This is a genomic window from Paenibacillus sp. FSL R10-2771 (assembly GCF_038000205.1).
Taxonomy (GTDB): Bacteria; Bacillota; Bacilli; order Paenibacillales; family Paenibacillaceae; genus Paenibacillus_AQ; species Paenibacillus_AQ phytohabitans.
Map to the genome: position 1 here is coordinate 2364534 of NZ_JBBOBM010000001.1, position 57671 is coordinate 2422204.

Here is a 57671-nt window from a genome sequence, read left to right on the forward strand (position 1 = left end):
GTCTGCTGAAAGAACGCTTCCGCATTGAACAGCGGCTGATCAGGCGGCAGGACAACCGTAGCTTTGATCTTGAAATTTCCGGGGTGCCGGTCATATATGAAGAAGCGAAGGCGCTGCAGCTGGTGTTCAGGGATATTACCGAGAGTAAAAGGGAAGTGGAGCGGGCGGTCCGGCTTCAGGAGCACCGGCATGCGGTGTCCTTCCCGCTGGACAGCAAGGCGGTTCTGGAGAAGCTCTACATCCCGGCCCGAACCTTAAGCGGCGATTTCTTCATCTTCCATAAGGTCAACGAAGAACAGGTCATTGGCATTATCGGTGATGTGACCGGTAAGGGGATTACTGCAGCGCTGAATATCTCGGCCCTACGGGTGCTGTTCATGGACAGCCTGTCATGTACACAGGACCCCGTACAGGTACTGCGCGATCTGAATTACAAAGCGCTGCAGCATCTGGGTGAGGATTATATCGCGGGCTGCTGCTTCCTGCTCGACTTCGGGACAGGACTGCTCAAGGCAGCCGGAGCCGGAATTAATGAGTTTCTCTATGTTCCCCGCGGCAGGGACTGCCAGAGAATTACCGTTAAGGGTGCACCGCTCGGCATGTTTGAGAGCAGTGAATTTGAGGAGAAGACCATCCCGTTTGAATCCGGGGACCGGTTTTGTTTTTATAGCGACGGGATGGAGCTGCTGTTTAACAGTGATGAGCTGGGGCGGGAGTACGGGTATCTGCTCGAGAGATTTGCCGGAGCAGCGCTGCAGGATGACTGCACCTGGCTCGGCCTGAACATCCAGTAACGGACGGGGTGCTGCCTGCAGGGCGGATTCATGGCGTGTACATGCGCAGGACGATGATTTCAGAACTTATAAGGAGTGAGTCATGGGAGCTATTCATAAGGAAGTGATGCTTCACGGTCTGGAGCGTCATCAGATGATCATTGACGGAATCATTCAGGAGCTTGACTTAGAAGCCTATGCGTTTGATATCCGCCTGATTCTGATCGAAGCGGTAACCAATGCTTATTACCACGGGAACCTCAGCGATTGCAGCAAACCGATTACCATCCGTTATCTGCTGATGGATCAGCTGCTTAAGCTGCAGATAGAGGATTCGGGGGCCGGGGACAGCGGATTGGTGTTCCCGGAGGCTATCGGGAGCGATGAGTTACTGGAAGAAGGGGGAAGGGGATTATACCTGATCCGCTGTTTCTCGGACAGTGCAGAGATGATACATAATACGATGTACATCAGCAAGAGTATCTGTCCCTCATAGAATTACAAAGGGGAGAATTCGGTGAAATTAAGTTTGAAAGTCAAAATGAGTATCCTGTTATTTCTGATTATCAGCGTACCGCTGGGCATATCCGGGGCTGTATCCTATCAGCTGGCTTCGGGAGCCTTGCAGAAGACGATTGAAGAGGAATTAAGGGGGACTACTAATTCTACAGCCGGAGCGGTGGATGCCGAGCTGGAAGCGGTAGGCAATGATCTGGGCATCGCCAGCAGGAACAGCACGCTGGCCGATTTCGCCGGGAATCCTTCTGCTGCATCCTTAAGAAACACAGCATTTAATTACATATCCGGTGTGCAGAAAGACAATGCCAAGCTATTGGAATCGCTGATCATCGCCGATACACACGGTAAGGCGCTGATTACCAGCAGCTCCGAATCGCCCGGGCTTGATGTGTCGGACCGTGCATACTTCCAGGAAGCGCTGCAAGGCAAAGACGCCGTCAGTGAAGTTATTCTGTCGCGGGAGACGAACCAATACATCGTAGCGATCGCGAGACCGCTGCGGGTAAATGATCAGATTACAGGCGTGTTAATCGGTACCGCCTTGTTTGAGAATATCACTTCCCCGGTAACCGGGGTGAAGATTGGAGAGCACGGATACGGATATATGATTGACCGCACCGGCCTGATCGTCTCGCATCCTGAGCAGGACAAGGTGCTGAAGGAGAATCTGGACGGCAACAGCAATGCTGAACTGAATGAGCTGGTCCGGCTGATGAAGGCCGGAGAAACCGCACACGGCTTCTACACCTATGAAGGCGTGCGTAAATATGTTTCCTTTCAGCCCGCAGGCAATTGGGTAGTAGCTACAACGGCCAATGTAGAGGATTATATGGCTCCGGCGGACGAAATCCGTAATACTACGATAATCATTATTCTGGGCTTTATCGTCGTTGCTATGCTGGCCGCATATTTCTTTACCACCCGCAATATTGTGAATCCGATCAAGAAGCTGGAGAGAGCCATGGGCCGGGCTGGTGACGGGGATCTGACCGTTCATACCTCAATCCGCTCCGGAGATGAGCTGCAGACGCTGAGTGAATCATTCAACACCATGATTGACAAGCAGGAGGCCATTATCGAGAAGGTAAGAGCAGGCTCGGTATCCTTAACCTCCATGTCCGAGGAAATGGCAGCCTCTTCAGAGGAGATCAGCGCATCGATTCAAGAGATCAGCTCCAGTACCCAGGAGATTGCTTCCGGAGCCGAGAACAACAACCAGTCGGTAATCAATGCTTCCCAGGTGCTTGTGCAGCTATCCAGTCTGGTGCAGCTGGCGCAGAGTAAAGCGTCGGCTACCTCCGGTAATGCCGATAACACGAATCAGGCAGCGCAGGAAGGCAGAGCCAGAGTTATCAGTACAGTACAGGCGATGGATACGATTCACAGCAGCACCAAAGAGACGGAAGAGCTATTGCTGACGGTCAGCGGGTTGTCAGAGAAGGTATCCACAATGATCGGAACAATTAACAAGATCGCCCAGCAGACCAATCTGCTGGCCCTGAATGCTGCCATCGAAGCAGCGCGTGCCGGTGAGCATGGCCGCGGCTTCAGTGTAGTGGCCGGTGAAGTACGGAAGCTGTCGGATGAGACGCATACCCAGGCCGGCGAGATTACAGGTCTGGTCAGTGAGATGGTCACGCGGATTACCCAGGCTGTAGATTCCATGAGAGGCGCTGCAGAGGCGGTAGAGAGCGGCGTAAGCATTGTGAATGAGACGGACCGCGCGTTCGTGCATATCATTCAATCTGTTGAGAGGATTACAGAGAATGTGCAGGAGATTCTGGATATTACCAGAGATGAAGTAGCAACCTCCGATCAGATTATTAAGCTGATTGATTCCATGGGCACAATCTCGGAGCTTGCGGCAGCGAATACAGAGAATGTATCCAGTGCCACGGAAGAGCAGGCGGCAACGGTCAATAATTTCGCGGCTTCCGCGCAAGAGATCAGTGCCATGGCTAATGAACTGGAGATTCTTGTTGAGAAATTTATAATCAGGGGTGAGTAGCTTGAGCGAGATTGTTATTGAGATGCCGGAGCTGTTCTCGGTTGAGGAAGCCGGACATTTCAGAGAAGAAGTACGGAATTATATTCTTGGCGGCCATTCAAGCTTCCTGCTTGATTTCGGGACCTGCCGTTTCATTGACAGCACCGGACTTGGCGTGATTGTCAGCTCCTACAAGAAATGTGTAGAGACTGGCGGCACCATTAGGCTGACGGGGATGAATGACAATGTCCGCAAGATTTTTGAGCTGACCCGGCTGACTCATGTGTTTGAGATTATATAGACTTGCTGACTTGAACAAAGGCAGGGCCGTCCTTCGGAGGACAGTCCTGCCTTTGCCTTTGCTGCGGATGAAACGGATCACTTAATGCGGCATTATGAGGTTAATCGGTAATATTCCGGGTGTAATACTCGATGATATCCTTGCGGCGGATGATGCCGAGGAAGATCCCGCTGCCGTCCACCACAGGGACGAAATTCTGGTCTGCGGCCAGTGTCAGCATATCCTCCATCTGTGCGTGAATCTCTACACTCTCGTTATGCACATGACGCTGAATGGTGCCTACAGTCACCCCGGTCATATTCTCAAAGCTAAGACCCTCGGTGTTCTTCAGTTTCCATAGCAGATCGCCCTCCGACAAGGTCCCAACATATTTGCCTTCTTCGTCAATAATCGGAATGGCTGAGTAATAATGATTCTCCAGCTGCTCCAGCGCTTCCCGCATTGAGATCGAGGAAGTGATATACGCCACCTGATCTTTGGGCAGCAAAAAAGAGGATATTTCCATAAGTTAGTCTCCTTTACAGTAGGATGTGTACATAAACGTTAGTTCAATTAAAACACATAACATGATGTAAGCGCATTAACAATTGGGTTACAACTTCGTAAGGGAAAGGGCTAAGAGCAAATAATAAAAGGATATGCCGCCCTCCCAAGGGGAAGATTCAACATATCCTTACCGGTTTTTTTGTATATAAAAGATATGTTAATGCTGGAATTGTTAGCCGTTCTGGCCGTTATCGTGGCTGAGCTGCCAATAGATGCCGAATTTGTCCTTCAGGCTTCCGTAACATTTGCTCCAGAACGTCTCCTGCAGCTCCATGCTGACCTTGCCGCCTTCCTTGAGCTTATGGAACCAGTCTTTGATCTTATCTTCATCCGTATCCATCAGCGTCAGGTTAATATTATTGCCTTCCACAAAAGGCATTCCGGGAAATACATCCGAGAACATTACCGTGCTGCCGGCAATTCTCAGATTGGCATGCATCACCAGGTGCTTGGCCTCTTCCGGCAGAGGGTGGGAAGGATCGGGAGGAGCTTCGCCGAAAGTCATAATATGCGGAGGTTCGGTCCCGAATACTTCAGCATAATATTCAACAGCTTCCCGGGTATTTCCGTTGAAATTCAAGTAAATATCAATTGCCACATGCGTCACTCCTCTAGTGTTAAATTAAGGCAGGCACGGTTCTGTCATATTGTATCATGTGCCTGTCTATTTACAAATATACTTGGCAGACTCTAAGATAGGGAAACAAGTGGAGACAAGAATTACAGGAGGACTATGCTGTGAAAATATATGGCTGTGATTTCAGCGGAGCGAAGAATCCGGAGGGCAAAATTTACGTGACTGAAGGGAACCTGGAGGCGGGGGGATTAACGGTAGAGCGGGTGTTCAGCTGTGAGGACAGGCTGGATCTGGCGTATTATATCCGCTCAAGCCAGGCCCCCTGGGGCCTCGACTTTCCATTTTCCATACCGGACTATTACTTGCAGGAACAATATCATTCGTCATGGATCAGCTTCCTGGAGGGAGCCTATGACGATACCCGGGAGTCTTTCAGGCAGCGGTTTGGCGTCATTCACAGCGGCAGGAACAGCCGGGATATGCGGGTGACTGACATTGCGCTGCAGGCCAAAAGCCCGGTCTCTTCGACACCGATTGCCATGCACGGAATGCTGTATGGCGGACGGAAGCTGCTGTATAATCTGCGGGAGGCCGTATCTGTGTACCCCTTCGATGAAGTACGGGATCTTGCTTCGCGGCTGTATGAGGTATACCCGAGTCATGGCTGGAAGACCCTGCAGCTGAAAAGCAGTGATCCGGCAGCGCCCGCGGAGATCGGCCTCCGCTTCAAAGCGCTGGTGGATGAAACATTCTCGATAACGGTCACGGCGCAGGCTGCGCTTGGAACACTAGATGCGGCAGGGAAGGCCAATCCGCATGCCAGAGATTCTATGATGGCCTGCATACCGCTCGCGTATTGTATCTACAAATACAATCTGGAGAAACACTGGCCTGTCCGGCCGCCCTTCGCCACGGAAGAAGAATGGGCGAACAGGGAGCGGGAGGGACTTGCAGTCAGACTCTTTTGAAGCAATATTAAGCTTCAGAAGCTTCAGCAGCCCCGGATAGAATGCCATCCACCCATGCATAACAGCACTCCAGCTGTTCTGTTGTGATGAGATCTGAGCGGTGCTCGAACATGATTTTCACTCCGCTGTTCTCCTCGCGGATGATGCGGAGATAGTCTTCAATAGGTGCCCAGCCGTCTGCGGGACTCAGTTCCGGGAGTGCCGGGTAATGGCTGTTCCGGACGCTGTCCTTGACCTGAACAGTCGACAGATGGATTAGTGCTGCGTATTTGGTGTATCTCCTCAGGAGCGCCACGGCATCGAAATGGGGGTCAAGCTTATCCTGCTGATACAGCCGGGCTGTATCCAGACACAGCTTAATATCAGGATACCTCACTAATAGACGTTCCAGAAAATCCTGATTATAGACATAGCTGTTCAGTCCGTCGAATTCCAAAATAGGCTGGAAATGATACTCTCGTCCTTTCCGGCTGAGCCAGTCGAACAGATACTCACTGTGCCGGATCAGCTCTTCCAGAGAGGTTTCACTCTCATAGATGTTCTCCCGGCGGTCACCGAACCGCCACTGCTGCCAGTCCACGCGGTCATCCAGAATGACCGGCTTCGGATAATGAAACAATACATATCCGGGACGCAGGGTGACCATATAATCCAGCTCTTCTTGAATATGCTCAAAAGCAGCCGCGCGCTCCTGCCCATCCGGCGAGAGGAACAAGGCGTCCCGCAACCGCGCATGATCGGCGCGCAGCGGGAAATGGACACCGGTGTGAAACTGGTGTTGCTGCGCTTCCGCGATCAGATTCCGGCAATCTTCCTCTGACTTGAAGGAACAAGCCTCGATCCCATAGAATCCGGCTTTGAAATCCTTGTGAAATTAGCTGTAATCGAATCCTCCGTATTGACCAATCATAAATTGCTGCAAACGATTCACCCCGTATGTCTTCGTGATTATTAACCTTCACCTAGCGAAATATCCGGACTTCCGGGCGGCTGCTGAGGCCGCAGGAACTCCTAGATTCATTGACTTTCTGTGGCAGAGATCAGGAGGTTGTTTATAGAATCCTGCACATAGTACAACATTTTCCTCATCCTATCGTTCAAAATCCAAAATTGTTGTATAAAAAGCAGGATTTCACCGTCTCCAAGCGGCTTAGCAGGATTATTCTTGTATTTCATACAACAATCTTCCCGACACCCGGCTACCAGTGATTCAAAGTTGTAAAACGTACAACATTGTTGTCTACAGTGAGGTTTATTTAGAATGTATAATTCGCCATAATACAGTTTTTACCTGCAAAAGAGTTATACTTGCGGATGCAAATTGCCGGCCGCTCTACCATCAGCTTACTTATTGGAGATGGACAGCAGATAGGCAGATACCTATACTGGAGGAAAGTACCAGGGACAGCAGAGGAGAATGATTGTGATGAGCAAGCGTATTGCCGATCAGCGGCTGATGCATCAGCGGATTCAGCAGCCTCCATCCCTTCAGCCCGGAGAAGTGGTGCGTGCGTTCGGTGCGATGCAGGCTCAGGATTATATGCAGGCCGTCTGGGCTATAGGCCTGCGAACACCATCAGCAGGATTAATAGAGGTTGAGCAGGCCATCGCGGACAGGAAGCTGCTGCTGACCTGGACGCTGCGCGGGACGCTTCACTTCGTGCCGCCGGAGAATGCGAAGTGGATGCTTCAGCTCTGTGCCCCGCGCATTCTGCGTCAGGCGGCAGCCAGACTGACCCAGCTTGAACTTGACGACAAGATCCTGGAGCGCTGCCGGAAGATCATCTATAACGCACTGAAGGGCGGACGCCAGCTCCCGCGTCCCGAGCTGCTGAAGCTGCTGGAGGAACAGGGCATCAGCATCTCCGGCCAGCGCGGCTATCACATTCTATGGCATAGTGCGTATAACGGCCTGATCTGCTTTGGTCCGCGTAGCGGCAAGCAGCAGACATTCGTTCTGCTGGATGAATGGGTGGAATACTCGCGTGAACTTTCTTTTGAGGAATCATTGAATGAACTGGCCTCGCTGTATTTCACAGCGCATGGGCCTGCAACTGTGCAGGACTTTGCCTGGTGGGCAGGGCTGACGTTAACGGATGCAAGAGCAGGTCTTGAGGCAGTGCGGAGCAGTCTGCAACCGGAAGTGATTGACGGCAACGAATACTGGAGGCCTGATCCTGCGGCAGTAACGGCAGCTGAGCCTGCCGGTGTTCATCTGCTGGCCGGGTTCGATGAATATATTCTCGGCTATAAAGACCGGAGTGCCGTGCTGGAGCCGGAGTCGTTCCCGCTGATCGTGCCGGGCAATAACGGCATCTTCCTGGCGACGGTGGTAGCTGACGGGCGGGTAGCCGGAACCTGGAAGCGGACGATTAAGAAAAAAGGTGTCGAGCTGTTTATAACCCCTTTCGCCCCCTTGGATCACAAGGGAATAGAAGGAGTGCAGCAGGCCGCTGAGCGTTATGCGCTGTTCCTGGGTCTGCCCTTAACCAAACTTGAATATCTCAAATGACCCGATTAACTGCAGCAGATCCATCTACTACAACAACTATAACCGGACTAAGGAAGTGTTAATTATGGAAGACTACACCCCAATATTGGAGCAGATACTTAAGCAGGAACAGGAGCTGCAGTTCAGCGCGTTCAGCAATCAGACAGCCATCCAGGTGGGCAGCGCAATTCTGGCAAGAGCGCAGAGTATGGACAAGCAGATTACGGTGGATATCCGGAAGAACGGAACCGTGCTGTTTCACGCCAAAATGGATGAGAACGGCCCCGGCAATGACCGCTGGATCACCCGCAAAATCAACGTAGTGAATCATTTCGGACACAGCTCTTATTATATGAATGTGCTGTATAAATCATGGAATACCACAATTCAGGATAATGCTTTTGTAGATCCGATGGAATACGCAGCCGAAGGCGGGTGCTTCCCGCTTCTGATCCGGGGTGCCGGAGCAGTCGGAACCATATCTGTGTCCGGACTTTCCGGTGAAGAGGATCATGAGATGATCGTTGCCGTGCTGGAGCAGATCATTAAGCCGCAAGCCAGCTAACCCGCACAACAATTTGAATTATCGCTTAGATCATGGAGGAAATGGTGTATGATGGGCAGTTTCCGCAGGAAGAAGCGGACTGTCTTTTCTATTGCTTAATTACTGGGCGAATTTCCCAGCAACCAGTAAGAATAAAGGAGACTTGCCGTATGACAGCTATAGCAATCAGACAGTTGATGCCCGGTGAGGAGAAGCTGATCACTCCATTAATCCGCGAGGCGTTTGATATACATATTTCCGTTAACTATTCGGCGCAAGGGGTTATTGAATTCTACAGGTATATTGAACTTGCTGCCATCCGGAAGCGCATGCAGCAGGATCACGAGATATTCATCACCACCTCCGATCAGGGAGTTACAGGAATTATAGAACTGCGCAACAACAATCACATCTCGCTGCTGTTCGTGAAGAATGTGTACAAAGGAACCGGGATCGGCCGAATCCTGCTGCAGCATGCGGTTGACAAGATGAAGGCAGACGGGGTCCGGCAAATTACCGTGAATTCATCCCCGAATTCAATTGGTTTCTATGCTTCCCAAGGCTTTGTGCCGGTTGGTGAAGAGGAAGAAGAGCGCGGGATACGTTCGCTAAGCATGAAGCTCGATCTGGAGGGGTAATTGTATAGAAACCTCACACGGGATGCTCCATACGTCATGGATGTGGACGTTGGGGCATCTTTTTGTGTGCCGTCAGCAGGAATAATCTGGAGGGTTATCGAATAGTAGCGAATATCAACAAATTTCGACTTTTCAACTACATACATAAGCGGGGTATTGCACAATGAAAACATGGAAAAAAACATTGTTTCTGATCGTTACTTTTGGATTGATCTTCTTGCTTCCGTTATTCGGGAGTCTGGCGAAATGGCACGGATTGCCCCCCGGCTACGGCGACTTTCCTGCCCAAAAGGTGGAAGCGGACCCCGGATTCAGCCTGCTTTATTTCTCCCTGGCCTGTGTTGTTGCGCTGATCATTACGCTGGTTTTTGTATTCCCCCGGCTGTTTGGCTTCAAGAAAACCCCGGAGGCCCCACGGCAGAAGGGAGCAGCTACACCTTTTCCAGTCTGGTTCTGGTGGAGTCTGCCGGTCCTCGCGGTCAGCTGGTTTCTGATGTGGGCACGGCTTAAGCTGCATGTTTCCTTGGAGTATTACACGTTTGTTCCGCTTTGGTGGTCATTCATTCTGATTCTGGACGGACTGGTGTATAAAAGAAATAACGGGGCCTCGATTATCTCGCGCAAGCCCAAGGTAATGCAGCTGCTGGCTGTGGTCTCCTGCTTCAGCTGGTTTGCCTTCGAATATCTCAATTTCTTCGTACTCGAGAACTGGTATTATCCCAATAATGAAGTGTTCTCCAATTTCGGCAATGTGTTCTGGTTCTCCTTATCCTATACGACTGTTCTTCCGGCCATCTTCGAATGGTATCTGCTCCTGAAGACCTTCCGCTTTTTCCGTACCCGGTATAATAACGGCCCTAAACTGAAGGTATCCGGAGTCTTCCTGATCATTTATTATATCCTCGGACTGATCCTGGCATTTGGGATGGGTTATTATCCATACCTGCTGTTCTGGGTGCTATGGGTCGCGCTTGTTCCCATGCTGTCTGCAGCAATGGCGCTTGCCGGCTATTGGACGCCTTTTACACCGATTAAGAACGGGGACTGGTCCAAGGTCATGCTGGTTGGTCTGGCTACCGTATTCAACGGCTTCTTCTGGGAGTTCTGGAACTTTGGCAGTGAGTGGTTCCATGACGATGCCCCTACCAATCCGAATTATTGGAAATATTCCGTGCCTTATCTGGACAAGTTTCATATTTTCTCCGAGATGCCGCTTCTCGGATACTTCGGTTATTTATTCTTTGGGCTGAATTGCTGGATTATTTGGCTGATTGCCGCGTACGTGTTTAAATTCGACGCCGATATCGAAGTCACGGGAGAACAGAGCTAAAGGTGGAGTAGGAATGATTGTTAACGACAACTATCAGATACTGGAAACCATTTCAGATAATAATATAAAAGCGGTTTACAGATGCAGCGACGCTACAACCGGAGCAACAGTCATTCTAAAAGTATTAAAATCGGAATTTACCGGAGCCGAGGCGGTCATGCGCTTCAAGCAGGAATATAAGCTGCTTACAGAGCTTAGCCACACCGTACAGGGGGTCATCCGGCCCGTTAAGCTGGAAGAGCGGAACGGCTTGTATGTCATGGTGCTGGAGGATATCCACGGGCGTTCGCTCAAGAAGGTTCTGGCGGAGGAGAAACCCGGGCAGGAGGCGCTGCTGAAGCTCGCCGTCAAGGTTGTGGATATACTGGCTTCCATTCATGAGCAGAATGTGATCCATAAGGATATCAAGCCGTCCAATATTATCTGGAACCGGGAACAGGATATTGTGCAGGTGATTGATTTCGATCTTGCGGTGAAGCTGTCCAAGGAGAAACGGGAATTCCAGAACAGCGGAGTGCTTGAAGGCAGCCTGCTGTACATCTCTCCTGAACAGACGGGACGGATGAACCGCAATATTGATTACCGGAGCGATTATTACTCGCTGGGCGTCGTACTCTATGAGATGATGACCGGCATTAAGCCCTTTAATTCACAGGAAATGCTTGAGCAGATCTATTCCATAATTGCCAAAGAGGCTATTCCTCCCTATAAGGCAAGCGGGGGCCGTGTATCCAGCGGCTTGTCGGCTATAATTATGAAGCTTATGGAGAAGTCCTCGGAAGACCGGTACCGCAGCGCTCACGGAATCAAGGCGGATTTGAAGAAATGTCTGGCCGGGCATGAGGATTTCGTGATAGGTACGGAGGACCTCTTGAATACCTTCCGCATTCCGCAAAAGATTGTAGGCAGGCAGCAGGAGCTGTCCCGCCTGGAGGATGCTTTCCGCAGCAGCCTCAAAACAAGCTCGCAGCTGATGCTGGTATCCGGCGATGCCGGTGTCGGCAAAACGGCACTCGTCCATGAGCTGCACCAGACCATCAGCCAGGAGAAAGGGCTGTTCGCGGAAGGGAAATTCGACCAGTATAACAAGAACATTCCGTACAGTGCGCTTATCCAGGCCTTCCGGAGATTGATCAGCCAGCTGCTGGAGAGCCCGGATGAGGATTACAAGAGTTATATCGGCCGTTCGCTGAACAAGGCGCTGGGCGGAAACGGCAGTGTAATTACCGGGCTAATCCCTGAGCTTACTGCCTGGATCGGTGTTCAGCCGGAGGTTGAGCCGCTGAATCCTGCCGAGGAGACGAACCGCTTCTTCCTGACCTTTGCCAAGTTCGTGGAAGGGATCACCCATAATGACAAACCGCTCGTCCTGTTCCTGGACGATGTCCAGTGGGCGGATTACTCCAGCCTGCAGCTGGTGGAGAAGCTGGTGCTGGATAACCATCTGCAGAGGCTGTTTGTAATCTGCTCCTACCGGCAGAATGAAATTCATGAAGGGCATCCTCTGTTTGCCTCCATCGCCAGAATAGAGAAGAGCCGTGAGGTTTCACGCATCCACCTGAAGCCTCTGAACGAGGAGGATGTGCAGAGTCTTATCGCTGACACATTGTACAGCAGTAAGGAGAGAGTGCAGAAGCTTACCGGACTGATCTTCAAGCGGTCCAAAGGCAATTCCTTTTTCCTGACGGAAATTCTGAAGGATCTGCATAAACGCGGATTTTTTGTTTTTGATAAGCTGAGCGGGGAATGGAACTGGGATCTGGAGCGGATTGAGGCGCTGCCGGTCAATGAGAATGTCGTTGATTTCCTTGTGGGTCAGCTGCAGAATCTGCCTGCGGATGTCCGCAGGATCTTAATGTTAAGCTCGGCCGTCGGCAATGTATTCGATTACGGCATGCTTACCCTGATCGGTGAAGAACCGCCGGAGGTAATTGCAGCTGCCATCAGCCGGGCCGTACACGAGGAGTATATTCTTCCTGCGGACCACCGCTATGCCATATTCTCCGGGACGCTGAGTGAGGCAGGGACGGCACCGCTGCAGACGGAAATCCGGCTGAAATTTGCCCATGACCGGATTCAGCAGGCCTTCTACCAGATGCTTGACGCTGAGCGGGGGAAAAGGCTGCATCTTAGCATCGGACGTCTTCTGCTGAAGAATTATGGCAACGGGGATGCCGAGGACAAGATCGTAGATATTGCAGCACACATGAACAAAGGCCTGGAATTTATCAGCGAGCGCTCTGAAATTGAGGATGTGATTGCTCTAAATCTCCGTGCAGCGCAAAAAGCGAAGGCTGGCTACGGGTATGATTCTGCATTCATCCTGCTGGAGGCGGCAATAAAGCTGCTGCCGGAGAATTCTTGGCTGGCGGACAGGGAGCAGACTGCGGAGATCTACAGACTGTATGCGGAATGCGGTTATCTCACCCACCATGTAGAACAGGCGGATCAGGCCTGCAGCCTTTTACAGATACATACTACAGACAGAATAACACTCGCGGAAACTTACGAAATGCAGGCCAATCATTATATGTATCTGGGTATGATGCCGGAATCGATCGCTTCAGGCAGACAAGGGTTGCAGGCGCTGGGAATCCGGATTCCCGCCAAGGTAGGAATGGCCTCCGTACTGAAGGAGCTGCTGGTGATCAAGGCTGCGCTGCGGGGAAGAACACCAGAAGGGATTTTTACATCGCCGGAAATGAAAGATCCGGAGATGAAGCTGGTCATGCGGCTGCTGATTAATTTTATCCCGCCATCTTTTATTTCAGGTGAGACTTCGCTGTTTGGTCTTGTTGTCCTCAAAAAGGTCGGCCTGACCCTGAAATACGGCAACTCCCCCGAGTCGGCGCTTGCTTTTATCGGATACGCCATGCTATTGTCCGGCTTCGGAGATACCAGAGGGGCCTTTGAATTCGGGCGGCTCGGGATCAGGATTAATGACAAGTTCAATGATTTGCAGTGGAAAGGTGCGGCACATGTATTATATACGCTGTTCAGCCATTCCTGGACCGAGCCCTGGGATACGCTGCAGGACTGGTTCGGCACCTCGATTGAAGCCAGTCTGCGGACAGGGGATCTGCTCTATCTCGCCCATTCCGCATTCTATGTGAATCTCTGGAACCCGTCGATGGACATCGCGACTACGCTTCAGGAGAGTACGCGTACAATTTCTATGATCGAGAATACGAAATATAAGGAATCACTTGCCACAGCGCAGCTGGCCCGACAGTATTTCCGCAGTCTAGCAGGCGAGCTGCCGGACCGGACTTCCTTCAACAGTGAGTCATTTAGTGAAGAGGCCTATTTGAGCCAGCTGGAAGAAGCGCGGTATTATTCGGGAATTGCGATCTATTATATTTATAAAATGAAGCTGCTGTTCACTTATGAGAAACACCATGAAGCACTGGAGTATATCGATAAAGCCTACCCGATCATCGGAACGCTGGCCGGTTCTGCTTTTATGGAGGAGTTCGCCCTGTATACTTTCCTGAATCTGGCTTACGCCTATAAGGACTTAAGTGTGAACGGCAAACGCAAAGCCAAATCCAGAATGCGCAAAGAGTACGGGCGGGTCCGTAAATGGGCCAGGAATGCGCCGGGAACCTTCCGCCAGCATGAATATCTGATGAAGGCCGAATGGGCCAGAATCAGCGGGAACGATAATCAGGCAAGCCGCTATTATGATTTGGCGATTGAGACCAGTGAGCAAGGAAGCTTTGTACGCTATAAAGCGCTCAGCAATGAGCTGGCAGCCCGGTTCTATTATCATAAGGAGTTCAATGAGTTCGCCGCTTATTTGCTCAGACAATCCGTATACTATTATTCGGTCTGGGGCGCCAAGGAGAAGATCAGGTTCATTAACGAGCGTTACTCTTCCATTGTCAAAAAAATTAATACGAAGGAATTCCTCCATGGCCGGACGGTTACGGACTACACCGAGAGCATTGATCTGAATTCAATGATTCTCGCTTCCCAGGCAATCTCCAAGGAGATTGAGCTGAACAATCTGCTGGAAGCGCTCATGGAGATTGTCATCAAGAATGCCGGTGCCCAGCGGGGCTGCATTCTGATGACCTCCCAGGCGAATCTTCTGGTGGAGGGTGAATATAAAGCCGATGCTGATAGAATCTCAGTGGCTGTTCATGAATCGTCAAGGCTGGATAACCTGCCGGTCTCGATTATTAGACAGGTGGAGGAGAGCCGGGAGAGCCTGATTTACAATGATGCTTTTTCGGAGACACCGTTTGTGAACGATCCGTATATTGTGAAGCACCAGCCGAAATCCATGGTATGTATGCCGCTGATCAACCAGAATAAGACGATTGCGATTATCTATCTGGAGAATAACCTGGTTACCGGCGTGTTCACCAAGGAACGGATGAAGATCATTAATCTGTTATCCAGAGAAATGGTATTCTCACTGGAAAATGCCAGCCTCTATACAGAGCTGGAGCGGTCGGAAGAGAAATACCGTGAACTGGTGAACAATCTGCAGGACGGGGTATTCATTACCCAGGACAAGCGGTGTAAATATGTCAACGAAGCCCTGGCGCAGATGCTGGGGTATAAGATGGATGAGATGCTGGATCAGCCCTTCGAGAACTTCCTCAGCCCCTCCGAGAAGGAGAAAGTATCGCACTATTATGCAAGAAGGGTTGAAGGCAAGCAGGTGCCTGATGAATATGAGACCCGGCTTGTTCACAAGGACAAGACCCGTGAAGTCATCGTGATCCACAAGGTCATCCGGATCATGTATATGGACAAACCTGCCATTCAGGGGACCGTGAAGGATATTACCGAGCGCAAGAAGGCGGAAGAGGAGCTGCTACGGCATAAGGAGCATCTGGAGGAGCTCGTGGCGGAACGGACCAAGGAATTGGAGTTCAACAACGAGGAGTTGAACAAATATATCGGACTGATCGAGCAAATCTCGATTACCGACGAGCTGACCGGGCTGTACAACCGCAGATACTTCAATAAGCTGTTCCTGGACGAGGTAGAGAAGGCAGCTGCGTACAAACGGCATTTGACCTACCTGATGCTGGACATAGACTATTTCAAAAAATACAATGATACCTACGGCCATTACGAGGGCGATACCGTACTGCGGAGAGTCGGCCAGCTGCTGAATGAACTGGCTGAACGGGCGGACGGAGTTGCGTTCCGCCTGGGCGGAGAAGAGTTCGGCATTGTGGTGGCCGGGTTCACCCCTCAGCAGTCGCGGGAATATGCCGAAGCAATCAGAAGAAGCATCGCGGAGCTGCGGATTCTGCATGAGCTTAGCCCGGAATACGGAAGAATTACCGTATCCATCGGCGTAGCGGCCGTTCTTGTCGACGGACTCCGCGAGGAGGATATCTACAAGCTGGGCGATGATGCGCTCTATCAATCCAAAGCGGAAGGCCGCAACTGCGTCACGCTGTTCGAGCGGTAATGCAATGAAGTGTGGGCTGACCTGGTAGGCTATGATATGGCTGCCTGGGTCAGCCTTTGTTGTGTTCGGATTGAGGGTTTCGGCATGGTTTCTTGTTTTATCTAAAGTGGGAAATGATATTATTCATCTGTGATGGATAAGATACATTGAAATTTGGAGCAGATCTGTCCAAAGGATGAATATGATTTAATAATCCAATTCTTACAAGGAACATGTTTTAGACGCGAAAGGCAGGATGTCACTCGGTGACCGGTATGTCCAAAAACTGAATTGGGGCGCTCTACATTCTTTAAAAAGCGGTTCTGAGCCGCTTGCCCAGTGTGCGATCTGATTCGTACGTCTTGCTCGGGGGCTTAAGAGAACGATAGGGTAGATGAGCCAAATGTATGCGAAAAACCGAATACAATGTGCCGATGATAGAGTAGATGAGCCAAATGTATGCGAAAAACCGAATACAATGTGTAAGTGATAGGGACGATGAGCCAAATGTATGCGAAAAACCGAATACAATGTGCAAGTGATAGGGTAGACGAGCTAAATGTATGCGATAAACCGAATAGAATGTGCAAGTGATAGAGTAGACGAGCTAAATGAGGCAATGCCCCCGTTTGATTCACCTGTCAGAGTGATTATGCTGCTGGGCCATAGAAGCCGCTGTGTCAAAAGATTCATCCCCCGCATAAAGTATCTGGGCGATTGCCCAGCTGAGTTACAGGTTCACAAAACTTGAGCTTATGCAGCTTCCGGCGATCCGGAACGGGTTCTTCAATGCACATATGAGCAAAGGGTTTATTGTACAGCCGCATTGGCACACGAACGTCACGGAGATGGTGTTCGTCATCAGCGGCAAGCTGATTACCTCCTTGTTCGATCCGTTTACCCAGAAGCTGATGACCTATCATCTGAAGCCCGGACAGGTCTCCATCTTACCCAAAGGCTGGTTTGGCTAATTTCCCCGGAATATGCAGATACTTCTGTTATCTCAAACCGGGAGGCAGGATTATGGAGGAAGGAAAACAAGGTAGTCAGGTGAAGCGTGAGAAGGTGGAGAAGCTGGCGAGGCTGGATAAGCTACAGAAGCTGGAGAAGCCGCGGAAGTCCGGGAACCCGGGCAAAAAAGGATTATCAGTATGGCAGCTGACGATGCTCGCACTGGGGACCGTGGTCGGCGGCTCTTTCTTCCTGGGGTCTTCCGTGGCGATCCGGGCGGCTGGCCCGTCTGTGCTGCTGGCTTATGTAATCGGAGGGGGTCTGGTCTATCTCATCCTCTCCGCGCTGTCGGAAATGACGGTGGCGAATCCGGCACCCGGCTCATTCCGCACGTACACCGAGCAGGCGTTCGGCCGGGGAGCGGGATTCACGGTCGGCTGGGTATACTGGACAGGCCTTGTACTCGCGATGTCCAGTGAAGCGACGGCAGTATCCATCCTGTTGAGGGGCTGGTTTCCTGCGCTTCCGCTGGCGCTGGCGGGCTCGGGGATCATTGTTCTGGTAACACTGCTCAATCTGCTCGGAGCAGAACGGCTGGGCAAGCTGGAGAGCGGACTGGCTGCCTTCAAGCTGCTGGCCATTGTTGCATTCATCGTGATCGCGGTGGCTATAGTAGCCGGATTTGGAACTAGGGGCGAAGGCGCGGCTGGTATTCAAGTTGTGCGAGGCCAGAGCCTGTTCCCCGGGGGAATCGCCGGAATTGCGGGCAGCATGCTCATGGTGATGTTTACCTATGCGGGATTTGAAGTGCTGGGACTGGCAGCCTCGGAGACAGGCAATCCCGGAGTCACCATCCCCAGAGCGATCCGGCGGACGATCCTGCTGCTGGTCAGCCTCTATCTGGCTGCCATGATCGCATTGTTTCTGCTGCTGCCCCAGGCTCTGGTCTCTGAACAGATCAGTCCGTTTGTGTCTGCCCTCAGCCTGTATGGCCTCGGCTGGACCGGGACGGTGATGAATATCGTCCTGGTGTCCGCTATTTTGTCAACGATGCTGGCCTCCGTATTCGGCCTGGGCCGGATGCTCCGCTCATTGTCGGAAGAAGGGCATACTCCGGCCTGGATGCGGGACCGTACAGATATCCCGTACCGGGGCATCCTCATTTCCGGCGGTGCAATGCTGGCCGGGCTTGGACTGGGTATGCTTTTGCCGCAGGGAGTCTACCTGTTTCTGGTCAGCTCCGGCGGCTTCGCGCTGCTGTTCTCCTACTTCATCATCATGGCCAGCCACTACCGGCTGCGCCGGCGCCACGGAGGACCCTTCAAGGGCCAGCGCGGGTTACGCGGCTATCCGTACAGCTCATGGATTGCAATGGGAAGTCTGGTCACCATACTCGCCAGCATGCCGCTGATTCCGGGACAAGGGGGAGGTCTGGCCGCGGGAATTATGTTTGTTCTGGTCTTCTCAGGCATTTATGCGGTGGGGGCACTGCGTAAGGGGAGAGAATCCGGGCGCAGGCGGCAGCCCTCCCTGCAGGTTAAGGTGCCTGGAGGCAGAGCGCAGATGGAGGCTGCGGAGGAATGGACGGATCGTCATCAGGGACGGTTGGAGGAACGTCATAACCGCCCGGATCAGAGCGGCAGGCATTCGGGCCAGGGCGGGACAAAAGGCGGCGGCAAGCGGAAGTAGCGGTGGAGGTACGGAGCTCAGAACGGCTGCGCTCCTTTTTGGTTATGCAGGAAATTATGATATTCGTCTGCTGTGGATATAACGTGCATAATGCCCCGGATACTTTTCTTTGGAAATTGGAGCAGATCCGTTTCCTACTGAAGGAAGAACTTGTCCTTGTATCAGGGGTCCCACTGCATCCTCCAGAAGTCGGCAGCATGGTGAATTCAAAGGGATAAATCCCTCTAATTCCGCCGAAAGTGGGCTGTATGCGGAAATCAAAGGGATAAATCCCACTAATTCCGCCGAAAGTAGGCTGTATCCGGAAATCAAAGGGATAAATCCCTCTAATTCCGCTGAAAGTGAGCGGTACGCGGAAATCAAAGGGATAAATCCCTCTAATTCCGCCAAAAATGCCGCCAAATGCCGCCAAAAGGAGGAAATGAAGAGCAAAATTAGTGCACTTGATTTCACCGGGACTGCCTGGGGCTGGAAAGAATATGCTGCCTTCCGGGCGGGGGACAATCATCCGAACGCGTTTAACGGAACCGTGCTTCTCACTCTCCGCCAGCGGGAGTCAGCAACGATACTCCGTTGTTCATCAATGGCACGAATCTGCCGGCCAGCGCAGCAGCGGATTCATGACGGCCCTCCTTATTCCAGCGATAGGTCACCCCGTAGATTGACCAGCTGAGCAGGGTTGCAGCCGTTTGCAGTGTGCGGCTATCCGCTGTGCTGTCTACTCCGGACAGCAGCCTTTGCAGCAGCTGCTCCAGCTGCAGCTTAATATTCTCTTCAATAATCAGCGCCAGGGAATCATATTTCTTCAGGCAGTGATGGCTGGATTCGTGATAATCGCAAAGAGCGGCAACCAGTGTATAGAGCGTTTCCTCGGTCAAGGCTGCCTGGTCATCGATTTTGCGGAGAACAAGCTCCGTGAAGGCATCTGATAAGAACGATTCAAGCAGTGCGTATTTATCAGGGAAATGAGCATAGAATGTGGCCCGGTTAATCGTGGCTTTTCGCGTGATATCCTGTACGGTAATTGCATTGAAGTCCATGGTATTTAACTGCTCGGCAAATGAGTCCAGAATTAACTGGCGTGTCCGGATGACGCGCGGGTCGTTCGGGTTCGGTGAAAGTATACTGGGCATTCTCTATCCATGCTCCCTTCAGTAACTAATGCTTTATCTATTATAAACATCTGCGGCTGCGCCAACCAAGGTATCCCTGGATAACCAACAATATATTTTTCATTTCGCTTAAGCAACAGATGGTGCGGATTGTTGGTTGAATGGGGCAGGTGGCATTGCTAATATTGCATTCGTACCCCTTAACTGCGGGTGCCAAAATAATATTGGAGGTGCGGTTCATGAGTCATCCGCAGAACAATAATCATTCCATCCAAGCCTTGTTTCAGCCTTATACGATCCATCAACTGACCTTGCCGACACGAATTGTCATGTCGCCGATGGCCCGTGCCTTCTCGCCTGAGGGTGTGCCGGGACCCGACGTAGCCGCTTATTACCGCCGCCGTGCCGAGAACGGTGTCGGTCTTGTGATAACCGAAGGAGCCCTAATTGACCATCCTTCAGCAACCAGTGAGTCCAGATTGCCTAGGCTTTATGGGGAAGCAGCATTGAACGGCTGGGCGGAAGTGGTCAGACAGGTGCATGAAGCAGGGGGCAAAATTTTCCCGCAAATCGTGCATATGGGCATGATCCGGCCGAATGGTTCCCAGCCTAATCCGGAAGCCCTGTCCATCGGTCCGTCCGGACTGGATCTGGAGGGGAACAAGGCAGGCGAGCCGATGTCAGAGGACGAAATAGCGGATGTAATTCAGGCTTACGCGGCTGCAGCGCTTCATGCCAAAGAAGCCGGGTTCGATGGTATAGAGCTTCACGGAGCCCATGGCTTTCTGATCGATCAGTTCTTGTGGGCGAAGACCAATCAGCGGACAGACCGTTACGGCGGCGATCTGGTGAAGCGCGCCCGGTTTGCTGCTCAGATAGTCGAAGCTGTACGTGCTGCGGTAGGTCCGGATTATCCGGTAGCCATGCGTCTGTCCCAATGGAAAATGGGCGATTACGCTGCCAGACTGGCGGACACACCGGAACAGCTGAAGGACCTGCTGGGCGTTCTGGTGGACGCCGGGGTAGATATCTTCCACTGCTCAGTACGCCGTTTCTGGGAGCCCGAATTTGCCGGCTCGGATCTAAGCTTTGCCGGCTGGGTGAAGAAGCTGACAGGCAAGACGACCATTACCGTCGGGGCGGTTGGCATGGACAGTGATCCCGCCGAAGGGGAAGGACAGGCTCATCCCGGACTGGAGGGACTTGTGGAGCGGCTTAGCAACAATGAGTTTGATCTGGTGGCCGTGGGCCGGGCGCTGCTCGGAGATCCAGCCTGGGCGGTCAAAATCCGTGAGGGACGGCTGAGTGAGCTTCAGGCATTTACCCCTGAATCGGTGGCCGCGCTCTCCTGACGATAGCTTGTCTAAACGAAAAGCAGGCCAAAGGTACCCGCCCTTGACCTGCTTTTTGTATCTCCTGCTGCTATAGAAGCGTTATTCCGTGCTTACTTCGCTTCTTCAAGCTTTTTGGTAAGGTCCTTGTACTGTTCCAGCAGCCCGCCCAGTGCGTGCTTGACCGCACCGGCATCTTTGGATTCTACGGCTTCAGCCAGTGCAGCCTGTGCCTTGAAGAATCCGTTATCTTCTGTCATCTGGAGCAGAGCCGGGGCTGCAGCAGCTGTTATTGAGCCAGAGCCTGTGAGTTCGGCGGACGAGAGGCTGTCAGGTGCTGCAAACACGGCGAAATCTGCAGTGGATGAAGCCGTTGTTCCTGTAGCGAAGGCACTGAGGGTTCCGTCTGTTACGACAAGCTGAAGATCGGCTGACGGCGCTGAAACGGCAAGGGAAGGTGTTACTGCTGCTGTCAAGGCTACAGGTGTGGCCAGTTGCACGGCTGGAGCGGTAACTTCTCCTGTTGCATCCAGGGTAAGCACCTGTACATTAAGGCGGATGGCCTTATTGTATCTGCTGAGCGTGTCGGTCCAGTCCTGAACGGTTTCCGGCGCGTAGCGTTCTGCAAGGTCCAGCAAGTCTGGAATACGTGCAGTAATCAGGATACTTCCCTGCAACGGGGCTGAGGCTGCACTTAAGGTAACGGCGGCGTTCCCGGCCTGTGGCGGCGTGCGGTCTGCATCGGCGAACACCGGGGTTGCGATGGAGGACAGCAGCAGGGTGGAGAGGGCCATTCTTCTCAAGATTAAACGGTTCATGAACTAACACTCCTTATGGGTGAGGTTTGTCTTACAGCTCCCAATATAGCGTTCTACTGTGGCAGGAAATTGGTGGCTTTGTGGAAAAACAATGGCAAGGCCCTACCGCCTCCGGCAGCTTGTTATAATGGAGCAGACAAAACTGTGGAGGGCTACGATGAACAATCAAACGGTCATTGCCGTTGTGGACGATGATGAGAATATACGCAAGCTGGTCGAGGCTTATTTACATAAGGAGAATTTCCGCACGATTGGCCTGGGAAGTGCCGAAGAAGCCTGGGCCCTGTGGACAAGCGATCCTCCCGGCATGTGGGTGCTCGATATCATGCTTCCGGGGATGGACGGGTATGAACTATGCAGGCGCATCCGTGATGAAGCAGAGGTGCCGATCATTATGATCTCTGCCAAAGATAATGAAGTCGATAAAATACTGGGTCTTGAGCTGGGCAGCGACGATTATCTGGTCAAGCCGTTCAGTCCCCGTGAGCTGGTGGCCCGGATCAAACGGCAGCTGGAAAGGTGGGAACGGCTCCAGCAGCCTCAGCCCGCAGCTGCGTTGCCTTCCCCTTCAGGCATAGAGCTGGGCGGACTGCTGCTGCTTCCGGAAGAAAGGAGGTCCTTCTGGCACGGATCAGAGGTGGAGCTGACGAGTAAGGAGTTCCTGATGCTGAAGGTTTTTGCCGGACATCCAAACCGGGCGTTTACGCGGGAAGAGCTGCTTGGTTATGTCTGGGGGGATGATTATTTCGGCAGTGACCGCGCAGTGGACCATCTGATCAAACGCATCCGCAAAAAAATAGACGGCTTGCCGCTGGAATCGGTCTGGGGACACGGCTACCGGATGAGAGAAGGGCAGGAATGATGAATATGCGGATGAAGCTAAACGGGCAGATGAAGAAGCTGAAGCTGGTGCATCAGATCAACTTCGCCTTCGGATTGTCTCTGCTGCTTGTCCTGTCCATCACGGGAGTGATGATACATTTCGTACTGATGGATCATTTCATCGGTAAGGAACAGGAGGGATTGCGGACGCTAGGCGCAACACTGACCGCCAGCATGCAGCAGCTGCCCGCCGCAGCAATAAGTGCAGTCCCAATTGAAGAAAATAAGTTGTTTCCGGTTCAATATGCTACGCTTTCCAGCGGAGTACAGGCCATTGTGACGGATCAGCAGGGGAAGGTGGTGTCGGGCACCCTCCCGGCGATACCCGGACAGGCACAGGCAGTTACCGGCATAGCTGCAGTAGAGACAGGCAGCCTGCAGAGCTTATGGGACGGCAACGACCCGCGTTATCTGGTGCAGGTAAATGCGCTTCCCCAAGGCAAGCTGACCCTGCTGACCCCTGTCAGCAGAATCAAAGCGATTGAGCAGGCACTGCTCAAACGTCTGATTCTTGTCTTTGCCGCCGGTGCAGCCGTGATGTTCCTGTTCAGCCTGTTTATCACAAGGAAGCTGATTGATCCGCTGATCAGCCTGCGCGAGGAACTCAAAAAAGTGAAAAACCGCCGGTTTGCCGACGTGAATCTGATCCGGGCGGGTGGGGAGATCGGTTCTGTGGCCCGGACCTTATACGAAATGGCCGGAGAATTGCACAGGTTCAACCGGGTACAGAAGCAATTCTTCCAGAATGCCTCGCATGAGCTGAAATCACCGCTGATGTCGATATCCGGTTATGCGGAGGGCATCAGGGACGGGATATTTGAAGGTGAGGATGTCCGTAGAGGGCTGGATATTATCCTGGGCGAGAGTGGACGCCTGCGGGACCTGGTGGGCGAAATGACGCTACTGGCCAAGCTGGACAGCGAAGAGGATATATTCCGGGCGGTAGAATGCGATCTGGAAGAGCTGCTCTCAGAGGCGGTAGAACGGATCAATCCGCAGCTGGCTGCAAGAAAGCTGTCGCTCAAGACTGTAATCTCCGGAGACCGCGGGCTGATGCTGAGGGCTGACCGTGATAAGCTGCTGCAGGCACTGCTGAACGTATTATCCAATGCTGCGCGTTATGCAGACAGGAAGATTGATGTCCATGGCTATGTAAGCAAGGGACTGATCACATTAACAGTTTCGGATGACGGCCCCGGCATTCCGCAGGAGCTGCTGCCCAGTCTGTTTCACAGGTTCGTCAAAGGGAAAAATGGTGATTCCGGGCTGGGTCTGGCCATCTCGCGCGCCATCGTGGAGCGCTGCGGCGGTAAGATTACCGCCCGGAACTGCCCGGAAGGCGGGGCCGTCCTCACGTTTGAATTTCCATCCGCAGCCGGGTAATAGCTGCCGGCAGACAAAAAAGTGGCGTTTTATAAGTAGAGTCTATAAATAGATTCTATAAGTAGAGTCAGAGCATATCTCTTGTTATTGGAAGATCGCCGCTTTGCGCTTTTAGTCATTTGCAGCTTGTTTTAATACTCGCCTTAGTCTACTGATTTTCTAAGCTGGAGAGCAAAGCGATTGGAACAACGGTCCGTTCACGCAGCGTCCTCTCAAGTGCATACATTGTTCTTACTCAAAAAAAGGGGGTGTCCCGGAAGCCACTATAAGGCTTACGGGACACCCCCTTAGAGTGATGTCTAATGTTTTAATATTCGTTGAACATTGCAGCGATTTCGTCGTAGCCGGTCGTTTGAGTCAGCGCCAGGGAGAGCAGAATCCGTGCTTTTTGCGGCACCAGACTGTTGCAGGGAATGGAATTGGCGGACAGGTCAATGTAGGAGTCCTTGAGCGTAATTCCGCTTGAGATCCGCGAGCAGCGGACCACAGGGATGTTATTGTTCTTAAGCTCGCCGACTTTATCTATCCACGGCTTGCTGTAGATGCCTCCGCCTGCTCCGGCAATCACAATGCCCTTGGAGATCGTGGCGAGATAATCCAGGATGCCGGGATCGGCGTCGACATGGAAGTAGGCTACGGATACTTCCGGCAGTCCGGTCATGGCCGATACATCGAATTGTGAAGCAGTCGTATGTCTTTTGAGCGTCCGGGTATAGAAAAAGGCATGACTGTCGCGCATGTAGCCCAGGCAGCCGAAATCACGCTCATCGAAGGCATTAGCCTTGAAGGTGTTCACCTTCTGCACATCCCGTCCGCTGTAGATGCCCTCGGCGAAGACAACCATCACGCCCTGTCCGGATGCATCCGGATTGGCTGCCAGTGCAACGGACTGATACAGATTGAGCGGACCGTCGGCACTGATTGCCGTTGCGGGGCGCATGGAGCCGGTAATGATCACCGGTTTGTCGGTCTTGATCACCAGGTTCAGGAAATAGGAGGTCTCATCCAGGGTGTCGGTGCCGTGGGTAATTACGAAGCCGTGCACATCCTCCCGGAGGGCGAGCGTGTTGATGTACGCAGCCAGTGTAAGCCAGTGTTCGCTGGTGATATCTGCACTGCAGAGATTGCTGACCTGCACGCCGGCACAATTGGCAAGCCGTTCCAGGTGGGGCACACTATCCAGCAGATCCTGCACGGGCAGGGCACCGGGTTCGTAGTTCAAGGTTTTATGCGCTTCGCCGCTGCCGGCAATGGTGCCGCCGGTAGCCAGAATAACTACATTTTTGAGGCTGGGATTATAAAATGGGGATGCTGTGAAGTTCACTTCAGGTGCTGGAATAATCATAGATCGTTTCCTTTCAGGTCGAATCAGAATGAAGGCTATGGAATTACATTGAATGTATTATAACATACGATTTCAGGGGACAATGATCTGTTTTTACTCCTGTTTTTCTCTGCAAATAATTAGTCAATAAGTGCATGCCATATTAAGGTATAATAAGTAAAAATATAAATGGGAGGATATGTATGTTCACGGTAGAGGAAGTAGCACAGGGAGTGTGGGCAGCGATTGTTATTCCGGGCCGGGGCGCGGTAGGCAATGCGTCCATTATAGATCTTGGGGATACCACAGTCGTGGTGGATACCTTCAGCCTGCCCGGGGCAGCGAAGCTTCTGCGGGAAACGGCTGAGCAGCTGACGGGGAAGCCGGTCAAATACATAGTGAATACCCACTATCACGGGGATCATCATTACGGGAATATGGAGTTTGCCGACTGTGTCATCATTTCCACGGAGCTTACCCGTGAAGTGCTGACAACGAATGGTCCGCCTGAGCTTGGGGAATGGCAGGAAGGGCTGCAGAAGCAGATTGAAGCACTTCAGGAGGCTCACAGTACTGCTGTGGACACCCGCCTGCAGGCAGCGCTGGGATATGAAATATCGGAAAAGCAGGCCCTGCTGGAGGCAACGCCTGCGATCCGCAGAGTAACAGCTGCTGTGACATTCAAGGATACGCTTGATATCCACGGGTCAGAGCGGTCCATACAGCTGTTTACATACGGCGGCGGCCATACCTGCAGCGATGCCATGGTATATATTGCTGACGTTAAGGTGCTGATTGCCGGGGATCTGGTGCTGAACCAATCCCATCCGGCTATGCTGCACGGTTTCCCTGAAGCATGGGCTTTAATCGTGGAACGGATTGGCCGCGAGATTGACTTCACCCGGCTGATCCCCGGTCATGGAGGGGTTGCCGGACGTGAGAGCATCGCTGAAATGTTAAGTTATCTTCAAGAGATCCAGGCGTATGCCGCAGCGGCTGCCCGGAGCGGGGAGAACGCGGATTTCTGGTTAGCTAAGGGAATTCCGGCACCATTCGATACATGGGAGGGCTCCCATATCTTTGAGTGGAATTTCCGCTGGCTGTACGATACATATACTCATTCCTGAGAAAAGAGGAGAACATTATGCTGAAGCTGGATGGCCGGGACTATGCCCTGGCTCTGCCGCTGTTAAGTCAAGTGAAGATCAACACCCTGTTCGCCGAAGCTGTACTCAAGGGCCAGACTACCGGCATTGTTTATGTGGATAATGTGCAGAACCCCCATACCTTTTATGTGGCCCATGATTACGGGATGTCGCTGGTCTATGGGGATTCGGGCAATGAGGCGTTTAACCGGAGCTTATATGATTATATTACCAACAAGACAGGGGACAGGCAGTCTCCGGAATGGCTGCAGGGTGACCCGGCAGGAGGCTGGTCTCCGCTGGTGGAGTCCATAATTACTGAGCATAACGCACTGTTAAATGCGGTCGAGCCCGGTCCTGAAACGGCTGATACACGGAAGATACACACCCATACCAGAGTGAATTTCACCTTTGACCCGGAAGTCTACCACAGTGCGAAGGAGCAATGGTTCCGGCGGGATGCAGTAATTGTTCAGATGACTGCCGGGCTGTTTGACGGGCAATCAGGTGCTGTGATTCCGCGCTATTTCTGGAGAGATGCAGAGCATTTCCTAAGTACAGGCATAGGATACACCCTGCTCAGGGAGGGGGAGAGCGCCTCGAGTGCGTTCTCGGCGTACCGTACAGCAGATCAGCTGGAGATTGGGATTGAATCGGCAGCGGGCCACCGGGGGAAGCATTTTGCCTTCTCCGTATGTTCCGCACTGATTGATTACTGCCTGGAGCACGGGCTGGAGCCGGTGTGGGGCTGCCGCCTGGAGAATGAGGGTTCTTACAGACTGGCTCAGAAGCTGGGCTTCAAGCCGTCGCTGTACATCCCGTATTACCGCTTGGCCGAGTGAATAACAGATTCAGCAGAATAACATATCAATTGTTTAAGTTTTTAACCGATCAATCAAAAGAAGCAGCGGCAGTCTTAGACTTGATAAATAAAGTCTTAGACTGCCGCTGCTGTTGTTAAATAAACGTTTCCCGTTAGTGTCATGACCGAATCAATCCATTTCCTTTAAAAGCAGTGCTTCAATAGCTGACTGTATTTCAAATGGTTCCGTCGATGTTTCGTATCTATCATGTACTTGTCCGTTCCGATCGATCAAAAACTTAGTGAAATTCCACTTGATCCCATCCCCAGTGTATATGTCAGGATAATTTTCTTGCAGAAATTTCTGCATCCATTCACCGTTCGGATTTCTTGTATCAAAGCCTTGAAATGGCGCTTGCTTCGTCAAAAATTGAAATAATGGATGAGCGGTCTGACCCCTAACATCCACTTTCTCTAATAACGGAAACGTCACTCCAAAGTTCCTCTCACAATATTCCTGTAATTCCGAGTTTTCCCCTGGCTCTTTCTCATTGAATTGGTTGCAAGGAAAACCGAGTATTTCAAACCCCTGCTCACTGTAACTTTCGTAAAGCTTCTGAAGACCAGCGAATTGGCGTGAATAACTACACATACTTGCAGTGTTGACAATAAGGAGTACTTTTCCAAGGTATATTGACATATCAAGGGTATTACCATTGATTGTGTTTACTTGAATATCATAAATAGACATCAGAACATTCCCCCTTCGTTAGTATTATATAAATACATAGTATGATGTAATATCTTATTGGTCTAATATATAAATGTAATTAAATCTATAGGAAAAACCAATGTGAATCTAACACTTTATTTTTCAGTCTAGAACTTTATTGATTTTTAACATCAATCCAGAGAAGAGTGCCCGGTGGCGTTCTTTTTTATTGAGTTTTACACAGATAATGATTATCATTATCGCTGTAGAGCTGATATTCTGCAGCCAGCCGCATCTGCTGCGGTCTGCATTACAATATAACACTATATAAGAAATATAAGAACGGAGGAATACGTATGGAGCGGGAACAGCTGCTGGAGGGCAGTCTTCATCCGGAAGGCGGGCGGTTTAACCTGGCAGCCGTCCGGGAATATATAGCGGAGCATTATCATGAACCGCTGTCCATTGATCAACTGGCAGGCATGACAGGATTGCGGCCGAAGTATTTTGGTGAATTGTTCAAAAAAACGTTCGGACAGAGCACGATGGACTATCTGACAGAGCTGAGAATCAGCCGGGCCAAGCAATACTTGCAGGAATCGGAATATCTGCTCCGTGAGATCGCTCATAAAGTCGGCTACAGCGATGAATTCTATTTCAGCCGCAAATTCAAAAAGGAAACCGGAGTCCCTCCTTCGTCGTTCATCCAGCAACATAAACGGAGGGTTGCCGCCTGCTCTGCAGCTGCGGTCGGGCAACTGCTGGCTCTGGATATTATCCCGGTGGCCGCTCCGCTGGATTCCAAATGGACTTCCTATTATTTTAACAAGTATTACGACCGGATTGAAACACATCTTAGGGTAGACCTGATGGACCAGGAGCTTGAGCGGGCTAAGCTGATCAATGCCCGGACGGAGGCAATTATCGGCCACGATGCCTGGGATTCGGCATGGGAGGAGCATCTGCAGCGCAATAGCCAGAACCTCTTCATCCCCCGCGAACAGGACCGCTGGGATGTCCAGCTCCGGGAGATCGCTGCTTTTCTGGGCAGGGAACAGCAGTGCAGCCAGTGGCTGCAGCAGTTTGAACACAAAGCCCGCCATGCCAGAGAGCAGGTGGCCGCCGCCGCGGGTGAAGAGAGCTGTATGGTGCTCCGCCTATACGAAGATCAATTGCATGCTTACTGCAACAGGGGAATCCGTGATGTGATCTATGGCGAACTTGCCTTGAAGCCGGCATATACCGGCTCCGGTACGCTGTATAATGAGCCGATTTCGCTTGCGGAAGTCAGATTGCTGAATCCGCAGCGGCTAATGCTGATCATCTGTCCTGATTTTGCCACGAGGCGGCATTGGTTGTCCCTGCAGCACAGTGAGAGCTGGCGTAATCTGCCGGCAGTACAGTCAGGCAAACTGGACCTGCTCCCCTCTGATCCCTGGTTCGAGTACTCGGCGGTAGCACTGGACCGGATGCTGGAGGAGGCCGTTCTGATGTTTACAGGAAATAGTCCAAGCCAGGAACAGGAAACTGTCCATGGTTACCCTTCTGTTTATCCTCTATAATCCCTAGTAATGAGAATGATTATCACTAGGGGGAGATAAAACATGCAAGATCATAAGGTCAATTCAGCCAAGAGAAAGAAGTCAGGAATCCTGGCCCTGTTAGCGCTAATCTTCGTGATTATGCTGCTGGCGGGCTGCGGCAACAATTCGGCGGCTGACAGCGGGGCCGGGAATGAAGCCGCTCAGACAAACACCGCAGAAGCGACACCGTCAACGTCTCCTGAAGTGGAGCCGGCAGTGGCTGAAGCTGCAGAGGCAACCGGCTATCCGCTAGTGGTTCAGGACGAACTGGGACATGAGGTTACATTAAATACTGCTCCAATGAAAGTATTTGCTCCATATATGGAAGACTCTCTGGTAGTGCTCGGCGTCAAGCCGGTGGGACAGTGGTCCAATAAAGGCCAGGGACAGCAGTATCTTCAGGATCAGCTTGCCGGGGTTCCGCTTGTTGATTTCACCAGCGGCTTGCCTTCGCCGGAGGTTGTCATGGCGATGCAGCCTGATCTCATTGTTCTGCATAACTCCTACTATGCGGAGAATGGTGTCTATGAGCAATACTCCAAAATTGCCCCGACCTATGTCTTCCAGCAGGCGGCAGGTGACCTGGACAGCTCCGTAACGATACTGGGTGATCTCCTCGGCAAGCAGGAGGAAGCGGCTAAAGGCCTTGCAGATTACCGCAAAAAGGTAGAGGAGGCCAAGACAACCCTGGCTCCGCATATCCAAGACAAAAAGGCGTTGATTATCCGGTTCAATTCGCGGGGGATGTTCCTGATGGGCGGTGTTTACGGCGGGTTTGTACTGGCGGAAGAGCTGGGAATTACCAAGAGCGATCTTGTCGCTACAGAGAACAGTGTAGAGCTGTCGCTTGAGGTTTTGCCGCAGATCGATGCCGATTACATCTTCCTGGCCAACGATACAGCCAACACCGGTGAGTCCTTCTATAAGGAACTGACAGAGAGCGCGCTCTGGAAAAGCATCCCTGCCGTCCAGGCCGGTAAGGTCTATGATGTGGACGACCGTTACTGGCTGGGCGGCGGTATCGTTGCCTACAGCAATGTCATTGACGATGTTCTGGAGATCCTCGCGCCATGACTATGACGAATGAACGGAGCTACCCGCATCTTGGCTGCGAGGAACATGTCATTTATGCCGGGGCAAAACGCCAGGAGTACCGGATTCTGATCTCGCATCCAACCGGAGAAGCCCCGCCGGAGGGGTATCCGGTCATTTACGCACTGGATGGCCATGCCGTATTCCATACCCTGGCCGAATCTGCACGTCTGCAGTCCCGCAAACCGCATGGTTATGATCCGGTGGTAGTGGTGGGGATCGGCTATCCTTCCGGTGAGCCCTTCGATATGAAGCGCCGCTGCTATGATTTCACCATGCCGGCTGAGGAGCAGCAGCTGCCCAAGCGGCCGGATGGCAGCCAGTGGCCGGAGAGCGGCGGGGCAGACGAATTCCTCGATCTGCTGCAGCTGGAGATTATGCCGATGATCGCCAGCCTGTTCCGGGTAGACACAAAGCGTCAGGCGCTGTTCGGCCACTCCCTCGGCGGTTTACTTGTACTGCACGCACTGTTCACGCGTCCCGAGCTGGTAACCCGTTATACGGCTGGCAGTCCTTCAGTCTGGTGGAATGATTATGCCCTGCTGGCTGAACTGGAGCAGTTCTTGGAAGCATATCCTTCTAAGGCTCTGCAGCGTAAGCTGCTGATTACGATCGGTGCCGACGAGCTGGAGCATATGGTCGAGGATGCCGGGAAGCTTCCAGGACGGCTGGCATCTCTGGCAGAGCATGGCCTGCAGACGAGTCTTAATGAATTCGCCGGTGAGAGCCATGTTAGCGTACTGCCTGCGGCGCTGAGCCGTCTGCTGAGATTCGCCTTGGAGAAGGAATGAGATCCTGGAACAAGCCTAAAGTTCATAGATTCCACGTAAAGAAGAGCAGCAAATCTCCCGTTTAGGTGAGAAGTGCTGCTCTTCTATATGTTAATACACTTTAGATCAGCCGGGCATCCACGAAGCAGTGCAGATGCAGCGGGGACAGCACCTTCAGGCCTTCACCAAGCTCGAAGTCTTTGCCTTCAGCGAGCTGGCGGCCTTTTTCACGGAAATAGATCCGGTACATCGCCAGAGTCTCCTCACTGAATTGGCTGCTGTGCAGGGCTAGGGCTGCGAACTTCCGCTCGAAGTGGTCTGTAATGTCGATCACCGTATTAGGCTCCGAGGTGAAATAGAAACCAATCGCCTTCGGCTGCCAGGGGCGGGTGCTTGTCCCTCGGGGATACAGCGGAAGTCCGGACGACAGGAAGGCCTGGGCTGCGGCTCTGCCGGTAACGATATGATCATAATGTGCCTCATAGCTCAGCCACGGATCAGGACAGAGGATAACATCCGGCTGCACGGTGCGGATGATCCCGGCAATCTCTTCTGCCAGCGCCGGAATATGCTCCAGGGTGCCGTCGCCGTGGGCCAGCTGATGGAACACCGTAGCACCCAGCGACCGCCCAGCGGCCTCCAGCTCACGTGCGCGGACGGCTGCAATCTCGGCAGAAGACAAATGCTCGTCCAACGCACCAAGATCCCCGTTCGTCACAGTCAAATAATGAATCTCGCAGCCCTGCTCCGCCAAAGAGGCGATTGTCCCGCCGATGCCCACCTCATTATCATCCGGATGCGGCTGTACGCATAATATTCTGCGGCAGCCTGTCAGATCGGGAGGGGACATCAGTGCTGCCATTGTGGATATATCCATGTTCATGATCACTCCTTATATCAATAAATGCTTGAGTTCCTTTCTATACGGACCGGGTATTCTCCAAATCACTCAGCGTCTGCAGCCGCTGCTTATCACTTATATTGTAGAACAGAATCGGCAGGATTGCGGCCAGGAAGCAGAGTGCGGGCAGGAGAAACATCACGAAGCTGAGGCCATGCTGGAGCGTTGGAGTCGACGGCTGATTCTCAACATAGCTGAGCAGGCCCAGACTTGCACCGATAATGAGCCGTGACAATGCCCCGCTGAATTTAGTGACAAAGGTGTTCGTGGAGAACACAATCCCCTCGCCCCGGAAGCCCAGCTTCCACTCCGAATAATCAATGGTATCCAGCAGCATGGACGTGCTCACAATGGTTGTCATGCCCGAGAAGAAGAAGCTGACCGCGAAGAACACCAGTGTGGTCATAACATTGTGGTCACCGAAAAGGTAAGGCAGGATGCAGGACAAGCTCCCCAGAATGCAGGATAGGATGAATACCTTCTTCTTGGAGAAGCGGCGCAAAAGCGGCGGCGTAGCCGTCATGCCCAGCAGCATGCCTACAACAAGGCTAATCCCGACCTGGGTTGCATAACCGGCATCTCCCCAGACATAGACCACATAATACAGCTGGATGCTCTGCCGGATGCCGTTGACCAGGTTGATAATCAGCAGCGAGGCAAGCAGGGTGAGCAGCGGTTTGTTTTTATACACGGTTTGCAGATTTTGCCGGAAGGAGATCTTCACGGGTGAAGGGGCGACTCTTTCCCTGGTAAGAATTCCGGTCAGCAAAATAGATAACGCAGCAATGATTCCTATAATAATTGCAGAATACAGATAAGCTTGCGTGCTCCGTTCACCGCCGAAGGCCAGCAGCAGCTGGATGCCGCCGACTGTGATCACGACCGCACCGAGGGTCCCGCCGATTTTGCCTAAAGTGACGAACAATGTCCGTTCACCCGGATCTGTAGAGATAACGGACGACAAGGCCCAAAGCGGCGTATCACAGACCGTATACAGCATACCCCAGAGCAGATACGATACGGTGGCGATCACCAGCGTCGTCCTAGAGGAGCCGCCGAAGTCCCAGAAGCAGACGATGGTTGCCAGTGCAATCAGGAAGGGGGCAAACAGCAGATAAGGCCTGAATTTGCCCCACCTGGAGCGTGTTTTGTCGGTAATCATGCCCATCAGCGGATCAAGGCAAGCATCGAAGATGCTCGCTGCTACCAGTATGACACTGGCGGTAGTCGCCGGAATGCCCAGCAGATCCGTGTAGAAGAACAGAATATACATCGACATGAAGCTGTACAGCATATTCTGGCCCAGCAAGCCGCCGGAGAACACCATTTTCTCAGCCAAAGGTACTTTTGTTGTCAATGGGCAGTCCTCTTTTCGTTGTGTATATGTAGGGTTGTACCATTTGCTAATTATGTTTATTTATAACTTTTTTTGATGTTCTGTCAAGCTGAATATGGCTAACGCAGCCGGCTGGATAACCGTTACATATAGACAATGTGGAAGCGCATTACAGAAAATAAATTAAAAATTTATTAATGCAAAATAATTATATTAACTATTTAACGAAAAATGTCGAAATATAGCTGATGTGTCCGGCTGATGGGAGAGTGTTATGGGAGAATACAACAGGATTACGGCAGGATGGACACTAAGAAGTTAACCACAGGGGGAAATCACATGAAATGGTTCGGAAACATGAAGACAGCAACAAAAATTATCTCAGCTTTTATGGTGGTCTCATTAATTCTGGCGGGACTCGGGGTGTATTCCATTTTCTCGCTGAGCAGCAGTAATCAGAATATGAAAGGCATGTATAACAACAATCTGATTTCGGTCAGAGATCTGTCTGCTGCCAAAATCAATTATCAGGTCATCCGGGTATATATGCGCGATATGAGCAACACCACGGATGCAACCCAAATTGCCGGTTATCAGGACAAGATTGCATCCACCCGGCAGGATCTGATCCAGAAGGTGGACAATTACCGTCCGCTGGCCACGACCGGCACGGAGAAAGAGCTGCTGAACGATTTTGACAAAGAGTATGAGCTTTATCTGAAGCTGTTTGAGGAAGCGCTTGTTCTGGCTGAACTGGATGATCCGGCTCAATTTAATACATTCCTGACCACCCAATTGACTGCGCAGGGAGAGAAAGTGCTTGCGAACCTGGATGGTCTGATCGAATTTAACGTGGAGCTGGCCGAGGAAGCGAACCGCCACTCCCAATCAGCATATTCCTCCTCGCTGGTGCTCACCATCTCAGTTGTCTCGGCTGCTGTTATCATCAGCATTCTTATTGGTTACCTGATCGCCAGATCCATCTCCAAACCGCTTATGCAGATGCTGCGGCTGGCCTCAGAGGTGGCGAACGGTGATCTGACCCAGCAATCCGATATTTCCACCAAGGATGAAGTAGGCCAGCTGGCTGCTGCCCTGAACCGGATGGTTCATAACCTGAAGGATCTGATCAACGGGATTGTTATGAATTCACAGAGTGTGGCTGCGTCTTCCGAGCAAATCTCGGCAAGTACCCAGGAAATCGCCGGGACCAGCACGAACCAGTCTGCGGCGGCAACGAACATTACCGAACTGTTCAAGGAGCTGTCGCTGGCTATTGATTCCGTAGCCTCCAGTGCAGAGGAAGCGGCGGAGCTGTCGAATGAGACGGTGCGCACGGCCCGGGAAGGCGGATATGTGGTTGAGACCTCGCTGCAGGGAATGCAGACTGTCAATCACCAGATGAAACAGCTCGAAGAGGATTCCGGCAAAATCGGAGATATCATCGAAGTAATTGATGATATTGCCGAGCAGACCAATCTGCTGGCCTTGAATGCGGCGATTGAAGCTGCTCGCGCCGGAGAGCAGGGCCGCGGCTTCGCAGTGGTGGCGGATGAGGTCCGCAAGCTTGCCGAGCGCAGCAGTGATGCCACGAAGGAAATCACGAAGATCATCAAGGCCATGCAGGAGAATACGAAGCAAAGCGTCCGGGCAGTAGCGGAAAGCGTTGAGCAGTCTTCGATGACCAGCCAGGCCTTTGAACAGATTATCAGTATGGTTAATACGTCTTCACTCAAAGTGAATGAAATTGCTGCCGCCTGTGAAGAGGAATCCGCCCAGGCAGCCGAAGTGATGAGCTCGGTCCAGTCCATTGCCGCCTCCAGCGAGGAATCCGCAGCGGCTTCAGAGGAAACGGCAGCTACCTGCCAGGCGCTGGCCCTGTTATCCGAGGATTTGGCCCAGTCCGCTGCCGCATTCAAGACTCATTAATTCTACAGACTGAAGGTGAAGCCATGTCATCCTTACAGAAGGAACAGTATATCGAGCTTGCTGTAGGAGCCGAAACCTGTGCGATCCGTATCGAAGAAATTCATGAAATAATCAAAATGCTCAGCATTACAGATATCCCGTTCACCCGGAATGAAGTGAAGGGTGTGGTCAATCTGCGCGGTAAAGTGGTCTGCGTGATGAGCCTGCGCAATTTGCTGGGGATGGCGGATGAGCCGTACACCCGGAATACAAGAATTATTGTGGTCAACTACCGGGAGGAATTCGTGGGTCTCATTGTGGATAAGGTTAATAAAGTGACTACTTATGCGGAGATCCACCCTCCGGCGGGCGGACATAACCGCAGCCGCGAAGCAGTCTTCCACGGGATTGGCCAACGGGATGACCAGCTGATTGGCATTCTGAAGCTCGAGGAAATATTGGGCGGTTAGGAAGGGGAACAAGTAATGATGATGGAACTGTCTGCCTACCGCGATATTTTCATAGAAGAGCTGAATGAGCAATTGGAGCGGATCGACCAATCCCTGCTCACGCTGGAGCATGCTCCGGCACCTGAGCTGGTCCAGACGTTATTCCGCGCAGCCCATACGATCAAGGGCTCAGCCTCAACCATGGGCTTCCGTGAAATGAGCGATCTGACGCATGAGGTTGAATATGCCCTTGAATGGGTCCGGGAGAAGAAACCGGAGATTACCGGAAAGCTGATTGATACGCTCTTCCGGGCGCTTGACGCCATGAAGCTGCTGCGCACGCAATATATCAGCGGCGGGGATTACGCCGACTGCAGCGCCGTCGTTGCAGAGATCAAGGCATTGATTAATCAGCCGGCTGAACCACAGCCGGTCCGGTTGCCCGTCTTAAGTCCGGCGGAGATGCTCCTGGCCGAAGAAGCCGTGGCTGCCGGGTACTCGCTGCTGTCCCTCGCGGTAACGCTCAAAGAGGAGTGCCTGATGAAGGCGGCACGGTATTATATGCTGCTGCAGCGCATGGAAGATGTATGCGGAAAGGTCATTGCTGTCGCGCTGCCGGCAGCTGCGGCCGCCGGAGCAGACGAAGACTCGCGTTACAGCCGGTTTGCTGTAGTGGCTGCTGCCGGCAAAGAAATTCAGCAGATATCAGAACAGCTGGCAGGTGATTCAGATGTCCAGGGTATTGTCATCACTCCATTTGTGCCTGGTCCTTCAAGCGTTATTGGCGCAGCAGCGGCGGTTGAACCGTTACTGGCGGGGCCTCCGTCATCTCCGAACAAGGAACAACGGGGGAACAGCGCCCAGCCGACAGTCCGGGTCAGCGTGGAGCGTCTGGATCATCTGATGAATCTGGTAGGCGAGCTGCTGATCGAGCAGACCTCCCTGGCCGATCTGAGCGCAGCCGGCCAGCGGAATGATCCGGCTAAGGTATTGCCGGGTATAGGCGGAGTGTCGGATCATATGGGGGCTATAATTAAAGAGCTCCAGGAAGGTGTAATGAAGACCCGGATGCTGCCGATGGATCAATTGTTCAACCGTTTTCCGCGCCTGGTCCGGGATCTCGCCCACAAGCTGGGGAAGGAGATTGAACTCGTGATCCAGGGCGGCGAGACCGAGCTCGACCGGATGATTATCGAAGAGCTGAGTGATCCGTTGATCCATTTGATCCGCAACAGCACCGATCACGGGATTGAAAGCCCGGAAGTCCGGGCAGAGCGGGGGAAATCTCCCAAGGGAACGATTACGCTTACCTCGTTCCACGAGGAGAATCAGGTGGTTATCCGTCTGGAGGACGACGGGCAGGGCATAGATGCCGGCAAAATCAAAGCCTCTGCACTTAGCAAAGGCATCATCACTGAAGAACAGGCCGGGTTCTTAACGGCTCAAGAAGCCATCCACCTGATCTTTGAGCCCGGCTTCTCAACGGCTGCCGAAGTAAGTGAGGTATCGGGCCGGGGGGTGGGGATGGATATCGTACGCAGCCAGATTGGACGGCTTAACGGTATCATTGATATTGAAACGGTACCGGGCCAAGGGACTGTGTTCATTATCCGTCTGCCGCTTACACTCGCCATCATTAAGGGGCTGCTGGTGAATGTATCCGGCCGGGTGCTGATCCTTCCTATGTATAATGTAGCGGAAATAGTGCGGATCTCCCCCGAAGACATTCAGATCGTTCAAGGCGAACAGGCGATTATTAACCACGGGCGGATTGTGCCGCTCTCCTGGCTTAGAGACAAGCTGCATTACCCGCGGACCGAGCGCAGCTCCAAGACTATCCCGCTGGTGATTGTCCGGTCTGTGGACCGGATCGCCGCCTTTGCCGTTGATGAGATCATTGGTAATCAGGAGGTGGTCATTAAGTCGCTGGGTGCGTATTTGGGGACGATGAACCATCTCTCCGGGGCAACAATTCTGGGGAACGGGCGGGTTGCACTGATTCTGGATGCCTCCTATCTGGTCAGCCATTAATTTCATTGCTGCAGGTTTTGTATAGAACACGCAGGAGTTGTGAAAAATATGGAAAGACGTACCAGAAAGGGGTGGAGAGTTGGATATTACACTGGCTTCAGATGAAGTAATCAGTCGGATCAAGCAGCTTCAGTCTGGTGGAGGTACCGTAAACAAGAAGCAGGTTAAGCAGCAGGATCCGGAGTTAATGCGCAGTGCGCTGCATTATTTTCCGAGCTGGGAACATGCCGTGAAGAACGCCGGATTGCTGTAATTGAATCAGATACACAAAAAACCGGAAGATCCGCAGCACACTGCGATTCTTCCGGTTTTTTGCGTGCCGCCAGCATAAATAGGGTTACTTCTTGTGCGGAACAGCCTTGGGGCTCTTGATCTGCAGCTCGATGGCCTGCTGGTTCAGCTGCAGCTCATCCATATAAGCATTGACCTTCATCCGCAGCTTGTGCAGCATTTCGATATGCATATCATGAATACGGTCTTCGATACAGAATGCCGAACAAGCCAGATATCCATCTGTATAGGATTTGGTATCATCCACTACCGTATTCAATTTCTCTTTGTAAATCCGCTTTACAGGGCCGCTTTCGGGTTTGATCTCATAGTAGCGGTTCGTTTCCGTCAGCAGTCTCCAATGACTGGCCTCGACATCGTATTCATCCTTCTCCAGCTGTACGGTCACTTTAAAAATTTTAATAGGACTGTTCATGTTGAGCAAAACCTCCTGCAACCCCCATACTTATGTTCAATTCTCACTATAGGACTCAGAGATTATAGCATGCGTCAGCTGTATTTCCCACTGGAATATTAGGTAAAGTGATGTGATATATTGCAGTAGCTATTACAATGTAGGATATGACAATACGGTTATTTTAAGGAGGGAGAGATTGTAATGAAAAAGCTCATCATCGTAAACGGTACAATGGGCGTTGGCAAGAGTTCAGTATGTAAACAGCTATTCAAGTCGCTGGACCGCTCCGTATGGTTGGATGGGGACTGGTGCTGGATGATGCAGCCTTGGACTGTGAATGACGAGAATATCATTATGGTTGAGAATAACATAAACTACTTGCTGCACAGCTTCTTAACGAATACGTCGTTCGATTACGTAATCTTCAGTTGGGTTCTTCACCGTAAAGAGATGATTGACCGTTTGCTCGCTAGGCTGTCAGATCTGGAATTTGAACATCAGGTAATTACACTGACCTGTTCGGAATCAGCACTCAGGCAGCGGATGCAGGAAGATCATAGAACGGAGGAGCAGATCAATCGGAGTCTGGAACGGATAAGCACTTATGCAGGAATGCCTTCACATTCAGTGGATACAAGTGAGATCGGACTGGATGAAGTTGTTCTGCAGATTAAAGACAGACTGTTGTAGAGGACGGCAAGTCAGCGGATGAATCTGTCTCTGTGCTCCTGAATGGAAGGGGTAGTAACCGCAGTGAAAACTGTAGTATATTTCCAAGCGATCGTTTACAATAAATCCATTATTGTCCTTGGATGGCAATGATGAAACCACCTACATAAAAGGAGATAAGAGATGAAGAACACCGTTGCAAAAGGACATCCGGTTATTTTCTCGCTGATGCTGGGAGTCGTCCTGACCCTTCTAGTTTCAGTAGCATCTGCAGTAGCATCTATTCAGGAGTTTGGGGACATGGGGGTAAGAAATGCCCAGGCCTGCGCCTTTCTGGTTATGGCCATCATCGTTACTGTATATATGAAGCGAAAGGATTCCTCGCTTGAGAGATTCGGCTTCCGCAAGCTTGACGCCAAGCAGGCCAAGCCTGTGCTGTTCTACATCCCCCTGTTGATTCTTGCGGTAGCCCAGCCGGTTATATCTGGAATCAATGTGGAGACGACGGCGGCTGAAGTGATCAGTATCGTGATCATGACTATGATTGTGGGGTATACTGAGGAATCCATTTTCAGAGGAATCATCAGAGATAAGCTGAAGCATAAGGGGCCTGTATTTTATATTGTATTCTCGTCCGTAATCTTTGGTGCTCTACATATGGCCAACGCGTTTGGCGGAAATGATATCATAAGCACACTTCTCCAGGTTGCCAATGCACTGCTGCTGGGCTGCGTACTCGCCCTGCTGATTGAGGCAGGCAATAATATCATCCCGCTGATCGCCTTTCATTTCATTTATGATGCTCTGGCTTTGGTCAGCAATGAGAACTTGGAGCATGAGGTTTTGATAGTGGGTATTCTGAATATCATGTATCTGCTGTATGGCATTTATTTAGTTATTGAATTAACCCGGCGGAATAAAAATCATAGCCTGTCAATATAAATTAACCGGCCGGCATTCAGGAAGTTATCCCGGATGCCGGCCGGAAATCCGATTAATGATAACGCATACATAACATGAAACCAGCAAGCAGGAGCAAATTATCCCTAAAAAGAGTAATCGTTAGGCATGGGCATTCTGCTTATAAATAGCAGGGAATTTCAGGGATTATGCCGGGATATGCAGGTTTTTGAAGTTTTAAATTTTATTGTTTCTGGGATATAATGTAGACATCACCAAAGGAGCCACAGCAACAATCCACAGGTGGTAACCACAGGTGATTGCCTCATTCCTAAATTTAGCAATGAATGAAGGAAAGGAGAGAATCCCGATGTACTAGCGTTAGCGAAGCGTGCCGGAATCGGCTGCTGATGAGGAAGGTGGATGATAACATCTTCTGGCAGATCGTGGGTATGCGGGAACCCAAGAGCAAATCTTTGAAGTTGAACCAAAGCTATTCATTCAAGCAAGAGTAATCTTGCGGAAGAAAGAGCGTGATTCCGTTGAAAAAGGTTAGCGAAGCGTACTAAAACGATTCTTCACAGCAGGGAAAACGTCCGTGAAAACGTTTTTCGTGAAATCGTGTACGCGGGAATCCACCCCATATGCAGGACATGGAGCAACACTCCGAAGAGGAGCGAACGGGCAACACGGTAACATGAAATTTGAACAATCACCATGTCAGGGATATGGCTTTGTTAGCAGGAGGAAATGATTGAATTGAATACAGGAATAAACACATAAATCCCCGTGCCTCAAGTAATCAGGCAGCGGGGATTTATGCGTATATACATAAGCTACTCCATTTCGCCAGTGCGGCTGAAATGGCGTTTTTTGAATCTTTTCAGCGTACAGAAAGAAGGCGGGAAGCTGCTTGGTTTCACCGGAGAGGCAGCTTATTTGGAGGCTGCTAAAGTCCGCTTGGATTCATAAGCTGCGGTACAATATACTCGCCGAATGCATCAGGCGGAGGGTTGTTACGGCCCCGCATGTTGTCCCGGGTCAGCACGACCACCGTCTTAAGCTCCGGCAGTACATATACATATTGCCCGGCGTACCCGCGTGCATAATAGTAATCCACAGCAGCAGACCCCCCGGTTCTGGTATCACCCGTTATTGAATCTGTCCACCAGTGCCAGCCGTATCCGCCATGGCGGGGCGGTTCAGCCGGCAGAGCCGGCTGCGCCGAACATGCGACCCGTTCGCCGGATATAATCTGCGAATTCTCCCATACTCCCTGCTGCAGATAGAGCTGTCCGAATTTCAGCAGGTCGGCGGGCCTCAGCTTCAGCCCGTAGCCGCCCGTATGGATGCCTTGGGGATCTGTCTCCCACTCATACTCCGTAATTCCGAGAGGTCCGAAGAGATATTGCTCGGCGAATCTTGCTGTGCTCATTCCTGAAGCCTGCACCACAATAGACGACAGCAGTTGCGAGATCCCTGAGTTATACTCCATCCGGGTTCCCGGTTCATCCGCGAGCGGCTGCTCCAGTACATAGTTCACCCAATGGGAGGAACGGGTCATCTTGGGGAAGGAATTCGCTCCGCCGAATTCGGTCCAGCGAAAGCCGGCAGACATGGTTAACAGCTGTCCGACTGTAATTTTCGGTTTACGTGTATCAGCGTCGCGGCTGAGCTGCGGGAAGAATTCGCTGATAGAAGCCGAAGGACCGGGAAGCTGGCCTTGGTCCATCGCGATGCAGACCAGCGCGGAGAGTATGCTTTTGGTGCAGGAGTTGATCTTGGCAATCTCGGAAGAAGTGCGCTGATCTCTATAATGTTCAAAGATCAGACTGCCCTGCTGCTGGATCAGACAGCTCCGCAGATTCAGCGGCTTTAGGGAGTCGGAAAGTGCTGACAGGTTCATGGTTGTGTCCTTTCGGTATGTCATCCGGGCAGCTCTTATATCATGCTGCCCATACTGCTGGCTTCCTTGCTTTATGGATTTGCAGTAATCTTTGGATGGATTGGCTTAATTATCTCAAGCTGTAGTGAAGAAGTCCAATTCAACCGTCCGGCTGGGAAGCTTCCTTGGAATGACAGCTTAATTAGGAAGTGTAATGGAATCAGAGACCACGCCGAAGGTAGAGGCTTTGATATAAGCCTGATTCTGCAGAGCTTCCAGCTGTTTAGCGGTGCCGGTTACGACTACACCAATAATTGTGATATCATCCGGTTCCAGAATATTATTATCCCCGGCCAGGCTCTGATGAACCTGATCTGCTTCCCAGGTGAAGTTTTTGCCGTGCTTCCGCAGCTGTTCGACACTATTAATGAAGGAGTTTACACCGCCGTAGGGGGCAAACTGCTCTCCATGAAATCCGTAGATGATCATCGAATCAGCTGCGATGGTCTGGCGCGTTTCCTTCAGGTATTTTTTATAAGAGGGAGTATATGCATCCGTCCATAACCAGACAGGCTGCATCCCGGCAGGCAGAAGCTTCTGCGTCTTATCCAGCGTATAGGCCTGGTCAAAAGACAACGCCATCTCCACAAGTGTATCGTCTCCCAGCTGCTTCAGCTGGCTGATGCTGTCCTCATAGGAATCATAATCAATCTCCGGATGATAAAAGATCATTTCCCGGTCCCCGGTGGCAGAGTTGTAACGGTGTGTGGACGCTGCGCTCAGCTGTTCCGGGAGAGAAATCGCTCCAAATGCGCCATACCTGCCGGTCGAGTGGCCCAGCAGATTATAGGATTCCTCGATGGGCTGCCAGATATAAGGTTTATTTCCCAGCCATTTGTAAGTCTGATTGTAGGTCTCGCCTCCAAAGCTGTCTAATTTCACCGACTGGTTGCTGATGTGCACATTGGGTGCACTGATCTCATTTTTCCAGAGAATCTCAGACTGCACCTTGTCTCCCTGGTTCAGTCTCAAGTGGTAGAGGCCATACCAGATAACGGCGAGAATAACCGGGGTTACGATAACAATGATGCCAATGGTCTTCAGGGTGGAGCGGAGTCTGGCTTTTTTGATTATCTGCTGAGCCCCTTTCCCTCCGAAAATAAACGGGTCCTGTTCATGATTCTGTTCCATTTAATAGTCCTCCCCATAATGTTTGATGAATTGGTTTTTGGCGCGTGTAACATGAGTCTTGAGCGTGTTCTCATTCATACCGTACAGGGACGAGAGCTCCTTGTAAGTAAGGTTCAGCTCATATTTGAGAATCAGCAGCTCCTGATGCTGCTCAGAGAGCATAGACAGCGTGTCGCGGATATTCTGTGCGGTTTCCCGCCTCAGCAGCTGGATCTCCGGCAGATGGGTTAAAGAAAGAAGCTGGATATCGTCAACATCGACCTCCGGATGACGTTTGTCTTTTCGCTTGAGATCATAGAACTGATTGGTGGCGACACGGAACATCCAGCCCATGACTTGTTTCGGGCCGATACCATCCTGATAGGTTAAGTATTTATAACAGGTGTCCTGAACGATATCTTCAGCATCCTCGCGGGCGAGTCCGCGTTTCCTCAAATACCGGTATAGCAAAGTTCCGGCTTGCTGCAGAAAGTGATGAATGGTTTCTTTGGCCATGTCCTGCCCCCTTCCCCTATACAACGCTAAGCTCCGTGAAAAGTTTACAGCAGCCGTTACATTCAGTATTCCTTAATTATAAATGTTCACTACCAGCAACAGCTTCAGCAGTTCAGTTAATATAATATCAGTATGTAAAATATTAGCGGCAACGGAGGAAATCTATGTATCAGGAAAATGAATTGCAGATTCGGCCGATAGCTGAAGGGGATCTATTCAGACTGTGGGAGCTCTCACACAAAGAGGAAGCACCGGAGTGGAAGAAATGGGATGCACCTTACTACGAACACAAGCGGATTCCGTGGGAAGAGTATTATGGGAACAGAGCGGAGATTGTTGGACGCGGAAAAAATTGGGTAATAGAAGTAGAGGGCGGGGTTATTGGCGACGTCAGTTACTATTGGGAGCATGAGCCATCCCTTTGGCTGGAAATGGGTATTATCATCTATGATCCGGCATATTGGAGCAGCGGTTACGGGACTAAAGCTCTCAGACTGTGGATCGGTCATCTGTTCAATGCGTATCCGCTGGTCCGTGTAGGCTATACCACATGGTCCGGGAATGAGCGGATGATCAGGACCGGGGTGAAATTAGGCATGACGATGGAAGCAAGACTCCGGAAATGCCGTTACTACGATGGGCAGTTCTACGATTCTATTCGAATGGGGCTGCTTAGAGAGGAGTGGGAGGCTTTAGAATTGAAAGGATCAGCCGCTGGAGCCGCTGAGGGTTCGCGAACAAAATTAGACAAATAAGCATGAAATACCTGCATTTTGCACGATATGAAACAATTAAAATGTTTCTTTGTGAAAAAAGACACAATATTGTGAAAACTATCACGTTGTTATCATAAAAATTTTAATATATAATAAAGTTAATTAAAAGAAACAGGGGGAATTAAAAATGAAATTATTCAAAGTTCTAGTAGTAGCAGGGGTATCAGCAGCATTGTTGTCGGGTTGTGGATCGAATAATAATAACGCAGCTAATAATGCAGGTGCAGCAGCAACAACAGCTCCAGCCACAGAGCAGACTGATGCAAAAAGCACAGCTTCGATTGTTAACCAGGCAGATGCCTTCACTGCTGCTGTAAGCGAAAGCGGCAACTGGATTGTAGCAATCCTGAACGATCTGACCGTTGACAAAGATGTTGTTGTAGCCGGTGAATTCCATGACAAAGGCGATGCATCTGCAGCGATCTACCGTAAGCTTGCCCTGTATGCACAAGATGCAGATCACAAGGTTACAGCTACCTACACACTGACAGCACCTAAAGTAACTGTACAGAGCGAGAACTTCCGCGTTCAAGGCGGTACAATCAAAGGTGACGTATATGTAGAAGCTAACGGATTCAACCTGTACAAAGATGCTACTATCGACGGTAACCTGTACTATGCAAGTGAAGATGTGAAGGCTACTGCTGTGATCGAAGGCAAAGTAACCGGAGCAAATGAAGTTAAATAATTCAAACCTAATATAGCAGTTACAATATTAGAATGGATTGCAAACAGCCTGTAGACAGGCCCTTTGGGGCTTGCTCTACGGGCTTTTTTGTATTCTGCGCTGAAATATTCTATAGTATTATGGAAGGTATTGTAAGCGCAAACACATGGGACAGGGGATGCAATTATTCATGAAGAATAGCCGGAGATTGGGAATGGCTGCCGGAGTGATTCTAGCTTCCGTAGCCGTACTCTATTTACTTTTGTATATGTATGAAAGACCGGGCGGATGGTCTGACCAGCGGATGTCCCGCTCACTCGGAATGGACCAGACCCTCCAGATTCCACTTGGCAAAAGTCCGGAAGAAGCTGTCCGGCTGTTCCGCGCCTCTGACACGATGACTGTAATTCATCAGGAGCCTGCAGCCAGAGGGGTGCTGGTATTTCTTACCCGGCCGGGGCAGCAAGGCAGCAGTAATCTTCAAGTAGAGTATGTCCGCAAAACCTGGCTCGGATGGAAGTGGGTATGGGGAGGCGGCTACGGAATGGGCGGAGGTCCGGAGAGCTCTGCAATAAATTATATGTGTTTTCCTGAACTGGAGCATATTTCGACTCCATTTCCCATGGTGATCGGAGATGTTCTGAACCCGTCCATTCAGCATATTACAGTCGAGCAGAAGGAGGCAGGAACGGATACATCCGAAGCGAAGCTGATTAAAGTCGGATCAGACCGGACGATTTGGTTCGCTTTTCAGCCGGTTACGGCGGGTGTCCCGTTTGAGATTGAAGGGTTTGATGAGGACGGGGAAGTGGCCGCTTCCAAAATCATAACAGACGCCAGAGACAGCGGGGCGATTCCGCTAGGTGGTTCAAAATAAAAAGTGCAGGGGCTTCGCATAACCTTCAATGGCGGGAGTGTTGCACGAAATACAACAATTCCCTTGTAATATCAGCCCTAATCGCAAATTGTTGTACACAATGCAGCATTCCTCCGTGAACAAGCCGTTAATTGGGAGAATTCCTGCATTTCATACAACAATCTTCCCGAGTATCCGGGTATCTAAGTATCAAAGTTGCAAAACGTACAACATTTCTATTTGAGTCTGAAAAGAGACGAAGACTCCGGCCGCCGTGGTGACACGGACCTTCGGGGTCTTCGTCTGTAATTGTGATTTGTTTTCCCGGGAGAACTGATGTTATGCCGGTAATACTGAAGTAAGGGATTTCGCATAGGATGCGGATTCCAATTCTTCAACCGGTGCTGTTCTAAACTGTAAATGATACAGCTCCGCATAGAGCCCATCCTGTTCAATGAGCGCATCATGTGTGCCTTCTTCAACAATTCTTCCATGATCCAGAACAATGATCCGCGAAGCCTCCCTTACCGTTGAGAGCCTGTGGGCAATCACGAGGGTGGTCCGGTCTTTCATCAACAGATCAAGCGATTGCTGAACCAGCCGTTCGGACTCGTTGTCGAGTGCTGAAGTAGCTTCATCCAGCAGCAGGAGCGGGGCATTACGCAGAAAAGCTCTGGCGATGGCGAGGCGCTGCCGTTGACCGCCTGATAAAGTAGAGCCGTGTTCACCGATCAGCGTGTCGTATCCTTCAGGCAGCCGCATAATAAATTCATCTGCACCTGCCAGGCGGGCAGCTTCCCGGATTTCTTCATCGCTGGCATGTTCAGCGCTGAACGCGAGATTATCCCGGATGCTGCCGGAGAACAGGTAAGGATTCTGCGGCACATAGGAGATCCTCAGGCGCGCCGCCTCCAGGTGATCATGCACACCATAACCGCACACGGTAATACTGCCGGCCTCCGGTTCATAGAGTCCGCAGCACAACCGTACAAGTGTCGTCTTGCCCGAACCGCTGGGGCCGACAACAGCAACCGTCTCGCCATGCTTCAGCTCCAGATGGATCCCGCTCAGACAGCTTCCCTCCCTGGACTGGGGTCCCTCGAAGCTGTAGTGCAGCCCCTGTATGCTTAGTGCAGCAGCTTCCGCCAAGGCGGTTGCTTCAGCGGCGGCTACCGCAGCGGATACGGTAGCAGTATCCTGTCCATCGCCAGATGCTGCCCCTTCCCGGGGAGCATCAAGAATCTCAAATACACGGTCAGCCGCCCCGAGTGATTCCTGTACCCCGCCCCAAGTCTGCGACATATGGACGAATGGCCACTGAACACGTCCCATCAGGATGATGAAGGCAAGCACTTCCCCTGCCGAAGTCTCCCCACGGAGCGCTGACCGGGCAATTAGTACCGCACAGCTGATCATTACTGCATTGTTGATGAAGGCTGAAGAATGCCAGAGCAGTGCGTTTAACAGAGTTTTTTGCTTCTGGAGCCGGTTCAACTGCTCGCGTCCAGCTGCATACCTGCCCAGCAGCGTATTCTCCAGTGAAAACGAACGGATAACCTTCATCCCCTGGAGGGTCTCCTGCAGGATTCCCCGCAGCAAGGCTTCCTGGGCATAGATTTCCGTGAACAGCTTACGCAGTCTGCGGTCAAAGAAACGGCCGGACAGAAAGACAACGGGGCCCGTTCCAAGTGCAAGGAGTGCAAGCCAGACATCCAGGCTGGCCAAATACAGAAATGCAACCAGGCAGAGCAGAAGATTATAACCCAGATCGTAGACCAGACTGCTAATCATCCCCATGGCCGCTCCGGCATCCTTGGTATTCCGGGAGGTCAGATCCCCGGAGTGCATGGCTTCCAGCTGGCGGTAAGGCAGCCGGTGGCTCGCGTCAAACAGCTTCGCCCGGAAATCCCAGGCCATCCGGCTGTGCACGGTGAAGCGGAAGTAATGCTGCAGCATAAGACAGAGAATAATCAGGAAGCAGGCCAGTGAACAAATTAAGGTTATCCGTGTCAGTGACTGCATGTTCGTGCTGTTGATCGTATCAATGAAAACCTGCTGAATTGTAGCAAATCCGATATCCAGTGCAAGCCTGGCCATTAGCAGCACTATTGCTGCCAGAAAGCCGAGCCGGTATGGCTTGACATAAGGAAGCAGCCGCTGGAGGGCTTCCCCGAGCCGGATTCGGCCGGATGATGATGATTTAGTATTCATTTTGCAGTCCTCCTCCGGCAGCAGCCTCTGTCTGAATGCCCGCCTGGGCCATTGCGTGATATTTACCTTGCAGCGCCATCAGCTCCATATGGGTCCCTTGTTCAACAATTGCTCCGGCCTCCATGAAGTAGATATGATCAGCGTACTTAATAGTTGAGAGCCGGTGGGCGACTACGACCGTTGTCCGGTTCGTCATCAGGGCCTTCAATGCCTGCTGGACAATCTCTTCATTATGGCTGTCAAGGGCAGCAGTAGGTTCATCAAGCAGCAGCAGCCCCGGTTCACGGACGAAGGCGCGAGCAATCGATAGACGCTGGCGTTCACCTCCAGATAAGGTAAGCCCTCGCTCACCGATGAGAGTATTGTATTCCTGCGGCATCCGCATAATGAACTCGTGGATACCTGCATTCTGTGCGGCGGCTATCACCTCTTCCCGGGAGGCTTCCGGCCGTCCCCAGGCAATATTCTCGTATAGAGTTCCGGAGAACAGATAAGGCTCCTGGGATACATAGGCGATACGGCTGCGCCAGCTGCGCGGAGGAATCGTATGTAGGGGCGTGCTGCCGTGATAAATGCTTCCTCCGTCAGGTACATAAGCTGCAAGCATTAGCTGAAGAATCGTGCTCTTGCCGCTCCCGCTGGCACCAGCGAAAGCGGTAACCTTACCTGGCTCAATCCGCAGCTGAGTTTCAGTGATTACTTTCGTTTGTCCGTACCCGAAGCTGACATTGTTGAATATGAGCGGCAGCTGTCCGGCAACGGGCAGATTAACGGTATCCCATGCTTCAGCCAGATGCCCTGCGGTACCCGAATTAGCAGGGCTGATGCCTTCTTCGGTTAAATCCATGATCTCAAATAAACGCTTCCCCTGTGCCAGCGAAGCCTGCAGTTCTGTCCACAGGTTGGCAAGCCGCGATACCGGATTCGAAATTTGTTCAAAGCAAATGAGAAAAGCAGCAACGGCGCCTACATCAATCCGCCCCCCAATTACAAGATAGCCGCCATAGGAGAGTACATACAGTAATCCGCCCAGGATAACAGCCAGAGGCATATTGTAACCTACAGCTTCTACCCGAGAGAGCGGCAGGTGGACTGTGTTGTATTGCCGGACTCTGCTGGTGAATTGCCCGAGTAGACGGGGAGCAAGGGAGAAGGCACGCACCACCTCAGCGCCCTGCATCGAATCCTGGATGAATGCCTGCTGGGCGCTCTCAATGCTCTGACGCTGCTCATTCATGGTGCGGAGCCGTGAGGTGAAGGGGAGCATAACCAGCGGAACCAGCGCACAGATGATGATTGTTCCCAGTGTCAGAGCAAATTGCAGAGACAGCAGATAAGTGAGCAGAAAGATGATTTGTAGCAGATTGCTGATCAGTTCAATCGTCTTCCGGTTTATTCCCTGCTGTGCGGCTGGAGCCGAGTCATTCATCCGGCTGATTAGATCGGCGGAATGATAGCGGTCCAGATCCTTCATCCGGACATTCAGCATTCTTGTCAGCATGGACATCTGGAGTTTCGAGGTAGATTTGATCTCAAGCAGACCTGAGAGATATGTATTCAGAAAGTGGACTCCGGCATCTGTAACTACGATGACAGCAGCAAAGGTCATTCCGGCTGTCAGACCGGAGGTGTTGTGGTTGGTGGCCGCATTGATAATCCGCCGCAGGGACTCAGCCAAACCTACAGTTGTGAGTGAGCTGACCGCTGCCAGAACACACAGAATGATATACCAGCCTGTATAAGGTTTGCCTAGCTGCAGCAAACGTATAAATGTACTCTGGGCAGCGGCGGGCGGTTCATCCAGCGGCGTTGCCGCGGTATTCGTGATCCTGTTCAAGTGAACCCCTCCAGTTATCAACTCATGAATTGATCTTTGTCCAGCATAACTTTAGCCATCAAGGCCAGCAGATTGCGCAAAGTATCGGTTCTAAGCACGTAATACAGCCGGTGATCCACCCGCTCGACATCGAGCAGATCCAGAAAGAACAGGAAGTTGGAATGATACTTCACAGCAGCCGGTGTAATGCCTAGCGCTGCAGCAATCTCTTGGCCGTAATGCGGACGCTGCTTGAGTAACAGCAGGAAATCCAGCCGCCGTTTATCCGATAAGGCTTTGAGAAACAGTTCGGTTTTCTCCCGGTCAGCGGCGGGGCCGTGCACCCGTTCATTATTAATGCCGAAGATGACCCAGCCGACCTGCCCGGCATCGGTGTGGAAATTGTAAAAGCCATTTGCCACCTGGAAAACAAAGCTGACATGGAAGGTGACGGGGAAGTCAAACAGCGAAGGTTCATTATTGTGGATTTCACGAATGAAAACCTCAGGGTTGCTGCGGAATTGAGCCTCATACCTGCGGGAAGCCTGCTCAGAAAGCTCACGGATCCGGTCTTTCCAGTGAATGAAGACATCCTGATTGAACTGACGCAATAGCTGCAGGAAGCGCAGCTTGGTCTCTTGCGGATTAGCGAGACATTCAAGCAGCGGCGCATGGGCTTCAGCAACCTCGGGCTGCGGTTTTGTTGCAGTCACCAGTTCAGAGAGCTTCTTCAGATCCTTCTTGACCAGCTCCCAGTCGTTGCCCTGGAGTAGCGCTTCCAGGTTATCGTTGTAGACGCCGTAGACCATCTCTGCAACGATATGCTCCGCAGGGCTGTTATCCAGCCGGTTAATCAACGCCTCTGCAGTTAGCACTTCCCGATGAGTGAAGATGGATTCATACAACGGGAAATCAAGTGCATGATGAAGCAGGTCATAACGGAAAAAAAACAGCAGCTCTCGGGTGAAGAAGGGGGATAACCGCTTGCGCGCATCATCAAGATAGGCTCCAAGCAGCTCATCTGCTTCAATTTTATAATCCTCTGCCAAATCTGAGATCTGGTCCTCACAAGCAAGCATTCCCATGGAAATCACAAGCTCGATTGCTTCGTTGTAAGCAAAGCGGATATTCTTCAGTAATGTCTCCTGCAAAGAATGGTTCATCATGTCCTCCAGTTAATTATTTTGAATACTGAATGTTGACTGACATACAACAACATTCAGTGAATACTTAATGTTAAAATAAACCATATACAAGTAATTGTAAAGTGAAGATTGTGTGTGTAAGCCGATCTTCAGGATGGTGATCCTTTGATATTATGGAAGAATGAAGAAGAAGGGTGTAGAATACATAAGAGTTGTTTGTTCAGAAATTGAGTTCAAAGAGGTGTGTTCATTGAGAAAATGGTTCGTTATTGCCCCTCTGCTGCTGAGTTTAACGGGGGCGGGGACAGGCTACGCAGCTCCGGCGGATCAGCCGGCGGTTACGGTTACAGTCAATGGGAAGCTGGTGAATTTTGATGTGCAGCCAGTGAATGATCAGGGTACGGTGTATGTTCCCCTCCGCTTCGTGGCGGATGAGCTGGGCGGGATGATTGTTCCGGGGAATAATAAAGCAATCATAATCTCCAAAGGAACCATTACGCTGAGTCTAACGGCGGGCTCGACCGCAGCCTATAAGAATCAGCAGCCGTTCACGCTGGCCGCGGCTCCGAGACTGGTGAATGGAAGAATGCTGGTGCCGCTCCGGGTGCTTTCTGAGGTTTTTGATGCAACGGTCACCTATGCCAACGGTCAGGTAGCAATCAAGCAGGAAGAAGCCGTACAACCCGTCGGTTCTGGTATAACCGGGAATTCGGTGGGCAATCTGAACAATGGGGGCTTGTACGCTACAGACAATGAATGGGTATATTTCAATAATCCGCAAGACTCGGGGAGGCTCTATAAACAGAAGAAGGAGGGTACTGAACTTCAGAAGCTCAGCGATGACGAATATGCGGCTTATATTAATCTTGTAGACGGAAAGCTGTATTATACGGGCGACAACAACAAGCTGTTCAGCATGAATACGGACGGCTCGGACCGGACGATGCTTAGAGATTTTGCCATCGGGAAGAACCTGGTGACGGTTGCTGATAATTGGATCTACTTCACGCAGGGAAATTCTTCGATGAACAAGCCGCTCTACCGGATGAAGACCGACGGCAGCTCCAGAACGGTGCTTGAACAGTACGGGGTATCCAGCCTGGCGGTGTATGGCGGAAAGATCTACTACACGATTGACTTCAGTAAGCTGTTTGTTATGGATCTGAACGGCAGCCACAAAAAGAAGCTGCTGGATGGCGGATACATCACTAATATAGTGATGAAAGACGATATTATGTACTTCAATTTCAAAGAGAATTTATATATTATGAACTTGGATGGAACCGGATTAACCCGAATTTCCGGTCTGAATGGCAAAGAGATGAATCTGAGCGGAAACCATCTGTACTTCAGCAATTACTCAGAGTACAGCAAGAAGCTGTACCGGCTCAATCTAACCGATTATACCAGTGAGAAGCTGGGTGATGACAAGACTTTATATATCCACATCGTGGATAACAAGCTGTATTATTTGAATGCTGTAACAAACCGTTTTGTAGAACTAGACATCGAATAGGGAGGGATGATTACAATGGCTATGGCCGTAAATGCACCTGATCTTTCATCCAGGCCGTATAACCTGAGTGTGGAACGCCTGTTGTCAGCCTCACCAGAAGACCTGTACAAGGCTTGGACGAAGCAGTTTGACCGCTGGTTTGCAGCGCCGGGCACGGTGTCCATGGAGGGAAGCGTGAATACTCCGTTCTTCTTCGAAACACGTCATGAAGGCCAGCGTTATCCGCATTACGGGCGATTCCTGAGTCTGGAGAAGGACCGCCTGGTGGAAATGACCTGGGTTACCGGTGCAGGAGGGACGAAGGGGGCGGAAACCGTGGTACGGGTTGAATTAGAGACTCGGGGTACTGATACCCTGCTTTGCTTGACGCATGCCGGTTTCCCGGATGAGGAGTCCAGGGACCAGCATGAGCAGGCGTGGCCGATGGTGCTGGAGCAGCTTGAGAAGGTGCTGGCGGCAGAGTAACAGTGCGGATTCCGTAACATAAGAAGTGGACAAGGATACTGCTATGCGGGCGCCGAAGAATATGGATTAAGCCAGCTGGGACATGTATTCATAGGCTGTAAGGCCGAAGACACTTTTGAAATGCCGGTTCAGGTGAGTCAGGTCTGTGAAGCCGCATTCCGCTACTGCGAAATAGACATCTTTGGTCTTTTCGATCGATTGTCTCGCATGCTCAACCTTGCAGTTCAGGAAGAATTGGTAAGGGGAGATGCCTGTATGTGATTTGAACTCGCGGATGAACTGGTATTTGGACAGGCCTAACTCCTGTGAGATGTGATCAAGCTTAAGCACTTGGCCGAGGCTGTAGTACATCATTTCCTTGGCCTGCTGAACAAAGGCACTATCGGTCCGCATGGCGGCTTCGATTTCGGTGTGGGCGGCCAGATGGGCCAGCTGAAGCAGCAGTTCACTGCAAAGTGCGCTGTCAGCGCCATTCTGGACCGCTTGATTCAAGGAACAGATAGATTGCGCCAGCTCCTTGTCATAGACGATAGGCGAGGTGAACCGCAGTTCCTGCTTGCCCAGAATCTCTGCAAACATGGCCGGCTTGATATAGAGCATGACATAATCAATACCTTCTCTGTCATAGGAATTGCCGTCGTGATACTGCTCGGGGTTAAACAACATGACACCGCCCGGATGGGAGGAGTGCAGGCTGCCGGCCAGATGGTATTGCTGGATTCCGCGCAGTGTTACGCCCAGGGCATATTCTTCGTGACAATGCTTTTTGTAAGTGAAATCCGTCATGCTGGCCGATAAGGCGAGAATCTCTGCAGACTTTCTATAATTGAATTGTTCCACCTTAATCACCGTCCTCTATAAAATTCCGGATACCATTACAGCAGAGTATACTAGAAAAAGTGCCATGATACTATTCATCACCCGCTGATGCCGCTGCAGAAAGCTCTTGAATATGGAGCCGAATACGACCCAGGTAGTGAATGCGAGAAAACATATTACAGTAATTACCATAACGAAGATGAAGGCTGCTGCGGGTGAACTATAATAAGGCATAACGTAACCCGGGATAACGGTCAGCGTGAACAGCAGCACCTTCGGATTGGCGAATTGCATCAGCAGCCCGGAGACAAATCCGGAGGATTGCCGGGGATTCTCCTCGGTACGGCCCATAGTGTAGACCTGGTAAGCCAGGTAGAGCATGTACAGGCTGCCGATGATCTGCATAACGCCGAGAATATGCGGAATGATGTCCGCAAGCATGCGGTTCAGCAGGGCAGAGGCGGCAAGCAGCAGTCCAAACGCCAGAGTGGCTCCGCCAACGTATCCCATTGTTTTTCTGGCCCCGTGATGCTGTACGGAAGATAGAATCACTATATTGGTAGGGCCGGGTGTGAAGGTTACCACAATACAATAGATGATAAAAGAAACGATATTCATGATGACCTCCAGGTGAAGTAGTCACATGAATATACACCCGGCAGGGAAATGGCTATAGTACATTATTGCAGGTGCCCGCCTGAGAGGCATTATAGTCCGGAGCTGCGGTATACTAGTCAATGTGAACCTGGCTGCTTGCGGGAAGAGGGGAGAGAACACTGTTGACCTTGTTTTATTATATCGCCGCTGGCCGTGAGCTTCCTGCCGGCTCCTTCGGACAGCGGGGGACCATGATGAAGCTCAAGGATTACTTGATGCAGAATGATCCTGCTGCCCTGGACAAATTTCCAGTGAAGGGTATGAGGGAGAGCGGTACGCTGGAAGGGAAAATGATTGAGGTCTTTGAGACGGCGGAGGATGCTGCCGGCCTGTATGTTTCCGGACCGCTGACACAGGAGGATTCGTCGCATCTGTTCAAGAAACCTCTGGTTTATCAGGTGAATCCTGAAGGGGGGAGCTTCCAAATGATCTCCGAAGTGGCTGAGCCCTATCCCGGTGCTGCTGTAACAGGCAGGAAATGCGTTGCGGAGTTATTCCGTTATCTGCAGGATAACCTGCTTCCTGGTGAGCAATTCGAGCTGTATTCCTGCTTTGCAGATGATACAGGACGATTCGGGGAGCTGCCCCGCAAGGAGCTTAACCGGCAGATCAGCCTCTCCGGGTTCCAGGCGGAGCCGGATTTCGAATGGAAGAATCGCCAGTTCATCGTTGTCAGCGAATAAGAGCGAGCTATTTAGACATTCATTTGGTGCGGCATCCTTCCAAACTTTTGAGAAGCATCTATTTCTTTTGGGTATATCCAAAAAAGGTGTGCAAGCCATCATGGGCCCGCACACCTTCTATTCATTTGGAAGTTTAGATATTGACTGCTACAAGATAATAAGTGTTCGTTTCTTTATCCATATCAAATTCAAAAAAGACACTGAATGAAGATATGAAGAAGCCGGGTAATTCTACTTTGTAGCACAATGTAGTAGAGGTTGAATATTTTTCAGACCAGGTTGTGTCTAATTTCACATCACTAAGTGTGGCACTCTTTAAAATACCTGCATATTTCGTGATAACTCCACTATCATTCAATTTTACTACCCCGGAAATCGATTTAGCTGCATTGTCCTTCGATGTTTTTTTGTAGCCCATGTCGTAGTCATTTAAATCGTCAATCACATATTTATCGATTAAAGCATTATAGCTTGAGTTGGATCCGGAAGTTAAGGCATTTCCGTAAGCTTGGATAAAAGCTAATGCTACCGATTTGTTATTTTCGCCTACTGCAGTGAGATCATGATTATAAGGCAGGGTGAGCAGTCCACTTGGAAGGCTGCTTGACTGAGAGGCAGGGGCGGTAGCTGCTGGAGCAGTTGTTACTGGTACGTTGGTGACTGGTGTAGTCGTAGCTGATGATGAATCATTATAAGGTTCTCCGGCGCTGGCACTTCCTGTAGTTGTAATGGCAACGGTTTTAGTACCAGCATTCCAAAGAACGGATGCATTCATTGCTTCACCGACTGCCTTGGCGGGAAGGTAGGTTGAACCATTGTATACTAGAGGGGAGAGTTTATTTCCACTAGCATCTTTAGGAGTCCACGAAACGCCATTCACAGTAAACTTAATAGTACTATTAAGGTAAGCTTGTACTAACGAAACCCCGTCTGCAGCGTAAACCCCTACAGCCCCGCATAACAATCCGGTAGCCAAAATGGAAGAGATAAATACTTTTTTTGTAATATTCATACTAAATAATTCCTCCTACTCACTATATGATATTTGACCTATGTATTAAAATCTCAATAATATATTTATTTTCCTTTCTAAGGAATTTATATTGCTTTAATATTATCGACATCTGTAATGTTATTATTTAGGGGCATTTCATAAATAGTTATTGCTATATAGAGTCAACTTAAGAATCTGACTTGTTGCATGGACGAAACCCGGCTCAGGAAGAGGTGTGTCTATCGGCTGGCCATCATTTTTAAGTTCAGCTTACACAAGTGGTGATAATGGACAGTTTTACTTATCTAATAGGAGGTTTCACACTATGGAAGAATGTTTGATTTGCAGCCGCATTAATATGATCAAAGAAGGCACAAATAAGTACTTTGTAGCCGAGCTCGAGACAGGGTATGTGGTGCTTGGAGACCATCAATATTTCGAAGGCTACACTTTATTTCTGGGTAAGGAACATAAACGCGAGCTGCATGAACTGGACAGCGGCTACAAACAGAAATTTCTGCTCGAAATGAGCATCGCAGCAGAAGCGGTGTATAAGGCATTCAAGCCGCACAAATTAAATTATGAGCTGCTGGGAAACGGCGATTCGCATATGCACTGGCATATTTTCCCGAGACAGCTAACGGAACCGAATCCGGCACATCCCGTCTGGTGGACACCCAGAGAAACGATGTACGCAGACAGCTGCAAACCAAGTGAGGAAAGGCTGGCAGAACTGAAACAGGCATTATTGACTGAACTGAATAAGTTAGTCTAATTCAGCGTACATATTGATTAACCCGGAGGCCCTGGTCCCCGGCTGCGGATCCCGCATCATTCCCAAGTGGAAGAGGTGCGGGATTATTGATGCCCCCTATACATGGTATTACCCTCAAACAAGCTCCGAACCTGCTGCGCCATCTCTTCCGGAG

At 51.1% G+C, this 57671-nt stretch carries 53 protein-coding genes (2 of these 53 cut by a window edge); 33 read left to right on the forward strand and 20 right to left on the reverse strand.

The window, feature by feature from the left end; translation table 11 throughout:
• From NSU14_RS10015 to NSU14_RS10030, 4 genes are all read left to right on the forward strand, one after another.
• On the forward strand, positions 1 to 794 hold the 3' portion of the coding sequence (locus NSU14_RS10015) for a SpoIIE family protein phosphatase (protein ID WP_197074257.1). The gene continues 637 nt to the left of window position 1, outside the view; the window shows 794 of its 1431 coding nt (coding positions 638-1431); the start codon falls outside the window, past its left edge; the stop codon is at positions 792 to 794.
• A gap of 82 nt (positions 795 to 876) precedes the next feature.
• On the forward strand, positions 877 to 1269 hold the full coding sequence (locus tag NSU14_RS10020) for an ATP-binding protein (protein ID WP_042138462.1): 393 nt from the start codon (positions 877 to 879) through the stop codon (positions 1267 to 1269).
• A 45-nt stretch (positions 1270 to 1314) separates the two neighbouring features.
• Positions 1315 to 3300, forward strand: coding sequence for a methyl-accepting chemotaxis protein (locus tag NSU14_RS10025; protein ID WP_340944508.1), 1986 nt, complete (start codon positions 1315 to 1317; stop codon positions 3298 to 3300).
• Positions 3293 to 3580 carry an STAS domain-containing protein gene (locus NSU14_RS10030; RefSeq protein ID WP_340944510.1) on the forward strand — a complete coding sequence of 96 codons (288 nt, stop codon included), beginning with the start codon at positions 3293 to 3295 and terminating at the stop codon, positions 3578 to 3580. Before NSU14_RS10025 ends, NSU14_RS10030 begins: the two co-directional genes overlap by 8 nt.
• 100 nt (positions 3581 to 3680) lie before the next feature.
• Here NSU14_RS10030 and NSU14_RS10035 read toward each other — a convergent pair whose 3' ends face one another.
• Complete coding sequence (locus tag NSU14_RS10035) at positions 3681 to 4085, reverse strand: CBS domain-containing protein (protein ID WP_076243292.1); 405 nt, start codon at positions 4083 to 4085, stop codon at positions 3681 to 3683.
• A gap of 213 nt (positions 4086 to 4298) precedes the next feature.
• Complete coding sequence (locus NSU14_RS10040; RefSeq protein WP_336101883.1) at positions 4299 to 4724, reverse strand: VOC family protein; 426 nt, start codon at positions 4722 to 4724, stop codon at positions 4299 to 4301.
• 140 nt (positions 4725 to 4864) lie between these two features.
• Between NSU14_RS10040 and NSU14_RS10045 the strand changes: the two genes are divergently transcribed.
• A complete protein-coding gene (locus NSU14_RS10045) occupies positions 4865 to 5671 on the forward strand; it encodes a hypothetical protein (protein ID WP_340944513.1) in 807 nt (268 codons plus the stop codon).
• A 7-nt stretch (positions 5672 to 5678) separates the two neighbouring features.
• Here NSU14_RS10045 and NSU14_RS10050 read toward each other — a convergent pair whose 3' ends face one another.
• Entirely contained in the window at positions 5679 to 6512 is an 834-nt protein-coding gene (locus NSU14_RS10050) for a TIM barrel protein (protein ID WP_340948917.1), read from the reverse strand.
• A gap of 585 nt (positions 6513 to 7097) precedes the next feature.
• Between NSU14_RS10050 and NSU14_RS10055 the strand changes: the two genes are divergently transcribed.
• The 7 genes from NSU14_RS10055 to NSU14_RS10085 all read left to right on the forward strand — a co-directional run bounded on the left by NSU14_RS10055 (position 7098) and on the right by NSU14_RS10085 (position 18730).
• The gene (locus NSU14_RS10055) at positions 7098 to 8183 is read left to right on the forward strand and encodes a winged helix DNA-binding domain-containing protein (protein WP_256703799.1); all 1086 of its coding nucleotides are present in this window, start codon (positions 7098 to 7100) and stop codon (positions 8181 to 8183) included.
• A gap of 64 nt (positions 8184 to 8247) precedes the next feature.
• Positions 8248 to 8727 (forward strand): heme-degrading domain-containing protein, encoded by a 480-nt coding sequence (locus NSU14_RS10060; RefSeq protein WP_076243289.1) that lies wholly within the window; start codon positions 8248 to 8250, stop codon positions 8725 to 8727.
• A 149-nt stretch (positions 8728 to 8876) separates the two neighbouring features.
• The gene (locus NSU14_RS10065) at positions 8877 to 9344 is read left to right on the forward strand and encodes a GNAT family N-acetyltransferase (RefSeq protein WP_052421936.1); all 468 of its coding nucleotides are present in this window, start codon (positions 8877 to 8879) and stop codon (positions 9342 to 9344) included.
• 163 nt (positions 9345 to 9507) lie between these two features.
• On the forward strand, positions 9508 to 10674 hold the full coding sequence (locus tag NSU14_RS10070; RefSeq protein WP_076243288.1) for a small-conductance mechanosensitive channel: 1167 nt from the start codon (positions 9508 to 9510) through the stop codon (positions 10672 to 10674).
• Positions 10675 to 10687: 13 nt separating this feature from the next.
• Positions 10688 to 16111, forward strand: coding sequence for a diguanylate cyclase (locus NSU14_RS10075; protein ID WP_340944516.1), 5424 nt, complete (start codon positions 10688 to 10690; stop codon positions 16109 to 16111).
• Between the two features lie 734 nt (positions 16112 to 16845).
• Positions 16846 to 17061: a cupin domain-containing protein gene (locus NSU14_RS10080; protein WP_340944518.1), complete on the forward strand. Its 216-nt coding sequence runs from the start codon at positions 16846 to 16848 to the stop codon at positions 17059 to 17061.
• A gap of 52 nt (positions 17062 to 17113) precedes the next feature.
• Positions 17114 to 18730, forward strand: a complete 1617-nt coding sequence (locus tag NSU14_RS10085; protein WP_340944520.1) for an amino acid permease — start codon at positions 17114 to 17116, stop codon at positions 18728 to 18730.
• A gap of 536 nt (positions 18731 to 19266) precedes the next feature.
• Here the strand turns inward: NSU14_RS10085 and NSU14_RS10090 are convergent.
• A complete protein-coding gene (locus NSU14_RS10090) occupies positions 19267 to 19863 on the reverse strand; it encodes a TetR/AcrR family transcriptional regulator (RefSeq protein WP_076243286.1) in 597 nt (198 codons plus the stop codon).
• Between the two features lie 218 nt (positions 19864 to 20081).
• Here NSU14_RS10090 and NSU14_RS10095 point away from each other — a divergent pair, with 218 nt between their 5' ends.
• Positions 20082 to 21194: an NADH:flavin oxidoreductase gene (locus NSU14_RS10095; RefSeq protein WP_340944523.1), complete on the forward strand. Its 1113-nt coding sequence runs from the start codon at positions 20082 to 20084 to the stop codon at positions 21192 to 21194.
• Between the two features lie 92 nt (positions 21195 to 21286).
• Here NSU14_RS10095 and NSU14_RS10100 read toward each other — a convergent pair whose 3' ends face one another.
• Entirely contained in the window at positions 21287 to 21991 is a 705-nt protein-coding gene (locus tag NSU14_RS10100) for a hypothetical protein (protein WP_076243284.1), read from the reverse strand.
• 157 nt (positions 21992 to 22148) lie between these two features.
• Between NSU14_RS10100 and NSU14_RS10105 the strand changes: the two genes are divergently transcribed.
• Entirely contained in the window at positions 22149 to 22853 is a 705-nt protein-coding gene (locus NSU14_RS10105; RefSeq protein ID WP_076243283.1) for a response regulator transcription factor, read from the forward strand.
• Positions 22850 to 24256 carry a sensor histidine kinase gene (locus NSU14_RS10110; protein ID WP_340944528.1) on the forward strand — a complete coding sequence of 469 codons (1407 nt, stop codon included), beginning with the start codon at positions 22850 to 22852 and terminating at the stop codon, positions 24254 to 24256. Before NSU14_RS10105 ends, NSU14_RS10110 begins: the two co-directional genes overlap by 4 nt.
• A 307-nt stretch (positions 24257 to 24563) precedes the next feature.
• Here NSU14_RS10110 and NSU14_RS10115 read toward each other — a convergent pair whose 3' ends face one another.
• A complete protein-coding gene (locus tag NSU14_RS10115; RefSeq protein WP_042138440.1) occupies positions 24564 to 25601 on the reverse strand; it encodes an asparaginase in 1038 nt (345 codons plus the stop codon).
• A gap of 182 nt (positions 25602 to 25783) precedes the next feature.
• Here NSU14_RS10115 and NSU14_RS10120 point away from each other — a divergent pair, with 182 nt between their 5' ends.
• Both NSU14_RS10120 and NSU14_RS10125 read left to right on the forward strand, forming a co-directional pair.
• Entirely contained in the window at positions 25784 to 26707 is a 924-nt protein-coding gene (locus NSU14_RS10120) for an MBL fold metallo-hydrolase (RefSeq protein ID WP_052421934.1), read from the forward strand.
• A gap of 17 nt (positions 26708 to 26724) precedes the next feature.
• The gene (locus NSU14_RS10125) at positions 26725 to 27567 is read left to right on the forward strand and encodes a GNAT family N-acetyltransferase (RefSeq protein ID WP_340944531.1); all 843 of its coding nucleotides are present in this window, start codon (positions 26725 to 26727) and stop codon (positions 27565 to 27567) included.
• Positions 27568 to 27717: 150 nt separating this feature from the next.
• On the opposite strand, the gene NSU14_RS10130 is transcribed toward NSU14_RS10125, so the two are convergent.
• Entirely contained in the window at positions 27718 to 28278 is a 561-nt protein-coding gene (locus tag NSU14_RS10130) for a glutathione peroxidase (protein ID WP_336101870.1), read from the reverse strand.
• A 317-nt stretch (positions 28279 to 28595) separates the two neighbouring features.
• On the opposite strand from NSU14_RS10130, the gene NSU14_RS10135 reads away from it, so the two are divergent.
• From NSU14_RS10135 to NSU14_RS10145, 3 genes are read left to right on the forward strand one after another with little or no spacing between them, the layout of a single operon-like run.
• Complete coding sequence (locus tag NSU14_RS10135) at positions 28596 to 29801, forward strand: helix-turn-helix domain-containing protein (protein WP_340944534.1); 1206 nt, start codon at positions 28596 to 28598, stop codon at positions 29799 to 29801.
• Between the two features lie 42 nt (positions 29802 to 29843).
• Positions 29844 to 30896 carry an ABC transporter substrate-binding protein gene (locus tag NSU14_RS10140; protein ID WP_340944536.1) on the forward strand — a complete coding sequence of 351 codons (1053 nt, stop codon included), beginning with the start codon at positions 29844 to 29846 and terminating at the stop codon, positions 30894 to 30896.
• Complete coding sequence (locus NSU14_RS10145; protein WP_340944538.1) at positions 30893 to 31705, forward strand: alpha/beta hydrolase; 813 nt, start codon at positions 30893 to 30895, stop codon at positions 31703 to 31705. Before NSU14_RS10140 ends, NSU14_RS10145 begins: the two co-directional genes overlap by 4 nt.
• A 100-nt stretch (positions 31706 to 31805) precedes the next feature.
• On the opposite strand, the gene NSU14_RS10150 is transcribed toward NSU14_RS10145, so the two are convergent.
• Both NSU14_RS10150 and NSU14_RS10155 read right to left on the reverse strand, forming a co-directional pair.
• Entirely contained in the window at positions 31806 to 32561 is a 756-nt protein-coding gene (locus NSU14_RS10150; protein ID WP_336101866.1) for a PIG-L deacetylase family protein, read from the reverse strand.
• 43 nt (positions 32562 to 32604) lie between these two features.
• Positions 32605 to 33942, reverse strand: coding sequence for an MFS transporter (locus tag NSU14_RS10155; RefSeq protein WP_340944542.1), 1338 nt, complete (start codon positions 33940 to 33942; stop codon positions 32605 to 32607).
• A 318-nt stretch (positions 33943 to 34260) separates the two neighbouring features.
• On the opposite strand from NSU14_RS10155, the gene NSU14_RS10160 reads away from it, so the two are divergent.
• From NSU14_RS10160 to NSU14_RS10175, 4 genes are all read left to right on the forward strand, one after another.
• Complete coding sequence (locus tag NSU14_RS10160; protein WP_076243274.1) at positions 34261 to 35850, forward strand: methyl-accepting chemotaxis protein; 1590 nt, start codon at positions 34261 to 34263, stop codon at positions 35848 to 35850.
• A 23-nt stretch (positions 35851 to 35873) separates the two neighbouring features.
• Positions 35874 to 36299, forward strand: a complete 426-nt coding sequence (locus NSU14_RS10165) for a chemotaxis protein CheW (protein ID WP_042138421.1) — start codon at positions 35874 to 35876, stop codon at positions 36297 to 36299.
• Between the two features lie 15 nt (positions 36300 to 36314).
• Positions 36315 to 38309, forward strand: coding sequence for a chemotaxis protein CheA (locus tag NSU14_RS10170; RefSeq protein WP_340944549.1), 1995 nt, complete (start codon positions 36315 to 36317; stop codon positions 38307 to 38309).
• 79 nt (positions 38310 to 38388) lie between these two features.
• On the forward strand, positions 38389 to 38562 hold the full coding sequence (locus tag NSU14_RS10175) for a hypothetical protein (RefSeq protein WP_171716245.1): 174 nt from the start codon (positions 38389 to 38391) through the stop codon (positions 38560 to 38562).
• 84 nt (positions 38563 to 38646) lie between these two features.
• On the opposite strand, the gene NSU14_RS10180 is transcribed toward NSU14_RS10175, so the two are convergent.
• Complete coding sequence (locus NSU14_RS10180; RefSeq protein ID WP_042138419.1) at positions 38647 to 39015, reverse strand: hypothetical protein; 369 nt, start codon at positions 39013 to 39015, stop codon at positions 38647 to 38649.
• A gap of 183 nt (positions 39016 to 39198) precedes the next feature.
• Between NSU14_RS10180 and NSU14_RS10185 the strand changes: the two genes are divergently transcribed.
• Complete coding sequence (locus NSU14_RS10185) at positions 39199 to 39687, forward strand: AAA family ATPase (protein WP_042138417.1); 489 nt, start codon at positions 39199 to 39201, stop codon at positions 39685 to 39687.
• 162 nt (positions 39688 to 39849) lie between these two features.
• Entirely contained in the window at positions 39850 to 40608 is a 759-nt protein-coding gene (locus NSU14_RS10190) for a CPBP family intramembrane glutamic endopeptidase (RefSeq protein ID WP_340944554.1), read from the forward strand.
• A 907-nt stretch (positions 40609 to 41515) separates the two neighbouring features.
• On the opposite strand, the gene NSU14_RS10195 is transcribed toward NSU14_RS10190, so the two are convergent.
• The 3 genes from NSU14_RS10195 to NSU14_RS10205 form a co-directional block, all read right to left on the reverse strand.
• Positions 41516 to 42496 carry a serine hydrolase domain-containing protein gene (locus NSU14_RS10195; RefSeq protein WP_340944556.1) on the reverse strand — a complete coding sequence of 327 codons (981 nt, stop codon included), beginning with the start codon at positions 42494 to 42496 and terminating at the stop codon, positions 41516 to 41518.
• Between the two features lie 153 nt (positions 42497 to 42649).
• Positions 42650 to 43642 carry an anti sigma factor C-terminal domain-containing protein gene (locus NSU14_RS10200; RefSeq protein WP_340944558.1) on the reverse strand — a complete coding sequence of 331 codons (993 nt, stop codon included), beginning with the start codon at positions 43640 to 43642 and terminating at the stop codon, positions 42650 to 42652.
• Positions 43643 to 44137 (reverse strand): RNA polymerase sigma factor, encoded by a 495-nt coding sequence (locus tag NSU14_RS10205; protein WP_340944561.1) that lies wholly within the window; start codon positions 44135 to 44137, stop codon positions 43643 to 43645.
• Positions 44138 to 44301: 164 nt separating this feature from the next.
• Between NSU14_RS10205 and NSU14_RS10210 the strand changes: the two genes are divergently transcribed.
• From NSU14_RS10210 to NSU14_RS10220, 3 genes are all read left to right on the forward strand, one after another.
• Positions 44302 to 44892: a GNAT family N-acetyltransferase gene (locus NSU14_RS10210; RefSeq protein WP_340944563.1), complete on the forward strand. Its 591-nt coding sequence runs from the start codon at positions 44302 to 44304 to the stop codon at positions 44890 to 44892.
• Positions 44893 to 45040: 148 nt separating this feature from the next.
• A complete protein-coding gene (locus tag NSU14_RS10215) occupies positions 45041 to 45601 on the forward strand; it encodes a polymer-forming cytoskeletal protein (RefSeq protein WP_042138408.1) in 561 nt (186 codons plus the stop codon).
• A 169-nt stretch (positions 45602 to 45770) separates the two neighbouring features.
• On the forward strand, positions 45771 to 46457 hold the full coding sequence (locus NSU14_RS10220) for a hypothetical protein (RefSeq protein ID WP_340944565.1): 687 nt from the start codon (positions 45771 to 45773) through the stop codon (positions 46455 to 46457).
• Positions 46458 to 46775: 318 nt separating this feature from the next.
• On the opposite strand, the gene NSU14_RS10225 is transcribed toward NSU14_RS10220, so the two are convergent.
• Genes NSU14_RS10225 through NSU14_RS10235 form a run of 3 tightly spaced genes read right to left on the reverse strand, consistent with a single transcriptional unit; the run spans position 46776 to position 51629 of the window.
• A complete protein-coding gene (locus NSU14_RS10225) occupies positions 46776 to 48647 on the reverse strand; it encodes an ABC transporter ATP-binding protein (RefSeq protein WP_340944567.1) in 1872 nt (623 codons plus the stop codon).
• The gene (locus NSU14_RS10230) at positions 48637 to 50484 is read right to left on the reverse strand and encodes an ABC transporter ATP-binding protein (RefSeq protein ID WP_340944569.1); all 1848 of its coding nucleotides are present in this window, start codon (positions 50482 to 50484) and stop codon (positions 48637 to 48639) included. The genes NSU14_RS10225 and NSU14_RS10230 overlap by 11 nt, the downstream gene beginning before the upstream one ends.
• 17 nt (positions 50485 to 50501) lie before the next feature.
• Positions 50502 to 51629, reverse strand: a complete 1128-nt coding sequence (locus NSU14_RS10235; RefSeq protein ID WP_340944571.1) for an ArsR/SmtB family transcription factor — start codon at positions 51627 to 51629, stop codon at positions 50502 to 50504.
• Between the two features lie 229 nt (positions 51630 to 51858).
• Here NSU14_RS10235 and NSU14_RS10240 point away from each other — a divergent pair, with 229 nt between their 5' ends.
• The gene (locus NSU14_RS10240; protein WP_340944573.1) at positions 51859 to 53124 is read left to right on the forward strand and encodes a DUF5050 domain-containing protein; all 1266 of its coding nucleotides are present in this window, start codon (positions 51859 to 51861) and stop codon (positions 53122 to 53124) included.
• A gap of 15 nt (positions 53125 to 53139) precedes the next feature.
• Entirely contained in the window at positions 53140 to 53589 is a 450-nt protein-coding gene (locus NSU14_RS10245; RefSeq protein WP_340944576.1) for an SRPBCC family protein, read from the forward strand.
• A gap of 66 nt (positions 53590 to 53655) precedes the next feature.
• Here NSU14_RS10245 and NSU14_RS10250 read toward each other — a convergent pair whose 3' ends face one another.
• Positions 53656 to 54429, reverse strand: a complete 774-nt coding sequence (locus tag NSU14_RS10250) for an AraC family transcriptional regulator (RefSeq protein WP_042141316.1) — start codon at positions 54427 to 54429, stop codon at positions 53656 to 53658.
• A gap of 15 nt (positions 54430 to 54444) precedes the next feature.
• Positions 54445 to 55026: a LysE family translocator gene (locus NSU14_RS10255; RefSeq protein ID WP_340944579.1), complete on the reverse strand. Its 582-nt coding sequence runs from the start codon at positions 55024 to 55026 to the stop codon at positions 54445 to 54447.
• A gap of 161 nt (positions 55027 to 55187) precedes the next feature.
• Between NSU14_RS10255 and NSU14_RS10260 the strand changes: the two genes are divergently transcribed.
• On the forward strand, positions 55188 to 55748 hold the full coding sequence (locus NSU14_RS10260; protein WP_340944583.1) for a hypothetical protein: 561 nt from the start codon (positions 55188 to 55190) through the stop codon (positions 55746 to 55748).
• Positions 55749 to 55881: 133 nt separating this feature from the next.
• On the opposite strand, the gene NSU14_RS10265 is transcribed toward NSU14_RS10260, so the two are convergent.
• Positions 55882 to 56760 (reverse strand): stalk domain-containing protein, encoded by an 879-nt coding sequence (locus tag NSU14_RS10265; protein WP_076243264.1) that lies wholly within the window; start codon positions 56758 to 56760, stop codon positions 55882 to 55884.
• A 307-nt stretch (positions 56761 to 57067) separates the two neighbouring features.
• Between NSU14_RS10265 and NSU14_RS10270 the strand changes: the two genes are divergently transcribed.
• Positions 57068 to 57517: an HIT family protein gene (locus NSU14_RS10270; protein WP_076243263.1), complete on the forward strand. Its 450-nt coding sequence runs from the start codon at positions 57068 to 57070 to the stop codon at positions 57515 to 57517.
• A gap of 83 nt (positions 57518 to 57600) precedes the next feature.
• Here the strand turns inward: NSU14_RS10270 and NSU14_RS10275 are convergent, their stop codons facing one another.
• A protein-coding gene (locus NSU14_RS10275; RefSeq protein ID WP_042138394.1) for a TetR/AcrR family transcriptional regulator crosses the window boundary here: on the reverse strand, positions 57601 to 57671 show its final stretch. It continues 514 nt past the right edge of the window; only the last 71 of its 585 coding nucleotides appear in the window; the start codon falls outside the window, past its right edge; it ends in the stop codon at positions 57601 to 57603.

Excerpts from the sequence above, each read along its gene's own strand:
- NSU14_RS10020 (WP_042138462.1), top strand. The coding sequence starts at position 877 with ATGGGAGCTATTCATAAGGAAGTGATGCTTCACGGTCTGGAGCGTCAT.
- NSU14_RS10025 (WP_340944508.1), top strand. The coding sequence starts at position 1,315 with ATGAGTATCCTGTTATTTCTGATTATCAGCGTACCGCTGGGCATATCC.
- NSU14_RS10035 (WP_076243292.1), bottom strand. The coding sequence starts at position 4,085 with ATGGAAATATCCTCTTTTTTGCTGCCCAAAGATCAGGTGGCGTATATC.
- NSU14_RS10055 (WP_256703799.1), top strand. The coding sequence starts at position 7,098 with ATGAGCAAGCGTATTGCCGATCAGCGGCTGATGCATCAGCGGATTCAG.
- NSU14_RS10060 (WP_076243289.1), top strand. The coding sequence starts at position 8,248 with ATGGAAGACTACACCCCAATATTGGAGCAGATACTTAAGCAGGAACAG.
- NSU14_RS10065 (WP_052421936.1), top strand. The coding sequence starts at position 8,877 with ATGACAGCTATAGCAATCAGACAGTTGATGCCCGGTGAGGAGAAGCTG.
- NSU14_RS10070 (WP_076243288.1), top strand. The coding sequence starts at position 9,508 with ATGAAAACATGGAAAAAAACATTGTTTCTGATCGTTACTTTTGGATTG.
- NSU14_RS10075 (WP_340944516.1), top strand. The coding sequence starts at position 10,688 with ATGATTGTTAACGACAACTATCAGATACTGGAAACCATTTCAGATAAT.
- NSU14_RS10080 (WP_340944518.1), top strand. The coding sequence starts at position 16,846 with ATGCAGCTTCCGGCGATCCGGAACGGGTTCTTCAATGCACATATGAGC.
- NSU14_RS10085 (WP_340944520.1), top strand. The coding sequence starts at position 17,114 with ATGGAGGAAGGAAAACAAGGTAGTCAGGTGAAGCGTGAGAAGGTGGAG.
- NSU14_RS10090 (WP_076243286.1), bottom strand. The coding sequence starts at position 19,863 with ATGCCCAGTATACTTTCACCGAACCCGAACGACCCGCGCGTCATCCGG.
- NSU14_RS10095 (WP_340944523.1), top strand. The coding sequence starts at position 20,082 with ATGAGTCATCCGCAGAACAATAATCATTCCATCCAAGCCTTGTTTCAG.
- NSU14_RS10100 (WP_076243284.1), bottom strand. The coding sequence starts at position 21,991 with ATGAACCGTTTAATCTTGAGAAGAATGGCCCTCTCCACCCTGCTGCTG.
- NSU14_RS10105 (WP_076243283.1), top strand. The coding sequence starts at position 22,149 with ATGAACAATCAAACGGTCATTGCCGTTGTGGACGATGATGAGAATATA.
- NSU14_RS10110 (WP_340944528.1), top strand. The coding sequence starts at position 22,850 with ATGATGAATATGCGGATGAAGCTAAACGGGCAGATGAAGAAGCTGAAG.
- NSU14_RS10115 (WP_042138440.1), bottom strand. The coding sequence starts at position 25,601 with ATGATTATTCCAGCACCTGAAGTGAACTTCACAGCATCCCCATTTTAT.
- NSU14_RS10120 (WP_052421934.1), top strand. The coding sequence starts at position 25,784 with ATGTTCACGGTAGAGGAAGTAGCACAGGGAGTGTGGGCAGCGATTGTT.
- NSU14_RS10125 (WP_340944531.1), top strand. The coding sequence starts at position 26,725 with ATGCTGAAGCTGGATGGCCGGGACTATGCCCTGGCTCTGCCGCTGTTA.
- NSU14_RS10130 (WP_336101870.1), bottom strand. The coding sequence starts at position 28,278 with ATGTCTATTTATGATATTCAAGTAAACACAATCAATGGTAATACCCTT.
- NSU14_RS10135 (WP_340944534.1), top strand. The coding sequence starts at position 28,596 with ATGGAGCGGGAACAGCTGCTGGAGGGCAGTCTTCATCCGGAAGGCGGG.
- NSU14_RS10140 (WP_340944536.1), top strand. The coding sequence starts at position 29,844 with ATGCAAGATCATAAGGTCAATTCAGCCAAGAGAAAGAAGTCAGGAATC.
- NSU14_RS10145 (WP_340944538.1), top strand. The coding sequence starts at position 30,893 with ATGACTATGACGAATGAACGGAGCTACCCGCATCTTGGCTGCGAGGAA.
- NSU14_RS10150 (WP_336101866.1), bottom strand. The coding sequence starts at position 32,561 with ATGGATATATCCACAATGGCAGCACTGATGTCCCCTCCCGATCTGACA.
- NSU14_RS10160 (WP_076243274.1), top strand. The coding sequence starts at position 34,261 with ATGAAATGGTTCGGAAACATGAAGACAGCAACAAAAATTATCTCAGCT.
- NSU14_RS10165 (WP_042138421.1), top strand. The coding sequence starts at position 35,874 with ATGTCATCCTTACAGAAGGAACAGTATATCGAGCTTGCTGTAGGAGCC.
- NSU14_RS10170 (WP_340944549.1), top strand. The coding sequence starts at position 36,315 with ATGATGATGGAACTGTCTGCCTACCGCGATATTTTCATAGAAGAGCTG.
- NSU14_RS10180 (WP_042138419.1), bottom strand. The coding sequence starts at position 39,015 with ATGAACAGTCCTATTAAAATTTTTAAAGTGACCGTACAGCTGGAGAAG.
- NSU14_RS10185 (WP_042138417.1), top strand. The coding sequence starts at position 39,199 with ATGAAAAAGCTCATCATCGTAAACGGTACAATGGGCGTTGGCAAGAGT.
- NSU14_RS10190 (WP_340944554.1), top strand. The coding sequence starts at position 39,850 with ATGAAGAACACCGTTGCAAAAGGACATCCGGTTATTTTCTCGCTGATG.
- NSU14_RS10195 (WP_340944556.1), bottom strand. The coding sequence starts at position 42,496 with ATGACATACCGAAAGGACACAACCATGAACCTGTCAGCACTTTCCGAC.
- NSU14_RS10200 (WP_340944558.1), bottom strand. The coding sequence starts at position 43,642 with ATGGAACAGAATCATGAACAGGACCCGTTTATTTTCGGAGGGAAAGGG.
- NSU14_RS10205 (WP_340944561.1), bottom strand. The coding sequence starts at position 44,137 with ATGGCCAAAGAAACCATTCATCACTTTCTGCAGCAAGCCGGAACTTTG.
- NSU14_RS10210 (WP_340944563.1), top strand. The coding sequence starts at position 44,302 with ATGTATCAGGAAAATGAATTGCAGATTCGGCCGATAGCTGAAGGGGAT.
- NSU14_RS10215 (WP_042138408.1), top strand. The coding sequence starts at position 45,041 with ATGAAATTATTCAAAGTTCTAGTAGTAGCAGGGGTATCAGCAGCATTG.
- NSU14_RS10220 (WP_340944565.1), top strand. The coding sequence starts at position 45,771 with ATGAAGAATAGCCGGAGATTGGGAATGGCTGCCGGAGTGATTCTAGCT.
- NSU14_RS10225 (WP_340944567.1), bottom strand. The coding sequence starts at position 48,647 with ATGAATACTAAATCATCATCATCCGGCCGAATCCGGCTCGGGGAAGCC.
- NSU14_RS10235 (WP_340944571.1), bottom strand. The coding sequence starts at position 51,629 with ATGATGAACCATTCTTTGCAGGAGACATTACTGAAGAATATCCGCTTT.
- NSU14_RS10245 (WP_340944576.1), top strand. The coding sequence starts at position 53,140 with ATGGCTATGGCCGTAAATGCACCTGATCTTTCATCCAGGCCGTATAAC.
- NSU14_RS10255 (WP_340944579.1), bottom strand. The coding sequence starts at position 55,026 with ATGAATATCGTTTCTTTTATCATCTATTGTATTGTGGTAACCTTCACA.
- NSU14_RS10265 (WP_076243264.1), bottom strand. The coding sequence starts at position 56,760 with ATGAATATTACAAAAAAAGTATTTATCTCTTCCATTTTGGCTACCGGA.
- NSU14_RS10270 (WP_076243263.1), top strand. The coding sequence starts at position 57,068 with ATGGAAGAATGTTTGATTTGCAGCCGCATTAATATGATCAAAGAAGGC.